At 72.4% G+C, this 57,671-nt stretch carries 48 protein-coding genes, 1 tRNA gene and 2 pseudogenes (1 of these 51 running past the window's edge); 31 read left to right on the top strand and 20 right to left on the bottom strand.

Translation table 11 applies throughout. The annotated features are described in order from the left end of the window. Window positions 1-458, top strand: the end of a protein-coding gene (locus tag IEZ19_RS27505) for a hypothetical protein (RefSeq protein ID WP_189313995.1). The gene continues 784 nt to the left of window position 1, outside the view; only the last 458 of its 1,242 coding nucleotides appear in the window; the start codon falls outside the window, past its left edge; the stop codon is at window positions 456-458. 195 nt (window positions 459-653) lie between these two features. Here the strand turns inward: IEZ19_RS27505 and IEZ19_RS27500 are convergent. Further along, a pseudogene (locus IEZ19_RS27500) lies at window positions 654-1,064 on the bottom strand (EamA family transporter); the annotation flags it as partial. Between the two features lie 129 nt (window positions 1,065-1,193). Between IEZ19_RS27500 and IEZ19_RS27495 the strand changes: the two are divergent. Continuing rightward, the gene (locus IEZ19_RS27495) at window positions 1,194-1,706 is read left to right on the top strand and encodes a MarR family winged helix-turn-helix transcriptional regulator (RefSeq protein ID WP_229840871.1); all 513 of its coding nucleotides are present in this window, start codon (window positions 1,194-1,196) and stop codon (window positions 1,704-1,706) included. On the opposite strand, the gene IEZ19_RS27490 is transcribed toward IEZ19_RS27495, so the two are convergent. From IEZ19_RS27490 to IEZ19_RS27475, 4 genes are all read right to left on the bottom strand, one after another. Then, window positions 1,703-2,047, bottom strand: a complete 345-nt coding sequence (locus IEZ19_RS27490; RefSeq protein ID WP_189313994.1) for a hypothetical protein — start codon at window positions 2,045-2,047, stop codon at window positions 1,703-1,705. The two genes, IEZ19_RS27495 and IEZ19_RS27490, sit on opposite strands and share 4 nt — an antisense overlap. A gap of 390 nt (window positions 2,048-2,437) precedes the next feature. Next, window positions 2,438-2,689, bottom strand: a complete 252-nt coding sequence (locus IEZ19_RS27485; protein WP_189313993.1) for a hypothetical protein — start codon at window positions 2,687-2,689, stop codon at window positions 2,438-2,440. A 92-nt stretch (window positions 2,690-2,781) separates the two neighbouring features. Continuing rightward, window positions 2,782-4,866: a 4-alpha-glucanotransferase gene (gene malQ / locus IEZ19_RS27480; RefSeq protein WP_189313992.1), complete on the bottom strand. Its 2,085-nt coding sequence runs from the start codon at window positions 4,864-4,866 to the stop codon at window positions 2,782-2,784. After that, window positions 4,867-5,115 carry a hypothetical protein gene (locus IEZ19_RS27475; protein ID WP_189313991.1) on the bottom strand — a complete coding sequence of 83 codons (249 nt, stop codon included), beginning with the start codon at window positions 5,113-5,115 and terminating at the stop codon, window positions 4,867-4,869. A 150-nt stretch (window positions 5,116-5,265) separates the two neighbouring features. On the opposite strand from IEZ19_RS27475, the gene IEZ19_RS27470 reads away from it, so the two are divergent. Genes IEZ19_RS27470 through IEZ19_RS27450 form a run of 5 tightly spaced genes read left to right on the top strand, consistent with a single transcriptional unit; the run spans window position 5,266 to window position 9,536 of the window. Further along, window positions 5,266-5,865: an RNA polymerase sigma factor gene (locus IEZ19_RS27470; RefSeq protein WP_189313990.1), complete on the top strand. Its 600-nt coding sequence runs from the start codon at window positions 5,266-5,268 to the stop codon at window positions 5,863-5,865. Beyond that, entirely contained in the window at window positions 5,862-6,848 is a 987-nt protein-coding gene (locus IEZ19_RS27465) for a zf-HC2 domain-containing protein (RefSeq protein WP_189313989.1), read from the top strand. The genes IEZ19_RS27470 and IEZ19_RS27465 overlap by 4 nt, the downstream gene beginning before the upstream one ends. Next, window positions 6,845-7,615 (top strand): ABC transporter ATP-binding protein, encoded by a 771-nt coding sequence (locus IEZ19_RS27460; protein ID WP_229840865.1) that lies wholly within the window; start codon window positions 6,845-6,847, stop codon window positions 7,613-7,615. Before IEZ19_RS27465 ends, IEZ19_RS27460 begins: the two co-directional genes overlap by 4 nt. Continuing rightward, window positions 7,612-8,937, top strand: coding sequence for a hypothetical protein (locus tag IEZ19_RS27455; RefSeq protein ID WP_189313988.1), 1,326 nt, complete (start codon window positions 7,612-7,614; stop codon window positions 8,935-8,937). Before IEZ19_RS27460 ends, IEZ19_RS27455 begins: the two co-directional genes overlap by 4 nt. Next, complete coding sequence (locus IEZ19_RS27450) at window positions 8,934-9,536, top strand: hypothetical protein (protein ID WP_189313987.1); 603 nt, start codon at window positions 8,934-8,936, stop codon at window positions 9,534-9,536. Before IEZ19_RS27455 ends, IEZ19_RS27450 begins: the two co-directional genes overlap by 4 nt. Before the next feature lie 92 nt (window positions 9,537-9,628). Here IEZ19_RS27450 and IEZ19_RS27445 read toward each other — a convergent pair whose 3' ends face one another. Further along, complete coding sequence (locus IEZ19_RS27445; protein ID WP_189313986.1) at window positions 9,629-10,165, bottom strand: HNH endonuclease; 537 nt, start codon at window positions 10,163-10,165, stop codon at window positions 9,629-9,631. Between the two features lie 312 nt (window positions 10,166-10,477). Between IEZ19_RS27445 and IEZ19_RS27440 the strand changes: the two genes are divergently transcribed. The 14 genes from IEZ19_RS27440 to IEZ19_RS27375 all read left to right on the top strand — a co-directional run bounded on the left by IEZ19_RS27440 (window position 10,478) and on the right by IEZ19_RS27375 (window position 29,501). Then, the gene (locus IEZ19_RS27440) at window positions 10,478-11,569 is read left to right on the top strand and encodes a mechanosensitive ion channel family protein (protein ID WP_189313985.1); all 1,092 of its coding nucleotides are present in this window, start codon (window positions 10,478-10,480) and stop codon (window positions 11,567-11,569) included. 336 nt (window positions 11,570-11,905) lie between these two features. Continuing rightward, window positions 11,906-13,117, top strand: a complete 1,212-nt coding sequence (locus tag IEZ19_RS27435) for an ROK family transcriptional regulator (protein WP_189313984.1) — start codon at window positions 11,906-11,908, stop codon at window positions 13,115-13,117. Window positions 13,118-13,196: 79 nt separating this feature from the next. Then, window positions 13,197-14,549, top strand: a complete 1,353-nt coding sequence (locus IEZ19_RS27430) for an ABC transporter substrate-binding protein (RefSeq protein ID WP_189313983.1) — start codon at window positions 13,197-13,199, stop codon at window positions 14,547-14,549. A 6-nt stretch (window positions 14,550-14,555) separates the two neighbouring features. Further along, window positions 14,556-15,497 (top strand): carbohydrate ABC transporter permease, encoded by a 942-nt coding sequence (locus IEZ19_RS27425; RefSeq protein ID WP_189313982.1) that lies wholly within the window; start codon window positions 14,556-14,558, stop codon window positions 15,495-15,497. 2 nt (window positions 15,498-15,499) lie between these two features. Next, window positions 15,500-16,393, top strand: a complete 894-nt coding sequence (locus tag IEZ19_RS27420; protein ID WP_189313981.1) for a carbohydrate ABC transporter permease — start codon at window positions 15,500-15,502, stop codon at window positions 16,391-16,393. Window positions 16,394-16,395: 2 nt separating this feature from the next. Further along, a complete protein-coding gene (locus IEZ19_RS27415) occupies window positions 16,396-17,661 on the top strand; it encodes a 6-phospho-beta-glucosidase (RefSeq protein ID WP_189313980.1) in 1,266 nt (421 codons plus the stop codon). Continuing rightward, entirely contained in the window at window positions 17,652-18,623 is a 972-nt protein-coding gene (locus IEZ19_RS27410; RefSeq protein WP_189313979.1) for an N-acetylglucosamine kinase, read from the top strand. The genes IEZ19_RS27415 and IEZ19_RS27410 overlap by 10 nt, the downstream gene beginning before the upstream one ends. A 154-nt stretch (window positions 18,624-18,777) precedes the next feature. Then, the gene (locus IEZ19_RS27405; RefSeq protein WP_189313978.1) at window positions 18,778-20,217 is read left to right on the top strand and encodes a GlnX family signal transduction membrane protein; all 1,440 of its coding nucleotides are present in this window, start codon (window positions 18,778-18,780) and stop codon (window positions 20,215-20,217) included. Between the two features lie 14 nt (window positions 20,218-20,231). Next, window positions 20,232-21,305, top strand: coding sequence for a glutamate ABC transporter substrate-binding protein (locus IEZ19_RS27400; RefSeq protein ID WP_506005005.1), 1,074 nt, complete (start codon window positions 20,232-20,234; stop codon window positions 21,303-21,305). Window positions 21,306-21,386: 81 nt separating this feature from the next. Next, window positions 21,387-22,712, top strand: a complete 1,326-nt coding sequence (locus IEZ19_RS27395; protein ID WP_189313977.1) for a coiled-coil domain-containing protein — start codon at window positions 21,387-21,389, stop codon at window positions 22,710-22,712. Window positions 22,713-22,718: 6 nt separating this feature from the next. Continuing rightward, window positions 22,719-25,235 carry a serine/threonine-protein kinase gene (locus IEZ19_RS27390; RefSeq protein WP_189313976.1) on the top strand — a complete coding sequence of 839 codons (2,517 nt, stop codon included), beginning with the start codon at window positions 22,719-22,721 and terminating at the stop codon, window positions 25,233-25,235. A gap of 3 nt (window positions 25,236-25,238) precedes the next feature. Next, window positions 25,239-26,549 (top strand): PP2C family protein-serine/threonine phosphatase, encoded by a 1,311-nt coding sequence (locus IEZ19_RS27385; RefSeq protein ID WP_189313975.1) that lies wholly within the window; start codon window positions 25,239-25,241, stop codon window positions 26,547-26,549. A gap of 175 nt (window positions 26,550-26,724) precedes the next feature. Continuing rightward, complete coding sequence (locus tag IEZ19_RS27380; protein ID WP_189313974.1) at window positions 26,725-28,092, top strand: vWA domain-containing protein; 1,368 nt, start codon at window positions 26,725-26,727, stop codon at window positions 28,090-28,092. A gap of 59 nt (window positions 28,093-28,151) precedes the next feature. After that, on the top strand, window positions 28,152-29,501 hold the full coding sequence (locus IEZ19_RS27375; RefSeq protein ID WP_189313973.1) for an FHA domain-containing protein: 1,350 nt from the start codon (window positions 28,152-28,154) through the stop codon (window positions 29,499-29,501). Between the two features lie 13 nt (window positions 29,502-29,514). Here IEZ19_RS27375 and IEZ19_RS27370 read toward each other — a convergent pair whose 3' ends face one another. Next, window positions 29,515-30,510 carry a methyltransferase domain-containing protein gene (locus IEZ19_RS27370; protein WP_189313972.1) on the bottom strand — a complete coding sequence of 332 codons (996 nt, stop codon included), beginning with the start codon at window positions 30,508-30,510 and terminating at the stop codon, window positions 29,515-29,517. A gap of 109 nt (window positions 30,511-30,619) precedes the next feature. On the opposite strand from IEZ19_RS27370, the gene IEZ19_RS27365 reads away from it, so the two are divergent. The 4 genes from IEZ19_RS27365 to IEZ19_RS27350 all read left to right on the top strand — a co-directional run bounded on the left by IEZ19_RS27365 (window position 30,620) and on the right by IEZ19_RS27350 (window position 38,241). Beyond that, window positions 30,620-31,024 (top strand): globin, encoded by a 405-nt coding sequence (locus tag IEZ19_RS27365; protein WP_189313971.1) that lies wholly within the window; start codon window positions 30,620-30,622, stop codon window positions 31,022-31,024. Window positions 31,025-31,212: 188 nt separating this feature from the next. Next, window positions 31,213-34,539 (top strand): FtsX-like permease family protein, encoded by a 3,327-nt coding sequence (locus tag IEZ19_RS27360; RefSeq protein WP_189313970.1) that lies wholly within the window; start codon window positions 31,213-31,215, stop codon window positions 34,537-34,539. 1 nt (window position 34,540) lies between these two features. Beyond that, a complete protein-coding gene (locus IEZ19_RS27355) occupies window positions 34,541-37,258 on the top strand; it encodes an FtsX-like permease family protein (RefSeq protein ID WP_189313969.1) in 2,718 nt (905 codons plus the stop codon). A gap of 29 nt (window positions 37,259-37,287) precedes the next feature. Next, complete coding sequence (locus IEZ19_RS27350; RefSeq protein WP_189313968.1) at window positions 37,288-38,241, top strand: ABC transporter ATP-binding protein; 954 nt, start codon at window positions 37,288-37,290, stop codon at window positions 38,239-38,241. Window positions 38,242-38,254: 13 nt separating this feature from the next. On the opposite strand, the gene IEZ19_RS27345 is transcribed toward IEZ19_RS27350, so the two are convergent. The 4 genes from IEZ19_RS27345 to IEZ19_RS27330 form a co-directional block, all read right to left on the bottom strand. Then, entirely contained in the window at window positions 38,255-38,941 is a 687-nt protein-coding gene (locus IEZ19_RS27345; protein WP_189313967.1) for a DUF8185 domain-containing protein, read from the bottom strand. Further along, window positions 38,938-39,345: an acyl-CoA thioesterase gene (locus IEZ19_RS27340; protein ID WP_189313966.1), complete on the bottom strand. Its 408-nt coding sequence runs from the start codon at window positions 39,343-39,345 to the stop codon at window positions 38,938-38,940. Before IEZ19_RS27340 ends, IEZ19_RS27345 begins: the two co-directional genes overlap by 4 nt. A 6-nt stretch (window positions 39,346-39,351) precedes the next feature. Next, window positions 39,352-41,016: an energy-dependent translational throttle protein EttA gene (ettA, locus tag IEZ19_RS27335; protein WP_189313965.1), complete on the bottom strand. Its 1,665-nt coding sequence runs from the start codon at window positions 41,014-41,016 to the stop codon at window positions 39,352-39,354. Window positions 41,017-41,220: 204 nt separating this feature from the next. Next, window positions 41,221-41,361, bottom strand: a complete 141-nt coding sequence (locus IEZ19_RS27330; protein ID WP_229840855.1) for a hypothetical protein — start codon at window positions 41,359-41,361, stop codon at window positions 41,221-41,223. Window positions 41,362-41,985: 624 nt separating this feature from the next. Between IEZ19_RS27330 and IEZ19_RS27325 the strand changes: the two genes are divergently transcribed. From IEZ19_RS27325 to IEZ19_RS27315, 3 genes are all read left to right on the top strand, one after another. After that, window positions 41,986-42,219, top strand: a complete 234-nt coding sequence (locus IEZ19_RS27325; protein ID WP_189313963.1) for a hypothetical protein — start codon at window positions 41,986-41,988, stop codon at window positions 42,217-42,219. Between the two features lie 556 nt (window positions 42,220-42,775). Then, a complete protein-coding gene (locus IEZ19_RS27320; RefSeq protein ID WP_189313962.1) occupies window positions 42,776-44,242 on the top strand; it encodes an ATP-binding SpoIIE family protein phosphatase in 1,467 nt (488 codons plus the stop codon). Window positions 44,243-44,309: 67 nt separating this feature from the next. Beyond that, window positions 44,310-44,747, top strand: a complete 438-nt coding sequence (locus IEZ19_RS27315; RefSeq protein ID WP_189313961.1) for a GNAT family N-acetyltransferase — start codon at window positions 44,310-44,312, stop codon at window positions 44,745-44,747. Between the two features lie 115 nt (window positions 44,748-44,862). On the opposite strand, the gene IEZ19_RS27310 is transcribed toward IEZ19_RS27315, so the two are convergent. From IEZ19_RS27310 to IEZ19_RS27275, 8 genes are all read right to left on the bottom strand, one after another. After that, window positions 44,863-46,068 carry a cytochrome P450 gene (locus tag IEZ19_RS27310; protein WP_189313960.1) on the bottom strand — a complete coding sequence of 402 codons (1,206 nt, stop codon included), beginning with the start codon at window positions 46,066-46,068 and terminating at the stop codon, window positions 44,863-44,865. Between the two features lie 34 nt (window positions 46,069-46,102). Next, on the bottom strand, window positions 46,103-47,470 hold the full coding sequence (locus IEZ19_RS27305) for an NAD(P)/FAD-dependent oxidoreductase (RefSeq protein ID WP_189313959.1): 1,368 nt from the start codon (window positions 47,468-47,470) through the stop codon (window positions 46,103-46,105). Further along, complete coding sequence (locus IEZ19_RS27300) at window positions 47,460-47,669, bottom strand: ferredoxin (RefSeq protein ID WP_189313958.1); 210 nt, start codon at window positions 47,667-47,669, stop codon at window positions 47,460-47,462. The genes IEZ19_RS27305 and IEZ19_RS27300 overlap by 11 nt, the downstream gene beginning before the upstream one ends. 125 nt (window positions 47,670-47,794) lie before the next feature. After that, entirely contained in the window at window positions 47,795-48,310 is a 516-nt protein-coding gene (locus IEZ19_RS27295; protein ID WP_229840853.1) for a hypothetical protein, read from the bottom strand. Between the two features lie 130 nt (window positions 48,311-48,440). Further along, complete coding sequence (locus IEZ19_RS27290) at window positions 48,441-49,865, bottom strand: Cys-Gln thioester bond-forming surface protein (protein ID WP_373297056.1); 1,425 nt, start codon at window positions 49,863-49,865, stop codon at window positions 48,441-48,443. Window positions 49,866-50,151: 286 nt separating this feature from the next. Next, on the bottom strand, window positions 50,152-50,628 hold the full coding sequence (locus tag IEZ19_RS27285; RefSeq protein WP_189313956.1) for a single-stranded DNA-binding protein: 477 nt from the start codon (window positions 50,626-50,628) through the stop codon (window positions 50,152-50,154). Window positions 50,629-50,906: 278 nt separating this feature from the next. Then, window positions 50,907-53,027 carry a YfjP family GTPase gene (locus IEZ19_RS27280; RefSeq protein ID WP_189313955.1) on the bottom strand — a complete coding sequence of 707 codons (2,121 nt, stop codon included), beginning with the start codon at window positions 53,025-53,027 and terminating at the stop codon, window positions 50,907-50,909. Between the two features lie 4 nt (window positions 53,028-53,031). Next, entirely contained in the window at window positions 53,032-54,639 is a 1,608-nt protein-coding gene (locus IEZ19_RS27275; protein WP_189313954.1) for a dynamin family protein, read from the bottom strand. 320 nt (window positions 54,640-54,959) lie between these two features. Here IEZ19_RS27275 and IEZ19_RS27270 point away from each other — a divergent pair. Together IEZ19_RS27270 and IEZ19_RS27265 are read left to right on the top strand one after the other, a co-directional pair. Further along, a tRNA-Arg gene (locus IEZ19_RS27270) sits at window positions 54,960-55,035 on the top strand. A 187-nt stretch (window positions 55,036-55,222) separates the two neighbouring features. Then, the gene (locus IEZ19_RS27265; protein ID WP_189313953.1) at window positions 55,223-55,390 is read left to right on the top strand and encodes a hypothetical protein; all 168 of its coding nucleotides are present in this window, start codon (window positions 55,223-55,225) and stop codon (window positions 55,388-55,390) included. Window positions 55,391-55,719: 329 nt separating this feature from the next. On the opposite strand, the pseudogene IEZ19_RS53595 reads toward IEZ19_RS27265, so the two are convergent. Next, window positions 55,720-56,118, bottom strand: a pseudogene (locus tag IEZ19_RS53595) (alcohol dehydrogenase catalytic domain-containing protein); the annotation flags it as partial. Between the two features lie 892 nt (window positions 56,119-57,010). On the opposite strand from IEZ19_RS53595, the gene IEZ19_RS27260 reads away from it, so the two are divergent. Then, window positions 57,011-57,301 (top strand): hypothetical protein, encoded by a 291-nt coding sequence (locus IEZ19_RS27260; RefSeq protein WP_189313952.1) that lies wholly within the window; start codon window positions 57,011-57,013, stop codon window positions 57,299-57,301. The last annotated feature ends 370 nt before the right edge of the window (window positions 57,302-57,671 follow it).

The following is a 57,671-nucleotide window of genomic DNA, read 5'->3' as shown; positions in this document are numbered from 1 at the left end:
GCTGGACGCACGTCGCCGATCCGGCCCTGGACGGAAGCAACGGTGAGTTCAACGCTGTCGCCGCCACCGGACCCGGCGACGTCTGGGCGGTCGGCCGGATCGTCCGCGACGACGAGGACCCGGGCCAGGCGCTCGTCGCCCACTGGAACGGCCGCCGCTGGCGCCAGGTGGACGCGCCGCCGCAGGCCGGCCGGCTCAGCGCGGTGACGGCGACCCCGGACGGCGGCGTCACCGCCGTCGGCCGCACCACTCGGGCACCGTTCCCCGGCCCCGGCGCGGACGGATACGCCATGCGACTCGACGACCGGGACTGGCGCTCCCTCGCCCTCCCGTCCGGCACCTTCTTCGACCCGAACGGCGTCGCGGTGTCCGCGGACGGGCGGACCACTCTGGTCGGGGTGAAGGCCGATCCCGACCAGGACCCCGCCCCGCTCATGGCGCTGACGGACGGTCAGTGAGGAACGGCCGGTGAGGGCCACGCTCCGACGGCGGCGTCGAGCGCGGACGCGATGTCCTCCGGGCTCGGCGCCTCGGCACGCTGACGACCCGGGCGGCGGGCGCCCGGTCCGTACGGTGCCGAGGGGCGCCCGGTGATCCACCGGGCGCCCCTCGCTCGTGCTCAGCGCGGCACCATCCCGCCGGTGACGTCGACGAACGTGGCTGACCCCGAACGCCGCCGCGACCCCGGTGAGCACGGTGCGTACGGTGGGCCGCTGCCCGAGCAGCGGCACCGAGAGGCCGACGACGAACAGCGGCCCGACCGAGCCGACGACGGCGGCCATCCCGCCGGGCAGCCGGTACGCGGACAGGAACAGCAGCGGGAAGAAGGCGCCGATGTTGAGCGCGCCGAGGACCGCGGCCCGCCACCACCAGGCGCCACGGGGCAGCACCCGGGCGAGGGCGACCAGGAGGAGACCGGCGGGCAGGGCGCGCATCAGCCCGGTGAACAGCGGGCGGTCGGGCGGGAGGAACTCGGTGGTGACCGCATAGGTGGTGCCCCAGGAGATGGGGGCGAGGGCGGTGACGGCGGAGAGAGCGATGAGCGCCGTGCGGCTGGTGGCCATGGGAGGCACCCTTCGGGACGGGGCCGGATGGTCGGATCCAATAGGTCAACGCTGACTAGCTTAGCGTTAAGCTACTTAGCGTCAAGCCAGATTCTTGCGGCTGACCGGGACCCCGGGGATACTCACCGCGTGAGCGCACAGCACAGCGACCCCGTCGATGCCATCGTCGAACAGTGGGCGCGGGAGCGGCCCGATCTCGACACCTCGGCGATGGAGGTCTTCGGGCGGATCTTCCGGCTCTCGCGCGCGATGGGCGACCGCATGGAGAAGGCGTACGCGCACTTCGGCATCTCGCGCGGCGAGTTCGACGTGCTCGCCACCCTGCGCCGCGCCGGCCGGCCCTACACGCTCTCGCCCCGCAGCCTGTCGGCCACGCTCATGCTCACCACCGGCGGCATGACCGGCCGCCTCGACAAACTCGAGCGGGCCGGACTGCTGCGCCGCTCCCCCGACCCGCACGACCGGCGCGGCCTCCAGGTGACGCTGACGCCGGAGGGGCTGCGGCTGATCGACGACGCGGTCGGCGCCGGCCTCGCGGAGGAGACGGACGCGCTCTCCGCCCTGAACGCCGAACAGGCCGGCCAACTGGCCGACTTGTTGCGGGAGCTGCTGGCGGGCACCGCGCGGAAGCAGCAGCCCTAGGACGCCCTGGGCGTCCCGTGGCAGGGTGAAGCGGGCGGCCACGCCTGCCGTTTCGGGGGCATGAGGGGCGTGCCGGGGCCGCGTCTGCTGCGCGGGTCCAGCCGGGTACGGAAGTCCCGCGGCCGGCCCGGCACCGGTACGGCCATGGCGGCCAGGCCGATCAGCAGCACGAGCCGCGTCGGGGTCAGGACGCCCGCGATCGGGTCGTCGGGGAAGAAGTCGGTGGCCGATTCCAGCAACAGGACCGCGACTGCGCCGAGAGGGACGAACGGGACGACCTTGCCCATCGCCGAGGACAGCCCCGGACCCGCCGGCACCCTCGCGCCGGATATCGATGCCATGGCCCAAGAGCCTGGGCCCCAGGCGCGACGTACGGGCGTCGCCGGGGCGAACGAGGCGAATCGGGTACGCGGCCGGGGCCTGCCGTTCCGCTCACGAAGCGGTGACGGAATCGAGGAACGCCTGCGGCGGCGCCTGCCCTGGCCCGCGTGAACGGCAGGCGCGCTCTCGATCGACGCGGGGTCGGTGGCGTCGGCGCCCCAGGCCACCTGTCCGTTCGGGGCGTACGAGTACGGCCGTACCGCGGTCACTCGCCCGGTGCCCTCCCTTGGGCCCCTGCGAGCCGGACCCGCGGAAACGCACCGAGGGCGCCGGCCTGACCGCCGTACGACTCCTGCTCGTACGATCCCGGGCGGACGGCGCCCTCGGTGGACGCTCGAGTCAGGACGGGCTCAGGCCTTCGCCTTGCCCTTCGTCACGCGGTACTTGGACTTGTCGAAAGCCAGCACCAGACCCGCGATGATCACGAAAAGGGCGATGGGGGCCACGACGTAGAGACCCAGCGTCTCGATGACGCTCAGGCCCGTGCCGGGGTCGTCGCCGTCGTCGCGCGTGAGCGCGAGCGCAGGGGACGACATGAGCAGCATCATCAGCGTCGTACCGGCAGCCAGGGCGCCGGCGCGCAGGGCGTTCTTCTTGTCCACACAGCCAAAGTAGCGAACGCCCGAACGAGCCGCGCGTCCGGGGTGCCGTAGCCAGAGCCGCGGCACCCACCGGGCAGTCCTCGCCGGGACTCTCACCCCTCCTGTCTCAGGACCTCCAGCAGGGCGTGCAGCCGCGGGGACGCGACCAGTTCCTCCAGGGTCACCGGGCGGCCCTCCGCGTCGGCGACGGGCAGGCGCCAGTTCGGGTACTCGTCCCAGGTGCCGGGAAGGTTCTGCGGGCGGCGGTCGCCGATGCCGTCCGGGAGCCAGACGCCGATCATGCGGGCGGGGGTGCGCAGCAGGAAGCGGTGGACGGCCTGGATCTGCGCCTCCTCGGCGGCGGGCGAAGGATCGCCGGCCGTGCCGTCGAGCAGGCCGAGCCGCATGAGCAGGGCGAGCCACTCCCCCGTGTCCGCGGCGGCGGCCGCCCGCTCCTCCTCCAGCGGCCGGGTCGACAGGCCGAGGCTGTCACGGAGTTCGACGTGCTCGCCGGTGAGACGGGCGGCAGTGGGCGGGAGGTCGTGGGTGGTGGCGGTGGCCAGGCAGTCGGCGCGCCAGCGTTCGGGGGGCAGGGGGTGGCCGTCGCCCTCCCAGTCGCGTTCGAACCACAGCACGGACGTGCCGAGCACCCCGCGCCGGTGCAGGGTCTCGCGGACGCCGGGCTCCACGGTGCCCAGGTCCTCGCCGATCACCACGGCCCCGGCACGGGAGGCCTCCAGAGCGAGGAGGGCGAGCATGGCCTCGGCGTCGTAGCGGACGTACGTACCCTCCGTGGGCGGCTGTCCCCGGGGCACCCACCACAGCCGGAACAGGCCCATGACGTGGTCGATGCGCAGGGCGCCGGCGTAGCGGAACAGGGCGCGCAGGAGGTGGCGGTACGGCGCGTGACCGGACGCGGCCAGCCGGTCGGGGCGCCAGGGCGGCAGGCCCCAGTCCTGGCCGCGGGCGTTGAAGGCGTCGGGCGGGGCGCCCACGGACATCCCGGCCGCGAAGTACTCCTGCTGCGCCCAGGCGTCGGCGCCGCCGGGGTGCACGCCGACGGCGAGGTCGTGCACGATCCCGACCGGCATGCCCGCCTCGCGCGCCGCGCGCTGGGCGGCGCTGAGCTGGGTCTCGGTGAGCCAGGCGAGGCGGGCATGGAAGTCGACGCGGTCCATCAGCTCGGCGCGGGCCCGGGCGGTCTCGGCCGAGCGTGGGTCGCGCAGGCCCTCCGGCCAGCGGCTCCAGTCGGGGCCGTACGTCTCGGCGAGCGCGGACCAGGTGGCGTGGTCCTCCAGGGCCTGGCCCTCCTCGGCGAGGAAGTCGGCGTAGGCGGCCTGCCGTCCGGGGCCGGGCGACACGCCCCGCACCACCAGTTCCAGCGCCTCGCGCTTCAGCTCCCACACCGCGTCGCGGTCGATCAGCGCGCCCTTGGCGAGCACGGCCTCACGCAGCCGGTCGGCGCGTTCCAGCAGCGCGCGGACGCGTTCGCGGTCCTCGACGTAGGCGAACTCGGGGATGTTCTCCACCCGCAGATGCACCGGGTCGGGGAACCGGCGGGAGGAGGGGCGGTAGGGAGACGGATCGGTGGGAGTGCCGAGCACGGCCGCGTGCAACGGGTTGACCTGCACGAATCCGGCGCCGGCGGTGCGTCCGGCCCAGACGGCCAGCTCGGTGAGGTCGCCGAGGTCGCCCATGCCCCAGGAGCGTTCGGACAGGAGGGAGTAAAGCTGGACGAGGAGCCCGTACGAGCGGCCGGTGGGCGTCGGCAACCGGGACGGGGCGACGATCAGATACGCCTCGGCGGTCCGCCCGTCGGGGGCGGTGGCCGTGACGCGGTGCACGCCGTGCGGGAGATGCCCGGCGTCGTCACGCACGTCGCCCTGCTCGGTCTCCACGCGCAGGCGGGTGCCGGGCGGCAGTGCGGTGAAGGTGTTTCCGGGGGTGCCGGCCCAGTGGACCACGGTCGGCGGCAGCAGCCGCTCGCGCAGTTCGCGTTCGCTGTCGGCGAGTGCGGTGCGTACGTCGTGCGGGGTGCCGGCGTCGACGCCGAGTGCGGCCAGGGCGGCCACGACGGCGCCGGCGGTGGCGGCGACCGTGCGGTCCGGGGAGGGGCTGTAGGAGGTGGCGACGCCGTGCAGCTCGGCGAGCCGGGACAGTTCCTCGTCGGCGGACTCGGCCGACCCGGGCGCGATCACCTACAGCACCGCGCCGAAGGCGTCCGCACTGGCATCGGACTCACTGGTCAGCGCGGCGGCGTCGGCCAGCGGCGGCTCGCTGGTCAGCGGCGCCTCGGCGTCCGGCAGGGGCGGCTCGCTGGTCAGCGGCGCCTCGGCGCAGGCGCCCTCCGCGCTGAACACGCACACGTGGGCCTCGTCCGGTTCTGCGGCGGGCCCCGGCACGGGTTTGGACTGGGCCGGGATCGTGAGGTGAGCCGGTGCGGCCACGGGGGTCTCCTTGTGGGTACGGCGAGTACTGCTTCTGGCGGCTTGCTGGAGGCCTACCCCGTCCGCGGGACGGCACTCTCGACGGCTGCTGGAGACCTGGTCAGCGCCGTGCCGTGAACCGGCGGCGAGGGGGCGGCCGATAGAGCGGGTGTGAGACTGTTCCGCCCCGTGGGGGGCCACCGGGAGAAGGACGACGCGGAGAGCGACGCGGCATTGCTGCGGGCCGTCGCGGACGGGGACTCGGCAGCGATGGCCGTCCTGTACGACCGGCATGCCGGCTGGCTGCACGCGCGGCTGACCCGGCGGTGCGCGGACCCCGAGGTCGTGCGCGAGGTGCTCCAGGACACGTTCGTGACCGTGTGGCGGTCGGCGGCCGGGCATCGCGGTCAGGAGGCCGGCGGCTGGCTGTGGACGATCGCCGCGCGCCGGCTGGTGGACGCGCGCCGGGCGCAGGAGCGGGCGGCGCGCGGGGAGCGCCCCGACACGTGGCACGAGCCCGCGCCGTCCACCGAGGAGCGGGTGCTGGCCGGCCTGGAGTACGGCGATGTCGGCACCGCTCTCGACCGGATCTCCCCCGAGCTGCGCGACGTCCTGCGGGCCACCGTCGTCGACGGCCTGACCACCCGCGAGACCGCCCGCCTCCTCGGCATACCCGAGGGCACGGTCAAGTCCCGCGCCCTGCGCGCCCGCGCCGAGCTGCGCGCGGCTCTGGCCCGGCTGAACCCGGCTCCGACGGGAGGCCCGGCATGACCGGGAACGCACACGTCTGGCACGCGACCGACGACCTCGTGGCCCACTACACGGACGGCACCCTTCCGGATCCGGACGCGTGGTCCCTGGAGAAGCACCTGGAGCGGTGCGGGGCGTGCGCGGCGCGGGTGTCGGCGTCGGTACGGGGGACCGCGGCCGGGGCGGTGCTCGGGGAAGTACGGGAGGCGGTGTTGCGGGAGGCACCGGCGGCGGCACTCGGGGCGGCCTCGGCGCGGTCCGCGGCGGCGGCTGCCCCGGTGCGGTCGGCGGCGGTGCGCGCCGGGGTCCGCGTGCGGGCGTTCCGGCGCGGGTACACGCTCCTCCGCCCCCCTGCCTCGCGGCGCCCCCGCTCCGTCCCCCGTCTCGTCCGTGCCCTGTGGGCCGCCGGCCCTGCCGTGCGCGGGGCCTGGCTGCCCGCCGTGCTCCTCGTGGCCGTCGGCGCGCTGGTCCTGGCGCACACCGGCGCAGTCGAGGGCGTACGGACGCTGCTGCTGGCCGTCGCGCCGGTCGTGCCCGTCGCCGGGGTCGCCCTGTCCTACGGCCCGCACGCCGACCCGCTGCACGAGATCACCTCGGCCACCCCGTCCGGTGGCCTGAGACTGGCGCTGACCCGGTCGGTCGCCGTCCTCGCGGTGAGCCTGCCGCTGCTGACCCTGACCGGCCTGCTGCTGCCCGCGTCGGGCGCCCCGGGAGCCGCGGCCTGGCTGCTGCCGGGACTGGCGCTGACGCTGGCCTCACTGGCACTCGCCTCGTACATCGGCTGCCGTACCGCGACGGCCGTGACCGGGGGCGGCTGGCTGGCCGCCGTCCTCGCGCCCGCACTCGCCGAACCCGCCGGCGGCCTCACCGCACGACTGGCCGAGCAACTCGCCCGCTGTCTCGACGGGGCGGTGGCGCAGGGCGGCTGGGCGGCGGCGGCCGTGCTGTGCGCCGTCGTGCTGACGCTGCGCCGTCCCACCTACGACCGCATGGAGGAGCCGTGAGCACGATACGAGTGACGGGCCTGCGCGTCCGGCACCGCAGGACCGTCGCGCTGGACGGTGTCGATCTCACGCTCGGCACGGGTGTGCATGGGCTGCTCGGGCCGAACGGGGCGGGCAAGACGTCGCTGATCCGGGTCCTGGCGACGGTCGCGCGGCCGTCCGGTGGCCGGGTGGAGATCCTCGGCGAGGACCTGTCCGACCACCGGCGGCGCGGCGAGGTGCGCCGTAGACTGGGATATCTGCCACAGGAGTTCGGCTACTACCCGGGGTTCACGGTCCGGGAGTTCGTGGCGTACGTCGCCTGGCTCAAGGAGCTGCCCGCCGCCGCCATCCCGGCCGCCGTCGAACGCGCCGTGGCGCGGGTCGGACTCGCCGACCGCATCGACGTGCGGATCCGGACGCTGTCCGGCGGCATGGTCCGCCGCGTCGGCATCGCCCAGGCGATCGTCAACGAGCCGCGCCTGCTGCTGTTCGACGAGCCCACCGCCGGGCTCGACCCCGAGCAGCGCGTCGAGTTCCGTGCGCTGCTGCGCGAACTGGGCACGGCCGCCACGGTGATCGTCTCCACGCACCTGGTCGAGGACGTGGCCGCCGCCTGCACGGAGGTCACCCTCGTCGACGCGGGCCGGATCGCCTACCAGGGCAACCCGGACACACTCATCGCCCTCGGCGAGAGCTCGGAGGGCACTGGCGACCATCCGATGGAGCGCGGCTACACGGCGGCGCTGCGGGCGCATCGGACATCGGCGGCGGGGGCGGCGCGATGACCTCTCTCCCGACCGTCCGGACGATCACCGGGCACCCCCTGCGGGCGGAGACCGTCCGCGGTTTCGCCTCCTGGGCCGGGGCCGCCGTCGTGCTGACGCTCGGCGTGCTGCTGGCCGGTTCCTCGCCGCGCTGGCAGGGCGGCTGGGCGGAGACGGCCACCGAACTGCACAATGCCCAGCTGATCGTCGTACCCCTGGCGGCCGCGGCCGGCTGCCGGCAGGGCGGGCGGGAGCGCCGGCGCCGTACCGGGGAACTGCTGACGACGGCGGTACGTCCGCCGCTCGCCCGGTTCCTGGCCTCGGCCCTGCCCGTCGCCGTATGGGTGGCCGTCGGCCAGCTGCTCGCGGTGGGCCTGGCCCTGCTCGCCACCTGGCCGTACGCGCTCGGCGACCGGCCGCACCTCGCGCTGGTGCCCGGGGACGTGGTGGCGTCGGCGTCGGCCGTGCTCGCCGGGCACGTGGTGGGGCGCGCGGTGCCGTCGCGGCTCGCGGCCCCGCTGCTGGCGATGGCCGGGTACGTGGGACTCGGCATTCTGGCGGTGAGCCGGGAGGGCGCCGGGCGTCATCTCAACCCGGCGTTCCCGGCCGGGGACGACTCGGTCCCGCTGTGGTGGCAGTCCGTGGCGATGGCTGTGTGGACAGCGGGTCTAGCGGCGGCCGCGGTGCTGGCGTACGCGGCCCGGCGCCGGGCCGGCGCCCTGCTTCCGCTGGCCGCCGCGACGACCGCGGGCGCGCTGCTCGTCCTGACCGGCGACGGCCTGTGGCACACCGACCCGCTCGCCCGCCGCCAGGTGTGCGACACGTCCGTCACTCCGGCGGTCTGCGTCAACGCCCGGTACGCGGGCCTGCTGCCCCAGGTGTCCAAGGCGCTGTCGGGGGTCACCGGGAAGCTGGAGGGGGTGCGGAATGTGCCGGTACGGTGGGAGGACCACCTGGGGGCTCCGAGGGGCGGCGAGGCCGAGTTGCCGAACCTCACACCGATCGGCTGGTCCCTCGTACGGGGGCGGCTCACCGATCCCGTGGACTTCGCGTGGCAGTCGGTGGCGGCGCTGAGCGGCCACGACGAGTGCGACGAGGTGCCCCCGCGGGTGTACCGGACCGACGAGGCTGTGGAGCACTACCTGGCCCCCAGTCCCGGGGAGGCGTACTTCGACGAGTTGTCCGCCCGGGGCACCCCTGCCCAGCGCGCGGAGCTCCAGAAGCGGCGCGCGGCCCGCGCCCGTCTCGCCGCGATGGGCGACGAGGAGCGCCGCGACTGGCTCTCGGCGTACTTCGCGGCGGCGGGCACCTGCGCCGGTCTGAACGAGGTGCCGACCCTGTGACCGGCCCCCTCCTCTACGCCCGCTCCCGCGCCCTCCCCGTCACCCTGGCCGCACTCGCCGGGACCGCCGTCTTCGCGCTGTGGGCGGCGCACCGCATGGAGATGTATCTCGATCCCGACCGCCGGGTCCCGATCGTCGCCCTGGCCCCACTGCTGGCGGCCGCCATGATCGGCGCGAGCCTGCGTACGCCGTCGGACGAGCTGGACCGTACCGCCGTACGCCCCTGGTGGCCGCTGCGGCTCGGGCAGCTGGCCGGGCTGACCGCGCTGGCTGCGGCGCTGATGTCGCCGGCCGTGCTCGGGCATCCGGACGTGTTCGGCCCTCCGGCGCTGATCCGCAACACGCTGGGCTGCACGGGAGTGACTGCGGCCGCTGCGGTCCTGCTGGGTGCCCGGCTGAGCTGGCTGCCGGCCTTCGGGTACGTCAGCGCGGTGTATCTGGGGTCCTCGGGTGTGCGGGGGCGCGCGGCGACGGTGTGGGCGTGGCCGATGCAGCCGGGGGCGCAGCCGGGCGCGTGGGCGGCGGCGCTGGGCGCGTTCGTGGTGGGTGGCGCGCTGTACGTGGTCCTCGGCGCGCGCCCCGAAGGGCCCCGCGGCTAGTGCTGTGGCCGGGAAGGTTTGCCGGTGAACCTTTCCGGTCACAGCACCAGGGACGGCCACGGGGTGCCCCGGGTGTGCGAAGGCCCGGGTCGTCAGGCGGATATGCCGTCGATCCGGGCCAAGGCCTCGTCCGCGCCGTACGGCTGCAAGTACGGCAGCCAGCGCGGATCCCTATGGCCGGTGCCGATGATGCGCCAGGCCAGTCCGGTGGGTGGTGCGGGTTTGTGGCGCAGCCGCCAGCCGATCTCGACCAGGTGACGGTCGGCCTTCACGTGGTTGCAGCGGCGACAGGAGGCCACCACGTTGTCCCAGACGTGCTTGCCCCCGCGGCTGCGCGGGATGACGTGGTCGACGCTGGTTGCGACGCCACCGCAGTACATGCACCGGCCCCCGTCGCGGGCGAACAGCGCCCGGCGGGTCAGAGGAACGGGCCCCCGGTAGGGAACCCGTACGAATCGCTTGAGCCGGACCACGCTGGGTGCGGGGACAGTGACAGTTGCGCTGTGCATAAAGGCGCCGGATTCCTCGAGGGAGACTGCCTTGTTCTCCAGGACGAGGACGAGCGCGCGGCGGAGCGGTACGACGCCGAGCGGCTCGTACGACGCGTTGAGGACCAGGACGTGCGGCACGGATGCCTCCTTGTACGCCGGCGGCGCGTGGCTCGCGCCGGGACGATCTGCAGCCAGTCTCCCCTCATGCCTGGTGGAAGCGCCACCATGTCCCGGTAACGGGCTGGGAGTGTTTTCGACCACACCTGAATTCATCCCCCGGATCACGGCCCGTTCAAGCCCAGGTGAGCCGGTCTCTCTCATGCAGGCCGCACGGGTCGCACACAATGCCCCGTTAGTGTGTTGGTTCTGTCCGTCCGGTGACCCTCCCGTGATCCTCACGCCCTTGACCGCACCGCCGGACCGACAGTGCTGCACCTGGAGGTACCTGCCGTGTCCTTGCCCGCCGTCCTACTGGCCGCCGGTCCGTCACCGTCGCCGTCCTCCTCGGGGACGGAGGTGACGGTCCCCACGCTCCAGGACGCCCAGGAGCACGCGACGAACGCCGCCGGCTGGGTCGAGCAGAACTGGTCGACCTGGCTCGCGATCGGCCTGCGGGTCGTGCTGATCCTGGTGATCGCGACCGTGCTCAGAGTGGTCGTGCAGCGGGCGATCACCAAGCTGATCGACCGGATGAGCAGGACGGCCGAGGCGGTCGAGGGCACGGCGCTGCGCGGGCTGCTGGTCAACGCCGAGCGGCGGCGGCAGCGTTCGCAGGCGATCGGTTCGGTGCTGAAGTCGGTGGCGTCGTTCCTGATCATGGGGACGGCGGCGCTGATGGTGCTGGCGTCGTTCCAGATCAACCTGGCCCCGCTGCTCGCGTCCGCGGGTGTCGCCGGTGTCGCGATCGGTTTCGGCGCGCGCAACCTGGTGACGGACTTCCTCTCCGGGGTGTTCATGATCCTCGAGGACCAGTACGGCGTCGGCGACTCGATCGACGCGGGGGTGGCCACCGGCGAGGTGATCGAGGTCGGGCTGCGCGTGACCAAGCTGCGCGGTGCGAACGGTGAGATCTGGTATGTCCGCAACGGCGAGGTCAAACGGATCGGCAACCTCTCGCAGGGCTGGGCGACGGCGGGCGTGGAGGTGACCGTGCGCCCGTCGGAGGACCTGGACCGGGTGAGGGCCACACTCGACGAAGTCGCCGAGACGATGAGCAAGGAGGAGCCCTGGAACGAGCTCCTGTGGGGCCCGATCGAGGTGCTCGGCCTGGACAGCGTGCTGATCGACTCGATGGTGGTGAGCCTCTCGGCGAAGACGATGCCGGGCAAGTCGCTGTCGGTCGAGCGGGAGCTGCGGTGGCGGATCAAGCGGGCCTTCGACGCGGCGTCGATCCGCTTCGTGGGCGGCCTCCCGGTGCCCCCGGAGGACGACATCCCCGACCCCACGGCAACGGTGGCAGCCCCGTCGGCCTTCAACGACGCGACGTCTCCCCAATCCGTCGCGACGACACCGATAGCGCAGCAGAGGCCGCCGACGAAGTAAGGGGCGGTCTGCTCGCAGGGGCGGCGCCCGGAGCATTCCGGGCGCCGCCCTCTGTGCGTGCGGGCAGGCGGAACGGTTCAGCACGCTCGTTCGACCGAATGTCCCGGCGCTGGACCATCTCACCTCGACACCACCTCCTTCCTCCGCGAGGGCAGTGCGCACCCCCCGAGGTAACGACTCCGTTGCCGCGGGGGCGATGTCTATTGACGCCTCCTTCACCCCGGGCTTACGTTCCTCCCAACCCAATAGGAAACTTTCCTAACAGTGATCACCGGGTGGACGAAATGCCCATGTCACTGGAAGGCTGGGCAGCCGGAGAGGCAGGTGGCGACACGCATGGCAGGATCCGCCGGTACGCCGGGTACCCCACGCGTCCTGCGCGCCATGAACGACCGCGCCGCACTGGACCTGCTGCTGGAGCACGGCCCGCTGTCGCGCACCCGGATCGGCAAGCTCACCGGGCTCTCCAAGCCCACCGCCTCGCAGTTGCTCGCCCGTCTGGAGTCGGCGGGGCTGGTGCTGGCCACCGGGACGAGTGAGGGACGGCCCGGGCCCAACGCCCAGCTGTATTCCGTCAATCCGGCCGCCGCCTACGCGGCCGGCCTCGACGTCACCCCCGTCCGCATCCGCGCAGCCGTCGCCGACATCACCGGCCGCACGGTGGGCGAGTTCGAGCTCCCGACGCCGGGGAGGCGGCCCGCCCATCCCGTCGTACGGCAGGTCGGCGACGCCCTCGACGGGGCCGTCAAGGCGGCCGGGCTGGCCAGGGACGACGTCCGCCGGATCGTCATCGGTACCCCCGGCGCCTTCGACCCCAACACCGGGCGGCTGCGGTACGCCTCCCATCTGCCCGGCTGGCACTCCCCCTCGCTGCTCGACGAACTCGCCGCCGCGCTGCCCATGCCCGTCGAGTACGAGAACGACGTCAACCTCGTCGCCCTCGCCGAGCAACGGCTGGGCGCGGCCCGGGGCCACGGCGACTTCGTGCTGCTGTGGAACCAGGAGGGTCTCGGTGCCGCCCTGGTCCTCGGTGGCCGGCTGCACCGGGGGTGGACAGGCGGTGCCGGTGAGGTCGGCTTCCTGCCCGTGCCGGGCGCGCCGCTCGTGCGCCAGGTGACGAAGGCCAACAGCGGCGGTTACCAGGAACTCGCCGGTTCGCAGGCGGTACCCCGGCTGGCCCGCGAGCTCGGCATCGCGGACGTGCCGGCGGGGCCGTACACCGATGTCGCCGCAGAACTCGTGGCGCGCGCCGCCGATCACGTCTCCGGTCCGTACCGGGAGCTGCTGCGGACCTACGCGACGCGGCTCGCCACCGGTCTCGCCTCGCTCGTCGCCGTCCTCGACCCCGAGCTCGTCGTCCTCAGCGGCACCGCCCTCACCTCGGGCGGCGAGGTGCTGCGCGCCCTCGTCCAGGCCGAGTTGGAGGAGCTGGCGGCACCCCGTCCGCGGCTCGTCGTCGGCGACGTGCGCGAACACCCGGTGCTGCGCGGCGCTTTGGAGCGCGCGCTGGCGACCACCCGTGACGAGGTCTTCGACACCTCGCGCTGAGCCCCCACGCCTCCCCGCACGGCCTCATCCCCCTTCCCGAGTCCCTTTCCCTCACCGCCCGTCCCAGGGAGACCCAGCCATGCCCGAAGTCATACCCGCCGTGGCCCGGAAGTCGGCCTTCGCCCTCACCACTCTCACCGCCTCGCTGGCCCTGCTCACCACCGCCTGTACCGGGCAGTCCGGCTCCGGCGCCACCGACGACGCCTCCAAGGAGACGACCATCAACTTCTGGCACGCCTGGAGCGCGCCGAACGAGGTCGCCGCCGTCAAGTCGCTGATCACGGGCTTCGCGAAAACCCACCCCAACATCCACGTCAACGTCGTCGGCAACATGACCGACGACAAGATCAACCAGGCGCTGCGCACGGGCGGCGACAAGGCGCCCGACGTCGTCTCCTCCTTCACCACCAACAACGTGGGCAAGTTCTGCTCGTCCGGCGCACTCGTCGATCTGAACCCCTTCTTCGAGAAGGCGGGCATCGACCCGCAGAAGACGTTCCCGAAGGCGATGAACGAGTACACCCAGTTCGACGGCGACCGCTGCTCGGTACCGCTGCTGGGCGACGCGTACGGCCTCTACTACGACAAGACCGCGTTCGAGAAGGCCGGCATCTCCGCCCCGCCCAAGACCTGGTCCGAGTTCGAGGCCGACGCCAAGAAGCTGACGATCCCGGACGGCGACAGCTACAAGCAGCTCGGCTTCATGCCGAACTACCACGGCTGGGAGTCCACCACCGAGCACTACTTCGCGCAGTTCTCGCCGACGTACTTCGACTCCAGCGGCAAGTCGAGCCTCGCCGAGGATCCCGCTTTCAAGGCCGGTTTCACCCTCCAGAAGAAGCTCGTCGACGAACTCGGCGGCTACCAGGAGCTGGAGAAGTACCGGGCCACGCTCGGCGACGAGTGGGGCGCCAAGCACCCCTTCCACACCGGGCAGGTCGCCATGCAGCTCGACGGCGAGTGGCGGCTCGGCATGGCCGAGGAGGCCAAGCCGAAGTTCGAGATCGGTGTGGCACCGCTGCCCGTGCCGGACGACCAGGCCGCGCAGTACGGCAAGGGCTACATCACCGGCACCATCGCCGGCATCGCCGCCACCAGCAAGAAGCAGAACGCGGCCTGGGAACTGGTGAAGTACATGACCACGGACACCGACGCCGTGGTCGGCTTCTCCAACGCGATCCACAACGTGCCGTCCACGCTCGAAGCGCTCAAGTCGCCCAAGCTGAAGTACGACCCGCGCTTCAAGACGTTCCTGGACATCGCCGCGAACCCGAACTCGACCACGACTCCCGCCTCGATCAACGGCGGCGTGTACCTGGTGACGATCCAGCAGTTCGGCTACGACTACGAGAGCGGCAAGGCCACCGACCTCCCGGCGGGCCTGAAGAAGACGGCCGCGCAGATCGACACGGACATCGCGCAGGCGAAGTAACTCCTGATGAGTACGGTCACTCTCGCGTCGAAGCGCCGCCGGGCGGCGCTTCGTACGGTCGCCTTCATGTCGCCGTGGCTCATCGGCTTCGCGGTCTTCTTCGCGTACCCGCTGATCTCCACGGTCTACTTCTCGTTCATGCACTACGACGGCTTCAAGCCGCCGACGTGGAGCGGCGGGAAGAACTGGACGTACGTCTTCGAGCACTACCCCCTGTTCTGGCCCGCCCTGCGCAACACCCTGTGGCTGGTCCTGATCACGGTGAGCCTGCGGGTCGTGTTCGGGCTCGGCGTCGGGATGCTGATCACGAAGATCAAGACGGGTACGGGTGTCTTCCGCACCCTCTTCTATCTGCCCTATCTCGCCCCGCCGGTCGCCGCGACGATGGCCTTCGCCTTCCTCCTCAACCCCAGTACCGGTCCGGTCAATTCGATCCTGGAGAGGGTCGGCGTGCCGGCGCCGGGCTGGTTCAACGACCCCACCTGGTCCAAGCCGGCCCTGACCCTGCTGGCGTTGTGGGGCGTCGGCGACCTGATGGTCATCTTCATGGCCTCGCTGCTCGACGTGCCGACCGAGCAGTACGAGGCCGCCGAGCTGGACGGCGCCTCGGCCTGGCAGCGCTTCCGGTACGTCACGCTGCCGAACATCTCCCCCATCGTGATGTTCGCCGTCGTCACGGGCGTGATCCAGACCATGCAGTACTACACCCAGCCGCTGATCGCCGGGAAGGTCGCCTCGGGCGTGATCCAGGGCGCGGGCACGCAGTTCGAGCCCGGGTATCCGGACAAGTCCACGCTCACGCTCCCCCAGCTCGTCTACAACCTCGGCTTCCAGCGGTTCGACTACGGCGCCGCGTGTGTCGTCGCCCTCGTACTGTTCGCCCTGTCGATGGTGTTCACCGCGTTCCTGATGCGGCGCCGGGGCGGCCTGATCCAGGCAGGTGACTGACCATGGCCCAAGTGCTGGACAAACCGGTGGAGTTGAGAACTCCTGTGTCGCCCGCCGCGCGCACCGCCCGCCGCAGGGCGCTCCTGGAGTGGATCGCCGTCCACGCCCTCGGCGTCGCCGCCGCGCTGTTCTTCGTCCTGCCGTTCGTGTTCGTGTTCCTGACGTCCCTGATGAGCGACTCCCAGGCGCTGAGCCGGGACCTGGTCCCGGACACCTGGGAGTGGGTCAACTACCGGAAGGTGTTCGACACACCGGGCTTCCTCACCTGGTGGAAGAACACGCTGATCTACGCCGGCCTCGGCACCGTCCTGACCGTCGTGTCGTCGATCCCGGTGGCGTACGCGCTCGCCAAGTTCCGCTTCCGGGGCCGGAATCTGTCACTCATGCTGGTGATCTCGATGATGATGCTGCCGCCGCAGGTCATCATCATTCCGATGTATCTGTTCTGGGCGAAGCAGCTGGACCTGTCGGGCACGCTGTGGCCGCTGATCATCCCGATGGCGTTCGGCGACGCGTTCTCCATCTTCCTGCTGCGCCAGTTCCTGATGACCATTCCCAACGAGTATCTGGACGCGGCGCGGGTGGACGGCTGCGGTGACCTGCGCACCCTGCTCAAGGTCGTGCTGCCGATGGCCCGGCCCGGCATCGCGGCCGTCGCGCTCTTCCAGTTCTTCTACGCCTGGAACGACTACTTCGGCCCGCAGATCTACGCGTCCGAGAACCCCGGTGCCTGGACGCTCAGTTACGGCCTGGAGTCCTTCAAGGGCGCCCACCACACCGACTGGAACCTCACCATGGCCGCGACCGTGCTGGTCATGGCCCCCGTGATCCTCGTGTTCTTCTTCGCCCAGAAGGCGTTCGTCGAGGGCGTCACGCTCACCGGAGTGAAGGGTTAAGCATGAAACTCACCGTGGTCGGCGGAGGCTCGACCTACACCCCCGAACTCGTCGACGGATTCGCCAGGCTGAGGAACACCCTGCCCGTCGAGGAGCTGGTCCTCGTAGACCCGGCCGCCGAACGCCTTGAGCTGGTGGGGGGCCTGGCCCGCCGCATCTTCGCCAAGCAGGGGCATCCCGGCCGGATCGTCACCACCTCCGACCTGGACGCCGGCGTCGAGGGCGCCGACGCGGTGCTGCTCCAGCTGCGCGTCGGCGGCCAGGCGGCCCGGCAGCAGGACGAGACCTGGCCGCTGGAGTGCGGTTGCATCGGCCAGGAGACCACCGGCGCGGGCGGCCTGGCCAAGGCGCTGCGCACGGTGCCGGTGGTCCTCGACATCGCCGAACGGGTCCGCCGTACGAACCCCGGCGCCTGGATCATCGACTTCACCAACCCCGTCGGCATCGTCACCCGCGCCCTGCTGCAGGCCGGGCACAAGGCCGTCGGGCTGTGCAACGTGGCGATCGGCTTCCAGCGGAAGTTCGCGGCCATGCTGGGCACCTCGCCGCACGACGTCCACCTCGACCACGCGGGCCTCAACCACCTCACCTGGGAGACCGGCGTGCGCCTGGGCGGCCCCGAGGGCGAGAACGTCCTGCCCAAGCTGCTCGCGGAGCACGGCGACGCCATCGCCGACGACCTGCATCTGCCCCGCACCCTGCTCGACCGCCTCGGCGTGGTCCCGTCGTACTACCTGCGCTACTACTACGCCCACGACGAGGTCGTACGGGAACTGCGCACGAAGCCGTCGCGCGCCGAGCAGGTCGCCGAGATGGAACGGCAGTTGCTCGAGATGTACGGCGACCCGGCCCTGGACGAGAAGCCCGCGCTGCTCGCCGAGCGGGGCGGCGCCTACTACTCCGAGGCCGCCGTGGACCTGGCGGCGTCCCTGCTGGGCGGCGGTGGCAGCCCCTACCAGGTGGTCAACACGTACAACAAGGGCACGCTCCCCTTCCTGCCGGACGACGCGGTGATCGAGGTGCAGGCCGCGGTCGGCACCAAGGGCGCCGTCCCGCTGCCGGTGCCCGAGCTCGACCCGTTGTTCGCGGGGCTGGTGGCGAACGTGACGGCGTACGAGGACCTCGCCCTGGAGGCGGCACTGCGCGGCGGCCGGAACCGGGTGTTCAAGGCCCTGCTGTCCCACCCCCTGATCGGCCAGTACGAATACGCCGAGACCCTCACCGACCAGCTGATCGCGCACAACCGGGAGCACCTCGCGTGGGCCTGAGAGCAAGTGTCCTCGCCATCGACGCGGGCAACAGCAAGACCGACGTCGCGGTGCTGACGGCCGAGGGGCACGTCCTCGCCACGGCCCGCGGGGGAGGCTTCCGGCCACCCGCCGTGGGCGTGACGGAGGCGGTGGACGAGCTGGCGGCGGCGGTCACGCGCGCGTACGCCGCAGCCGGTGTCACCTCCGTCGCGCACGTCTCGGCGTGTCTGGCCAACGCCGACCTGCCCGTCGAGGAGGAACAACTGGCCGCCGCGCTGCACGCGCGCGCGTGGGGCGACGCGGTGGAGGTGCGCAACGACACCTTCGCGATCCTGCGCGCGGGCGTCGCCGAGCCACTGGGCGTCGCCGTGGTGTGCGGGGCCGGCATCAACTGCGTCGGCATGCGCCCCGACGGCCGCACCGCCCGCTTCCCGGCCATCGGCCGCATCTCCGGGGACTGGGGCGGCGGTTGGGGGCTGGCCGAGGAGGCGCTGTGGTTCGCGGCGCGGGCGGAGGACGGCCGGGGCGAGCCGACGGACCTGGCCCGCACCCTCCCGGCCCACTTCGGCCTGGACTCCATGTACGGGCTCATCGAGGCGCTGCACCTGGAGCGCGTCGAGCACGCCCGCCGTCACGAACTGACGCCGGTGCTGTTCGCGACGGCCGAACGCGGCGACGCGATCGCCCGCTCCCTCGTCGACCGGCTCGCCGAGGAGGTGGTGACCATGGCGGGGGTCGCCCTGTCCCGCCTCGACCTGCTGGACGAGGAGACCCCGGTACTGCTGGGCGGCGGCGTCCTGGCGGCCGGGCAGGCCCAACTCGACGACGGCATAAGGGAGCTGCTGGCGGCACGCGCACCGAAGGCGGTACCTCGGGTGGTGACCGCGAGCCCGGTGCTGGGGGCGGCCCTGCTGGGCCTCGACCGGGTGGGCGCGGGGACGGGGGCGCTGGAGCGGGCACGGGCCTACTGGGAATCCTGAGCAACCCTCGCGGACACGGGGGAACCGAACGGATTCCCGTCGCGTATTCATGGGCAGGGACGTGGGACTAGGCTCAAGATCCAGTTAAGCCCGGTGCGGATGTCGGCCCCGGGGGCGATACTTGGCGGCGAACGTGACCATGGGGGAGGTCGAAGTGACATATCCGCCGAAGAGCAGCTCGGCACCGCCCGGGCCGGGACCGGCCTCCGGTGTGCCCACGATGCCCGCGATCCCGCCGCAGCCCGGGGCCCCCGCACCCGCCGGACCGGCCGCGCCGACACGCCGTACGGCGTTCGCCGAGGGCGCCGACCGGGTGCGCGCTGCCGCGACCACCGAGCCGGGCCGGCTGCGCCTGATCGGTGCCGTCCTCGCCCTGCTGGTCGTCGCGTTCGGCGCGGTCACGGCCTGGCAGATGACCGACCGGGCGGCCGCCGCCGACGACGTGCTGCACAGCAGCCAGCCGCTCAGCTCTGACGCGGCCGACATCTACCGCTCGCTCGCGGACGCCAACACGGCCGCCTCCAGCGGCTTCCTGGCGGGCGGCCAGGAAACGGCCGCCTCGCGCGACCGGTACGAGAAGGACATCCGCACGGCCGCCGCCAAGCTGGTCACGGCCGCCGCCAACTCGGAGCCGAACTCGCCGTCCGCGCAGACGATCTCCCGGCTGAACACGCTGCTGCCGCGGTACAAGGGCCTGGTCGAGCGGGCCCGCACCTACAACCGGCAGGGCTACCCGGTGGGCGGTGCGTATCTGCGGTACGCGAACAACGTGATGCAGAAGCAGATGCTCCCGGCGGCAGAGGACCTCTACAAGAAGGAGAACCAGCACCTGCGGGACGACTACGGCGACGCGACGCCGTATCCGTGGGCCGCGATCGCCCTCGGTGTCGTCGCCCTCGCCGCGCTCGCCTGGGCCCAGCGACGCAACTACCGCCACACCAACCGGGTCCTCAACCACGGCCTCGTCGCCGCCACCGGCACCGCCACGGTGGTCCTGCTGTGGCTGGTCGTCGGCCACACCGTCGCCCGCGCGAGCCTCAACGGCTCGTACGACCACGGCGTCCGCTCGCTGAACGTGCTGCACGACGCCCGCATCGCCTCCCTCAAGGCCCGCGGCAACGAGAACCTGAGCCTGGTGGCGCGCGGCGCCGACACGGTCAAGGTGGGCGACCAGACGTACGACGCCTACTACTACGACTTCGACAAGGACATGGCCGTCCTCGGCAAGGGTCTGGCCCAGGCGGAGAAGCTCGCCGACGACAGCTCGGGCAGCAAGCCGGTGGTGGCGGCCGAGGGCAACATGAAGGTGTGGAAGGAGCGGCACGCCTCCGCCCGCACCGAGGACGAGAACGGCAACTACCAGACGGCGCTCGACAAGGTGATCGGTGCCAAGGGCGCGACCGGCGAGTGCTTCGACAGCGTGGACGGCAACCTGGCACGCGCGCTGATGCACGAACAGAACGAGTTCAAGCAGTCGGCCGGCAACGGCCTGGACGCGATGACCGGGCTGCCCGCCGGCGCCGCCGTCCTCGCCGTCCTCGGCGCGGCGGGCGCGGTGCTCGGCATCGGGCGCCGGCTTTCGGAGTACCGGTGAGAGGGGGCCAGGCGATGGTCGCGCGTGGTGACGAAGGGCGCCCGCACGGCGCCGGGCACCTGTACCGGCGGCTGCGGGCCTCCCTGCGTGGCTGGGGCGGGGTCGGCGCCATGGCCGCCCTGTGCGCGCTGGCGCTGGCGTTCGTCCTGCTGCTCCCGCTGACGCAGACCCACGACGTCGGGGCCGACGAGGGAACCGGCGGCGGACACGTCGCCACGGGCAGCCAGGCGCGGGCCGACAACTGCGAAAACCCGGAGAAGCAGACGCTGTCCCCGTCGGGCGCGGACGGCCCCACCATCGACGCCATCAAGTCCCGTACGGGCGCCAAGCGCAAGCTCGTCGTGGGCGTCGACCAGAACAGCTACCGCTGGGGCTACCGCAACCCGAACAACGAGGACGCGGAGCTGGAGGGCTTCGACATCGACCTGGTCCACAAGATCGCCGAGGACATCCTCGGCGACCCTGACGCGGTCCAGTTCAAGGCCATCCCCACCAGCCAGCGCATCCCGGCGATCCAGGAGGGCCGGGTCGACATGGTGGTGCGCACGATGACCATCACCTGCGACCGCATCGGCCAAGTCGCGTTTTCCGCCCCTTACTTCAAGACGGGTCAGCAGGTCCTGGCGCCCAAGTCGTCGACGATCACGGGCTACGACAAGTCGCTGGGCGAGAAGCGGATCTGCACGGCGACCGGCTCGACGGCGTACACCAAACTCGACGGGGACAAGAAGGCGGGCAAGCTGCCGGCGTCCGCGGACATCTCACTCACGGTGCCCAACCAACTCGACTGTCTGGTACGGCTGCAGCTCGGCGAGGCCGACGCCGTGGTCACCGACGGCGCGCTCGCCGCGAGCCAGGCCGCCCAGGACCCGACGGTCGAACTGAAGGGCGCCGCATTCACCACCGAGTACTACGGCGTGGCGATGAAACAGGACGCCACCGATCTGGTACGCCGGGTCAATCAGATCCTGGTGGACTACCGCGTGAACGGCTGGCAGATGTCGTACGACAACTGGCTGTCGGCGACACTGGGGAAGGACTCGGCACCGTCGAAGCCGCCCGCGCCCCAGTACCTGCGCAAGAGCTGACGGCGTCGAACGAGCGATCTTGGGGCAGAACTTCAACCGACAAGACCCCCACACGGACCACACAGCAGCGAGAGGTGATCGATGGGCGCCACGGACCCCGCCGGGCCGGTGCTGGACCGGGACGAGGTGGACCGTGCGCTGGCGCGGCTCGGCGCGGAGCACGAGGCGATCGAGAGCTCGCTCCTCGCCCTGCAGGACCATGCGGGCCGCCGGCTCCTGGAGGGTGCCGAGCTGACCGGCACGACCAAGGAGCGCTGGACGGCCGCGGAGGCGTCGATCACGCTGCTGTGGGCGTACTTCGACGCGTACACGGACGCGCTGCGCCACGCCCGCGAGATCCGCGCCCGGCGCCGCTGGTCCAGCCGCGAGGACCTGATCGAGCTGACGGAGCTGCTGCGCGGCGAATCGGTCACGGTGGCCGACAGCGCCACGGCGACCGCCAACGCGCCGACCCTGCTGGGCGGTTCGGGCCGGCTCAGCCAGCGGTTCTCGCTGGCAGGCCTCGTGGAGCGGATGAACGAGCTGTACGCGTCCTCGCTGGACATGGTCGTCGCCGCCGACGCGGTGTGGTCCGCGCTGCCCGCCCGGATCGATCTGCTCGCCGCGGAACTGCAGCGCACCCGCAAGCTCGCGCACTCCGTCGGCGTGCGCCCCGGCGAGCACCCGGCCGGCGACGACCTGGAGCACATCACGCGCACGCTGACCAGGCTGCGCGAGGACGTCGTCTCCGACCCGCTGGCCTTCTGGACGGCGGCACCCGGCAGTTCGGCACCGGGCGGCGGCCGCCCCGACACCACGGTGTACGACCGTGAGGCGCGCGCCCTGGAGGACGTGCGCCGGGAGATCGACGCTGTCCTGACGGTCCGTCAGGACGCGGAGACCCGGCTGATCAAGCTGCGGGACGTCCTCTCGCGCGCCGACCGCACCCTCGCCGAGGCCCGCACGGCACGCGGCGAGGTGCTGGCGAAGATCGCCGCGACGGAGGTGCCGGTCGTCAGCGGACCGCCGACGGCGCTCCAGGAGCAGCTGGCGACGGCCGCCGAGTACCGCAGATCGGCCCAGTGGCACCGGCTGTCCCCGCTCCTGGAGTCCCTGGAGCGGAAGGCCGAGGACGAACTGCTGCGCGCCCGCGAGTCGTTGACGGCGGTCACCGCGCCGCTGGCGGTCCGCGCGGAGCTGCGCGGCCGGCTCGACGCGTACAAGGCGAAGGTGGCCCGGCTCGGGCTCGCGGAGGACCCGTTCCTGGTCGAGCGGTACGACGCGGCGCGCCGCATGCTGTGGAGCGCGCCCTGCGACCTGCGCGTCGCCGAACAGGCCGTCCTGCGCTACCAGCAGGCGGCGGCCGAGCAGCTCGCGGCCCCGCGGGTGCCGCAGCAGGGCGGGCCTCAGGACCGGAGGGGGGAGTAGCCAGCCATGAGTCAGGCAGGACAGCCGTGTCAGCGGCCGGGCTGCGACGGGTCGTACGAGGACGTGGGCGGCGGTGAGCTGTACTGCGACACCTGCGGCCTGGCGCCGGTCGTGTCGGCTGGGGGTCCCCCCTCTGGGGGTGGCATGGTGGGCTCACCGCCCACCGGGATCACGGGCGGCGGCAAGGACTCGTCGGGCAGCGGGAGTTCGCGCTCCAGCAGTCGCAGTGCGCGCACGTCGTCACAGTCGTCGAAGTCGCGGCGCTCGGTGTCGGGACGGCTCTCGCGCTCGCTCTCGGGCCGGACGAGCAGCCGCTCGGTGTCGGTGCGCAGCTCCGGCTCCGCCGCCGGGTCGTCCGGGCGCGGCCGGCTCGGCGCCGGGCTCGTCTCGGTCCCCCAGGTGCCGAAGCCCGACCCACGCGCGATGGTCCTCGACAACCCCGAGGTGCCCGAGCGCAAGCGGTTCTGCTCCCGCTCCGACTGCGGGGCGCCGGTGGGGCGTTCGCGCGGGGAGCGCGCGGGGCGCACGGAGGGCTTCTGCACCAAGTGCGGGCACCCGTACTCGTTCGTGCCGAAGCTGAAGGCCGGGGACGTCGTGCACGGCCAGTACGAGGTCGTGGGGTGCCTCGCGCACGGCGGGCTCGGCTGGATCTATCTCGCCGTGGACCGCGCGGTCTCCGACCGGTGGGTGGTCCTCAAGGGCCTGCTCGACACCGGCGACCAGGACGCGATGGCCGCCGCGATCTCGGAGCGGCGCTTCCTCGCGGAGATCGAGCACGCCAACATCGTGCGGATCTACAACTTCGTCGAGCACCTCGACCAGCGCACCGGCTCTCTCGACGGCTACATCGTCATGGAGTTCGTCGGCGGCAAGTCGCTGAAGGAGATCGCCAACGCCCGCCGCGCAGCCGACGGCAAGCGGGACCCGCTGCCGGTGGAGCAGGCGTGCGCGTACGGCATCGAGGCGCTCGAGGCGCTCGGCCATCTGCACAGCCGCAACCTGCTGTACTGCGACTTCAAGGTCGACAACGCGATCCAGACCGAGGACCAGCTCAAGCTGATCGACATGGGCGCCGTGCGCCGCATGGACGACGACGAGTCGGCCATCTACGGCACGGTCGGCTACCAGGCGCCGGAGGTCGCCGAGGTCGGCCCCTCGGTCGCCTCCGACCTCTACACGGTCGGCCGCACCCTCGCGGTGCTGACCTTCGACTTCCAGGGCTACACGAACGTCTTCGTGGACTCCCTGCCCGACCCGGACAACATCGAGGTCTTCCGGCAGTACGAGTCCTTCTACCGGCTCCTGGTCCGCGCCACCGACCCGGACCCGGCACGCCGGTTCGCCTCCGCGCAGGAGATGGCCGAGCAGCTGACGGGTGTCCTGCGCGAGGTCGTGTCCCTGCAGACGGGACGGCCGCGTCCCGCGCTGTCGACCCTGTTCGGTCCCGAACTGAAGGTCACCGACACGGAGTTGTTCCCCAGGCTGGACGGGGACGTGTCACTGCTGGGGGCACGGGAGACACCGGGAGGCCGGACGTCCGTGCCCGCTCCCGCACTTGAGGCCGCGAGCGGCGCCCCGGGCATCGTCAAGCCGGTCGCGGCGCCGCCCGCCGCGCTCGCCCTGCCCGTGCCGCTCGTCGACCCGTCGGACCCCAACGCCGGTTTCCTGGCCGGTCTGATGGCGTCCGCGCCGGGCGAGCTGATCGGTGCGCTCGCCGCCGCGCCGGCGCAGACCGTGGAGACCCGGCTGCGGCAGATCCGCGCTAGGCTGGAGACCGGCGCCTCCGAGTCCGCCCTGATGTCCCTGGCCGAGCTGGAGGCGGAGCGGCCCGACGACTGGCGGGTGGTGTGGTACCGGGGCATGGCCGCCCTGGCCACCGGCGACTTCGAGGGCGCCGCGCTGGCCTTCGACGCGGTCTACGACGCCTTCCCCGGCGAGGCCGCGCCCAAGCTGGCGCTCGGCCTGTGCGCGGAGGTGCTCGGCCAGCTGGACAACGCCGCCGAGTACTACCGCCTGGTGTGGTCGACCGACCCGAGCTTCGTGAGCGCGGCGTTCGGCCTCGCGCGCGTGCAGCTCGCGGCGGGCGACCGGCGAAGCACCGTACGGACGCTGGAGTCCGTGCCGGAGTCGTCCATCCACTACACCGCCGCGCGCGTGGCCGCCGTACGAGCGCGGCTGCGGCAGCGCACGGCGACCTCCGGCGACGCACCGTTCCTGGACGACCTGACGGCCGCGGCCGGGCAGGTCGAGGCCCTGGACGCCTACGGTCTGGACCCGGCGCGGCGCGAGCAGTTGTCGGCGGAGGTCCTCGGCTGCGCGCTCGACTGGATACTCTCCGGGGGACAGGGCGCGCAGCCCGCCGCCGGCGGACGGGTGCTCCTCGGCAGCGGCCTTGACGAGCGGGGCCTCCGCTTCGGCCTGGAACGTTCGTACCGCACGCTGGCCCGGCTCGCGCCCGGCGGCGAGGAGAGGATCGACCTGGTGGAACGGGCCAACCGTTACCGCCCCCGGACGTGGGTGTAGTTGATGTCGCAGATGCCCCAGCAGGCCGCACTGTCGAAGTGCCCGAGCTGCGCGGAGCCGCTCGAATCGGGTGACCGTTTCTGCGGCGCGTGCGGATACGACCTTTCGGTGGTGCCCGCTCCGCCGCAGGATCATCCGACGCTCACCATGGACGGTTCCGGTGCGCCGGGGGAGGGCGTGGACTGGCCCGTGGCCTCCGAGCCGGACAGCTCCGACACACCGTCGGCGGTGCATCTGCCGACCGACCTGCCGGGCACCGACTCGGGCGGCACGCCGCTGCCGCGGCCGGACTCCGCGGTGTCCCCCGCTCCCGGCGTGCGGTTCGACCGGCCGCTGGAGCCCGACGACTACCCGCTGCAGGCACCCGACCCCCGGGTGGCCGCCGCCCCGGCCGAGGAGGCCAAGGTGTGCGTGGCCTGCCGAGCGGGCCGGGTCGACAACGACGGCTACTGCGAGAACTGCGGGCACGCCCAGCCGCGCGAACGCGACCACATGGAGCAGGAGTCGGGTCCGGTCGCCGCGGTCAGCGACCGCGGGCTGCGCCACCACCGCAACGAGGACGCCTTCGCCGTCGGCCACACCGCGCTGCCCGACGGCTCGCCCGTCGCCCTGGCCGTCGTCTGCGACGGCGTGTCCTCGGCGACCCGCCCGGACGTGGCCTCGCTCGCCGCGTCGCAGGCGGCCGGCGCGGCGCTGCGCGCCGCACTGCCACGGGGCACGCATCCTCAGCAGGCCATGCACGAGGCGATCGTCGCCGCCTCGCACGCCGTCGACGCGCTGGCGGAGGAGCCCGCCGAGGCCCGCGAGCACAGCCCGCACCAGAACGCCCCGGCCTGCACGATCGTCGGCGCGATCGTCACCGCCGGACTGCTGGTCGTCGGCTGGGTCGGCGACAGCCGCGCCTACTGGGTGCCCGTCGACCGTGCCTCGCCCGCGGCCCGGCTCACCGAGGACGACTCGTGGGCCGCGCAGATGGTCGCCGCCGGGCTGATGAACGAGGCCGAGGCGTACGCCGACGAGCGCGCCCACGCGATCACCGGCTGGCTCGGCGCCGACGCCTATGAACTCGAGCCGCACACCGCGTCCTTCAAGCCCGACCGGCCCGGTGTGGTCGTGGTGTGCACGGACGGCCTGTGGAACTACGCGGAGTCCGCCGAGGAGATGGCCGAGGTCGTCCCCCTCGACGCCGCCGCGCGTCCCCTGCACAGCGCGCAGGTCCTGGTCGGACACGCGCTCGACGGCGGGGGCCACGACAACGTAACAGTGGCCGTCCTGCCGTTCCCCGCCCCGCCCGTCGGGGCAGGATCGGGCTGAGGCCGAACATAACGGCCGCATACGGCACACAGGACACGCAGGGACACGAGGGACGCACAGGGACGCACGAGCCGCACACAGCCGCACCCGGGCAGGCCCATGCGGACCGGAGGGGACCGGTCCGCACACAGTCGTCACCCACTCGGTCGTGGGTCGGAGGGGGATCAGAGCAGTCATGGCCAATTTCTCGAAGTCGAACGTGCCGCAGTTCTCGATGGACGTGTACCAGAACGAGTACCTGCCGGAGGGCGGCCGCGAGGTCAACGCGATCGTCACGGTGACGGCGACCGGCGGCGGCACCATCGGGAGCGCGGTCGCGGCTCCCCATCTCTACTCGCCCGGCCAGGGCCCGTCCGCCGCCGTGGCGATCATGGTCGACTGTTCGGGCTCGATGGACTACCCGCCGACCAAGATGCGCAACGCCCGTGACGCCACGGCCGCCGCGATCGACACCCTGCGCGACGGCGTGCACTTCGCGGTGATCGGCGGCACACACCTCGCGAAGGAGGTGTATCCGGGCAACGGCGCCCTCGCTGTCGCCGACGCCACCACCCGCGAGCAGGCCAAGCAGGCGCTGCGGAAGCTGAGCGCGGGCGGCGGCACGGCCATCGGCACCTGGCTCAGGCTCGCCGACCGCCTGCTGTCCTCGGCGGACGTCGCGATCCGGCACGGCATCCTGCTCACCGACGGCCGCAACGAGCACGAGGCGCCCGAGGACCTGAAGGCCGCGCTCGACTCCTGCGCCGGACGGTTCACATGTGACGCGCGCGGCGTGGGCACCGACTGGGAAGTGAAAGAAGTCACAGGGATCGCCTCCGCCCTGCTCGGCACCGCCGACATCGTCGCCGATCCGGCGGGCCTGGCCGCCGACTTCACGCAGATGATGGAGACGGCGATGGGCAAGGAGGTCGCGGACGTCGCCCTGCGCGTATGGACCCCGGTGGGCACGACCATCAGGTTCGTCAAGCAAGTGGCGCCCACGGTCGAGGAGTTGACCGCCCGCCGCATCGAGGCGGGACCGCGCTCCGGGGACTACCCCACCGGCTCCTGGGGCGACGAGTCACGCGACTACCACGTCTGCGTCGAGGTCCCCGCGGCCGGTATCGGCCAGGAGATGCTGGCGGCCCGCGTCTCGCTGGTCGTCCCGCAGCCCTCGAGCGCAGCCGAGGGCGGAGGAGGCAGCGTCCAGAACCTGGGCGCGCAGGGCCTGGTGCGGGCCGTGTGGACCGACGACATGGCCGCCTCGACCTCGATCAACCCCCAAGTCGCCCACTACACCGGGCAGGCCGAACTGGCACAGGCCATCCAGCAGGGCCTCGACCTTCGCAAAGCGGGTGATATGGATGGAGCAACGGCCAAACTGGGCCGGGCCGTTCAGCTCGCCAGCGCCTCCGGCAACGCGGATACTGCGAAACTGCTCGCGAAGGTGGTGGACGTGGTCGACGCCGCGACAGGTACTGTGCGACTGAAGGCGAGGGTCGAGGAGGCCGACGAGATGACCCTCGAGACACGGTCCACCAAGACTGTTCGTGTAAAGAAGTGACACCAGAGCAATACCGCGCGACTCAGGAAAGACCCTGACAGAAAGGGGGAAGCGCCGACATGCCGACCTGCCCGAACGGACACCAGTCGGGTTCCGACGACTGGTGCGAGGTCTGCGGTCACCGCATGGCCGGTGCCGTGCCTCCGCCCCCTCCGCCGCCGCCCGCGGGCGGCTACGGCTTCCCGCCGCCCGGCCCCGCCGGCGCGCCCGGACGCCCGCACCTGTCCGCCGTACCGGACCCGGAACCGGAGCTCTGCCCGCAGTGCCGTACGCCCCGTGAGGGCGGCGCGCCGTTCTGCGAGGAGTGCCGGTGGAACTTCCTGACGAACACGGCGACCTCGTACACCCCGGCCGCCCCGCACCCGTCCGCGCCGAACCCGGCGCCACGCTTCACACCGCCCAGCCAGACCTATGGCGGCGACTCGTACCAGGGCTCGCGCCCGTCGCAGATGAACCGTCCCGCCGAGCCGATCCCGCAGTTCGGCAACGAGCCGTCGGGCCCGACGCCGTTCGGCGGCGAGCGCGGTCCGGGTCCCGGCGGTCCTTCGGGCTTCGGCGGCGGTCCGGGGCAGGGTCCCGGCGGACCCTCGGGCTTCAGCAGCGGCCAAGGCCCCGGTCAGGGTGGCTTCGGCGGCGGTCAGGGACAGGGCCCGGGCAGCCCGTCCGCCTTCCCCAGCCCGCCCGCCCCCGGTGGTCCCGGCGTCCCCGGCGCCTTCGGCGGCGACCCCTCGCGGCCGGTTCCGCCGCCGCCCGCGCCGACGCCGCCCGCCGGTCCCGGTGGCACGGCCGGTGCTCCCCCGCAGGGCTTCCAGCAGCCCGCGCCACCCGCCTTCCCGCAGGAGACGGGCCGGCCGCCGGCCGGCGGTCCGTCCTTCGGCGGCGGTGACGACGACTGGGTGATCTCCCCGCCGTCGTCCACGAGCCCGGGCGGCTACGGCTATCCGCAGCCCGGCGCCACCCAGGCCCCGCCCGGCCCCGGCTTCCCGCAGGCGCCGCAGGGACCGATGACGTGGACGGCGACGATCGGCCCGGACCGCGAGTACTTCATGGCGATGATGCAGCGCTCGGGCCCCGAGGCCGCGGGCCTCAACCTGCCCGCCTACTCGCCCGAGCAGCAGCGCACGCTCTCCGGCAACCAGGTCACCATCGGCCGCCGCCGGCACTCCACCGGCGACACCCCCGACATCGACCTGTCGGTGCCGCCGGAAGACCCGGGCGTCTCGCACCAGCATGCGGTCCTGGTCCAGCAGCCGGACGGCAGCTGGGCCGTCGTCGACCAGAACTCGACGAACGGCACGACCGTCAACGGCGGCGAGGACCCCATCCAGCCCTTCGTCCCCGTCCCGCTGCAGGACGGCGACCGGGTCCACGTGGGCGCCTGGACGACGATCACGATCCGCCGCGGCTGAGCGTCCAGGACCGTCATCCCGGCAGGGGCCAGGTGTACGGCCCCTCCGGGTCGTCCAGCCAGGCCCACTCGTGGTCGCCGGTGAGCGTGACGCCGTACCGTTCACGCGTCGGCGCACCCTCGCGCTCCCACATCGCGTACGTCTCCTGCGGATCGCGGCTGCCGCGGGTCAGGGCCAGCAGGAACCGGAACAGCTCGTGGTCGCGGGCGCTGCGTGGCACCCCGCCCAGGGACACCGTCTCCGGCTCGGCGCGGTGTTCGCCGCGCAGCGGGACGAAGTAGGCCGGGGTGTGCAGGAACCGGCCCTCGGCGTGCCCCGCGTCCCGGACGGTGAGCGCCAGCAGACCGGTCGCCATCGGGGTGAGGATGCGGGCGCCGGGGCGGCACTGGGCAAGCCAGGCGCGCGGCACCGAGGGCAGGGTGCAGGTCGCGATGATCCGGTCGAAGGGGGCGCGCTCGGGAACTCCGCGCGCTCCGTCGCCGGTGACCACGACCGGGTGGTAGCCGGCCGCCGCGAGGTGCTGGCGCGCCGACTCGGTGATCTCCGGCTCCAGATCGACGGTGGTCACGAGGTCGTCGTCGCCGAGCCGGTGCGCGAGCAGGGCCGCGTTGTAGCCGCTGCCGGTGCCGATCTCCAGGACCCGGTCGCCGTCCGCCACTCGCAGTTCGACGAGCATCGTCGCCATCAGGGAGGGCTGGCTGCTGGAGGAGACCAGTTCGCCGTCGCGCACCCGGGTGGCCAGCGGGACGTCGGCGTAGGCGCCGTTCAGCCAGCGCTCGCGCGCCTGCGGGTCGGGGCTCTCGCCCCAGCACCGCTCGTAGCCGCCGACGACGCCGATGTAGTAGTACGGCACGAACAGGTGCCGGGGCACCTCGGCGAACGCCTCCCGCCACACCGGGTCGTCCGCGAAGGCCCCGCTCGCCTCGATCTGCCGCACCAGCGCCGCCCGCGCCGTGGCCGCGAGGACGGCGAGAACCGGATCGTCCCTGTCTGGAGCACGCGCACCCATAGGTCCACTGTGCTGCGCGGGGAGCCCGGGGGCGAGTACCCGCCCGGCCGTGATTCGGCGTGGTCCCAAGCCTTGAGTCCTCCGCCACCGCGTCTGAGACCATGGACGGGTGAGAGAGATTCGGCGCGGCACGCTTCAGGAGAAGACCTTCTACGAGCAGGTCGGCGGGGAGGAGACCTTCCGTCGGCTCGTCCACCGTTTCTACGAGGGGGTCGCCGAGGATCCGGCCCTGCGGGCGATGTACCCGGAGGAGGACCTGGGCCCGGCCGAGGAGCGGCTGACCCTGTTCCTGATCCAGTACTGGGGCGGACCGACGACGTACAGCGAGAACCGCGGCCACCCCCGGCTGCGGATGCGGCACGCCCCGTTCACGGTGGACCGGGCCGCGCACGACGCGTGGCTGAGGCACATGCGGGCGGCGGTCGACGAACTCGGCCTGTCCGAGGAGCACGAGCACACGCTGTGGAACTACCTGACGTACGCGGCCGCCTCGATGATCAACACCCCGGACTGACCCGGGAACCGGAGATCACCGGCTGAGCCCCGGATTCCGGTCGTACGGCGCCGGAATCCGATCACGATCCGGTCAAGTCCCGTTCAGGAGCGCTTACCCGGGACCGGCCTCTCTGACAGCATCGCCAAGAGGTCTGGACAACCCGGGGGGACTCCTGGGGTCGACACTGTGGGCAACCGGGGGGCCGGGTGACGGGGTTCGTCGTCTTGCGTGCGCGGGCGCACCGACTGCTGCTCGCCGCCGCGCTGCTGGCCGTCCTGCTCACCACGGCGGTGCTGGCGACGCTCACCGCGTACTCGGGCGCGATCGGCGACGCGGCCCTGCGCCACTCCCTCGACGATCCGCGCAACGCGGCCGACACCGCGCTCATCGTCAGGGCCGACGTGCCCGCGGACGGACGTGCGAAAGCGGACGCCGCCGTGCGCGAGGGCGCGCGCCGGACCTTCGGCGGACTTCCGGTGACGGTACGAACCCTGGTGCGCTCCGGCCCGTACGCGCTGCCCCGCTCGCTGCAACCCCCGGCACAGCGCTCCGGCGACCCCGACCTCACCTATCTCGCGGCGCTGGAACGGGGTGAGATCCGGCTGGTCTCCGGGCGGCTGCCGCGACCGGGCTCCGGCGACATCGAGGTGGCCCTCCCCCAGACCGCCGCCGGGGCGCTCGGCCTCGCGGCGGGCGACCGGCTCACGCTGGCCGACCGGCTGGACGGACCGCCGGTACACGCCCGCGTCACCGGTCTCTACCGGCCCGCCTCGGCCACGTCGGCCTACTGGCGGCTGGACGACCTGCTCGGGCGCGGCATCAAGAAGTCCGGCTTCACGACGTACGGCCCGCTGCTCGCCGCTCCCTCCGTCGTCACCGGCGACAAGGTGAGCGCCGGTCCGTCGGCCTGGCTGGCGTCGGCCGGCTTCGGCACGCTGACGACCGACCGGATCGGCACGCTCCGCGACGCGGCGCGGAAGGGCAGCGCGGCGCTGCGGAAACCGGGTTCGCTGACCGGCGTGACGGCCTCGGCCACCTCGCTCCCCGACGTCCTGGACCGCATCGACCGTTCCTTGCTCGTCTCCCGGTCGACGCTCCTGATCGTCGCGCTCCAATTGGTGCTGCTCGCCGGGTACGCCCTGCTGCTGGTGGCCCGGCTGCTGAGCGCCGAACGCATGGGCGAGACAAGGCTGTTGCGGGCGCGTGGCGGCTCCCGGGCCCGGATCGCGGGCCTGGCCGCCGGGGAGGCCCTGCTGCTGGCGCTGCCCGCGGCCGTCTGCGCCCCGCTGCTCGCCGGGCCGCTCACCGCTCTGCTGGCCGGCCAGGGCGCGCTGGCCCGCATCGGCCTGCACCTGGACACCCCGGCGGGCGGCCGCACCGGGGTGTGGCTGGTGGCGGCGGGCGTGGCGCTGGGGTGCGCGCTGGCGGTGACGGTGCCGGCGCTGGCGTCCGGCGGCGGGAAGGAGGCGGGCGGGAGCGCGGCCGGGTCGGGACGGCGGCGCGGGTCGGCCGGTGCGGGCGCGCGGCGCCGTCTGCGCATCCCCGGTTCCGGTGGCCTCCCCGCTCCCGTGCGCGCCGGTGCCGACGTCGGCCTGCTGGTCGTGGCCGGGGTGGCGTACTGGCAGCTGAACCGGCAGACCACCGGTGCTGTCGGCGCGGACCGGTCGGGTGCCCTCGGCATCGACCCGCTGCTGGTCGCGGCACCCGCGCTGGCCCTGCTCGCCGGGACCGTGCTGACGCTGCGCCTGCTGCCGCCGGTGGCGCGGCTCGCGGAACGCCGGGCGGTGGCCGGGCGCGGGCTGCCGGTGGCGCTGGCGGGCTGGCAGTTCAGCCGCCGTCCGATGCGCGGCGCGGGCCCGGTGCTGCTGCTCGTCCTCGCCGTGGCGCTCGGGATGCTGGCGATCGGGCAGGGCGCGTCCTGGGACCGCTCGCAGGACGACCAGGCCGACTTCCGGGCCGGGGTGCCGGTACGGATCCTGGCCGCCGGGGAGGGCGGGCTCGGCCGCACCGACACCTACGCCGCCCTCCCGCACGTACGCGAGGCCGCCCCCGCGGTCCGCACCACGCAGCCCCTGTCCGGCGACCGGTCGGCGACCGTGCTGGCCCTGGACACGGCGCACGCGTCGGACGCGGTGCTGATGCGCCGGGACCTGGCCGCCGAGCCGGTGCGGCCGCTGCTGGCCGGGCTGACGCCCAAGGGATCCCCGGCCGGTGCCCGGATACCGGCCGGCACCGCCCGGCTCGGGCTGACGATGACCGTCCGCAGCTCCCCGGGGTCGCACACGACGCCCGACGTGGCGGCGACCCTGGAGGACCGTTACGGCGTCCCCTACCCGCTGTCCTTCGGCCGGCTGCCCGCCGACGGCCGCCCGCACACCCTCACCGTCGGCCTGTCCTCCGCCGCCGGCCCGGCCACGCTCACCGGTCTCCGGCTCGACTTCCAGATGCCCGCTCGACGGGCCGAGCAACACCGGCTCTCGGTCTCGGAGTTGACTGCCACCGCCAGCGACGGGACGGTGCGGCGGGTCTCGCTGCCGACCTCCTGGACCGCCGAGACGGAGGCGGGCGACAACGTCGACGCCAGTCCGGCCACCAGTCCGACGCGGCCCCGGGTGACGTCGACCGCGCCGCCGACCGTCGCCTACGGCACGGGCTACGCCCCGGCGGAAGAGTACTGGAACGTCACGATGGTGACCGTCCACCTGCGGGTGACGCAGCCCGCGGCGCCCGAGGTGACGGCCGTGGCCACCGACCGCTTCCTCGCCTCGGCCGGCGCCCGCCCCGGGCAGCGCGTCGAGGTGACGCTGGGCGGCCTGAGCCTGCCGGCCCGGATCGTCCGGTCCGTACGCGCCCTGCCGACCACCACCGACCCGACGGCTGCCGGCGAGCGGGACGGCGGGGCCGTACTGCTCGATCTCCGGTCCGTGAACCGGGCGTTGGAGGCGCGGTACGACGAGGGTGTCACGCCCACCGAGTGGTGGCTGCGGGCCGCGCCGGGCGACGCGGCCGCGGTGGCCGCGGCGGCTCGGGCCCTGCCCGACATCGATCCCGGGCAGGTCGTGGTGCGGGACGAGATCGCCGCCGAGCTGCGCGACGACCCGTTCGGCGCGGGCCCGGAGGCGGCGTTCGCGGCGGCGGCCGTGGTGGCGGCGGCCCTGGCCGCGGTCGGCTTCGCGGTGAGCGCCGCCGGGTCGCTGCGGGAGCGGGGCGCCGAGTTCGCGGTGCTGCGTGCCCTGGGCGCCCCGCGCCGTCAGCTGGCCCGGACGATCGCCGCCGAGCAGGGCGTCCTCGCCGGGCTGGCCCTGGTGGTCGGCGTCGCCCTGGGCACCGTGCTGACCCGTGCCGTGCTTCCGCTGATCGTGCTGACCTCGGACGCCACCAGACCCGTACCCGATCTGCTCGTCGAACTCCCGCCCGGACGCGTGGCGTTGCTGCTGGCGGCCGTGGCGGCGGCGCCGCTGGCCGTCACGGCGGCCCTGGCGCTGCGCCGGGCGGATCCGGCGAGCGCACTGCGCGAGCAGGGAGGCGAGTGAGATGAACCCCGTGGTCGCCCCCTGGGTGCGCACCCGGCTGCGGACCGCGCCGCTGACCGCGGCCGCGCTCGCCCTCCTCGTGGCGCTGACCGCCGCCCTGGCCGCGGCGTTCCCGCGCGCGGTCGACCGGTACGAGGACTCCGGACTGCTGCGCACGCTGCACCAGGCCCGGTACGACCGCGTCACCGTGCAGGTCACCGCTCCGCGGCCCGACGTCACGCTCCCGCCGGCCGAGCGGGCGGCGGCCGTGCGGCCCGATGCCCTGCGGGACCGGTTCGAGAAGGTCCTCACCACACCCCGGGCGCCGCTGGCGATCGACCGTGCCCGGTCGTCGTACGGCCTGGGCACCGGCGACAGCCCGCCGGTGCCCGACCCCTGGATACCGCGCCCGACCGGCCTGCCCGCCCGCATCTCGCTGTTCGCGCACAGTGACCTCGCCGAGCACGCGCGCGTGCGCGAGGGACGGCTGCCGCGCGCCGGCGGCGCGGTCGGCACGACGGCCACCGAGGCCGAGGCCGCCGTCACCGAGGCCACTGCCAAGAGCCTGCACATCAAAGTGGGTTCGGTCATCCACGTCCCCGGCACCGACCGCGCCCCGCTCGCCGTCCGCGTCACCGGCATCCTCACCCCGCGCGACCCCTCCGGCCCTTACTGGTCGACGGTGCCCCTGCTGCGCACGCCCACCCTGGTGAGCGTGCCCTCACCCGGCTCGACCCCCGACCGGTACTGGCTCGGCGCACTGCTGCTGGCCCCCGACGCCGCCCCCGCCATCCTCGGCACCCGCGGCAGCCATCCGCTCTACTGGTTCCTGGCCCCCGACGAGAACGCCCTGCACGCCCGCGATGCCGGACGTCTCAAGTCCGCCGTCGCCGCCCTGGAGTCGGGCCCCGGACTGCAGCGGGCGCGCGCCCTGACCGACCCGTTCGCCGAGGTGAACACCGGCCTCGACGACGTCCTCACCTCCTACACGCAGCTGCGCTCGGGCATCGCCCCGCTGGTCGCGGTGGCCGCCTTCGGCACCGGGACGGTCGCCGCCGTCGTCCTGCTGATGACGGGCGGCCTCGCCGCCGACCGGCGCCGCACCGAACTCGCCCTGCTGCGTGCCCGCGGCGCCTCCCTGCCCGGCCTCACCGCCCGGCTGTGCGCCGAGACCGCCGTGGTCGCCGTGCCCGCGGGCGCGCTGGGCCTGCTCGCCGGGCTCATCGCCGTACCCGAGGGCCGCGCCGGGTACGCCGCCGTCGCCGCCCTCGCGGTCACCGCCGTCGTCTGCGCCGCGCTACCGCTGCGCGCCGCGCTCGCCCACCGGTCCGTACGGGTCGCCGCCGAGCGCGAGGACGTGGCGAGCGTGCGTCCGTCCCGGCGCCGTACGGTCGCGGAGCTGACGCTGCTCGTGCTGGCCGCGGCGGCGGTGGAGGCGCTACGGCGACGCGGCACCTCCGGGGACCAGCTGATCTCCCTCGCCCCGGTGCTGACCGGCATCGTCGCCGCGCTGCTCCTGGTCCGCGGCTATCCGCTGCTGCTGCGCCGGCTGGCCCGCCCCGCCGGCCGGCTGCGCGGCGCCGTGGGCCCGCTGTCCCTGGCCCGCGCGGGCCGTACCCAGGTCTCCGCCGTGCTGCCCCTGCTCGCGCTGCTGACCGCGCTGACCACGGCCGCGTTCGGAGGTTCGGTGCTGGCCGGGGTGGACGAGGCCCGCGACCGCGCGGCCCTGCTGGCCATCGGTGCCGACGCCCGCGTCGAGGCCCAGGCCCCGCTCCCGTCGAGCCTCACCGCCCGGGTCGCAAAGGTGTCCGGGGTGCGCGAGGTCGCCGCCGTGAGCATCGCCTACCAGGCGAAGCCGGACGACGGCCAGGTCTCGGTGCCGCTGGTGGGTGTCCCGCCGGACGCCTACGCGGCGCTGGCGGGACACACGGGGCTCGGCGCCTTCCCGGAGGAGCAGTTGAAGCGCGCCTCGTCCGGCGGCCCGCTGCCCGCCCTGGCCTCGCCGTCCCTCGCCGAGCAGTACGGCACCCGGCGGGCCTTCCCGGTGCGCCTGGAGGACGGCTCGTCGGTCACCGTGCGGATCACGGCCGTACGGTCCCTGACGCCGGCCGTGTCCGGCGGCGACTTCCTCGTCGTGGACCGCGCCGGGCTCGGCGAGACGGCCGCCCGGCCGACGGCGCTGCTCATGACGGGCGACCACGTGGGCGGGCGGGCGCTGCGCCGGGCGGTGGGCGACCTGGGCAGCGTCCATCTGCGGTCGGAGGAACGGGCGCAGTACGCCGACTCACCGCTCCAGACCGGTGCCGAGCGCGTGTATGCGGCGGCGGTGGCGGCGGGCGGCGGCTACGCCGTCGTGGCGCTCCTCCTCGCCCTCCTGCGCGCCGCCCCCGAACGCGCCGCGCTCCTGGCCCGGCTGCGCACCATGGGCCTCACCCGTTCCCAGGGCCGCCGCCTGCTCGTCCTGGAGTCCCTCCCCCAGGCCCTGCTCGCGGCGGTGGGCGGCGCGCTGACCGGCTGGGCCGCCATCCGCCTCCTGTCCCCCGGCGTCGATCTGACGACCATCGCGCTGGCCTCGGCCCAGACCCCGGTCGGCGAGGCCGAGTTGCACACGGACCCGCTGTCCCTGACCGTTCCGGCGATCGCCGTCGTGGTGGTGGCGGTGGGGGTCGCGGGGGTGCAGGCGTGGTGGACGGGGCGTCGCGGCTCGGTCGGCGAACTCAGAGCGGGGGACACCCGATGACCCTTCAGGGCAACCGTCCAGGAGACCCGATGACGACCAACCCCACCCTCGCCGACCTCGCCGACCGGGTCACCGAGGCCCGCAACCGCCCCGCCTACGGACACGACGCCCTGATCACCTGCGACCGGCTGGTGCGGATCTTCTCCACCGACGGCGTGGAGGTGCAGGCGCTCCAGGGGCTCGATCTGCTGGTCCGCGAGGGCGAGTTGATGGCCCTGGTGGGCGCCTCCGGAAGCGGCAAGTCCACGCTCATGAACATCCTTGCCGGTCTGGACACCCCGACCGCGGGAGCGGCCCGGGTCGCCGGGCGTGATCTGCTCACCATGACGGCCAGGGACCGGCTCGCCTACCGTCGCGAGGTCGTCGGCTTCGTCTGGCAGCAGACGTCCCGCAACCTGCTGCCGTATCTGACCGCGGCGCAGAACGTCGCGCTCCCGATGCAGCTGTCCGGCACCCGCGCGCGCCGCCGCGCTCGCGCCGAACGCGCCCTGGAACTCCTGGAGTTGCTGGAGGCGGCCGACTTCCGCGACCGCCGGCCGCACGAGATGTCCGGCGGCCAGCAGCAGCGGGTCGCCGTGGCGGTGGCCCTGGCCAACTCCCCCGCGGTGCTGCTCGCCGACGAACCCACCGGCGAACTCGACTCCCACACCGCCGCGCAGGTCTTCGACGCCTTCCGCACCGCGAACGAGCGGCTGGGCACCACCGTCGTGATCGTCACCCACGACCAGGCGGTGGCCGGCGAGGTCCGCCGCACGGTCGCCATCCGCGACGGCCGCACCTCCACCGAGGTGCTGCGCCGCAGCGAGGTCGACGCCACGACCGGCCATGAGACGGTGGTGGCCCGCGAGTACGCCATGCTCGACCGCGCGGGCCGCCTGCAACTGCCCGCCGAGTACACACAGGCCCTGGGCATGCGCGACCGGGTCGCCCTGGAACTGGAGCAGGACCACATCGGCGTGTGGCCGGACGACAGCGAGGGCTAGTCCCGCCCCGAGGTCAGCGGCGCACGCTGACGCCCAGTGCTCCGAGTCCCGCCTGCCGTACCGCTATCGAGCCGTACGGCGTACGCAGCCGCAGCCAGCTGCCCGACGAGAACAGCCCAAGGCTTTCGGCGCCCCCGGAACTTCCGGATCGCAGGAAGCCGAGCGACTGGGCCGCGTGCACGGCCCGTACCGGCAGCCTGGTGTCGCCGACCGTCCGGGACCAGATGTCCCGCCCGATGCCGTCGAGTTCGGCCCGCGTACGCCGTTCCTGAGGCAACTCCTGCATACGGGACCGGAATTCGGCGACCGCCGCACCGACCAGTGCGCGCAGCGCGTCCGGCGCGGGCAGACCGGGCTCGGGGTGCCAGCCGCCGCGCGGCGGCAGGACGCCTGCCCACGGCGGCCCGGTCACCGGTTCCGGGACGGCGGCCGTGGCCGCCGCCTCGGCCACGGTCTCCAGGAAGTCACCCGCGGACACGGTCACGTCGAGGGCGACGTCGAGACCGTTCTCGTACGGCTTCGCGAGCCGCACCGCACGCACCGCCAGCACCTCGAAGGACGGCGGCCGCCCGAAGACGGCGAGCGCGGTCCCCGAAGCCTGGAGGCGCACCGCGGCCGAACGGTCGTAGTGGAGCAGCCGGGAGAGGAAGGCCGCGAGATCCGCCGCCTCCCCCTCGTCGGCCAGATGGAGCACCGTCATGCGGCGACGGCCTCCTCCTCGTCCCTGAACTCCGCGAGGAACTCCCGTTCCTCCGCGGTGATCCGGCGCGGCCGCTGTGCCTCGAAGTCGAACGGCACGATCACCGTCGAGGCCCGGACGTAGATCTGGTCGCCGTCCTTGACCTCGTAGGCGAGGGTGAAGGACGCCGCCCGGATCTCCGTGACCCACAGCTCGATGTCCACCGGCGCGTGCCGGTGGACCAGCTGCCGCTTGTAGTCGATCTCATGGCGCGCCACCACGGACCCCTGCTGGAAATCCTTGTCCGGGCGGAACAGGAAGTCGATACGGGCTTCCTCCAGGTAGCGCAGGAAGACCACGTTGTTGACGTGGCCGTACGCGTCCATGTCCGCCCAGCGCAGCGGGCAGCGGTAGATGTGCCGCAAGACCGATCAGCCCCGGGTCAGCTTCTTGTAGGTGGCGCGGTGCGGACGCGCGGCGTCCGGTCCGAGCCGCTCGATCTTGTTCTTCTCGTACGACTCGAAGTTGCCCTCGAACCAGAACCACCTGGACTCGCCCTCGTAGGCGAGGATGTGCGTGGCGACGCGGTCGAGGAACCACCGGTCGTGGGAGACGACCACGGCGCAGCCGGGGAAGTCCAGCAGTGCGTTCTCCAGGCTGGAGAGCGTCTCGACGTCGAGGTCGTTGGTGGGCTCGTCGAGGAGCAGCAGGTTGCCGCCCTGCTTCAGGGTGAGCGCGAGGTTGAGGCGGTTGCGCTCACCGCCGGAGAGGATACCGGCGGGCTTCTGCTGGTCGGGCCCCTTGAACCCGAAGGCCGACACATACGCCCGGCTCGGCATCTCGACCTGCCCGACGTTGATGTAGTCGAGCCCGTCGGACACGACCTCCCACAGCGTCTTCTTGGGGTCGATGTTGGCGCGGCCCTGGTCGACGTACGAGATCTTGACGGTCTCGCCGACCTTGATGTCACCGGAGTCCGGCGTCTCCAGCCCCTGGATCATCTTGAACAGGGTGGTCTTGCCGGCGCCGTTGGGCCCGATGACCCCGACGATGCCGTTACGCGGCAGCGTGAAGGAAAGACCGTCGACGAGGATCTTCTCCCCGAATCCCTTTTGCAGGTCGTTGACCTCGACGACGACGTTGCCCAGCCGCGGGCCCGGCGGGATCTGGATCTCCTCGAAGTCCAGCTTCCGCATCTTGTCGGCCTCGGCGGCCATCTCCTCGTACCGCGCGAGACGGGCCTTGGACTTGGCCTGCCGCCCCTTGGCGTTGGAGCGGACCCACTCCAGCTCTTCCTTGAGCCGCTTCTGCCGCTTGGCGTCCTTCTGGCCCTCGACCTTGAGACGGGTCGCCTTGGTCTCCAGGTACGTGGAGTAGTTGCCCTCGTACGGGTAGGCGCGGCCGCGGTCCAGCTCGAGGATCCACTCGGCGACGTTGTCGAGGAAGTACCGGTCGTGGGTGATGGCCACGACGGTGCCGTCGTACTTGGCCAGGTGCTGCTCCAGCCAGTTCACCGACTCGGCGTCGAGGTGGTTGGTGGGCTCGTCGAGGAGCAGCAGGTCGGGCTGCTCGAGGAGGAGCTTGCAGAGGGCGACGCGGCGGCGCTCACCACCGGAGAGGTTGGTGACGGGCCAGTCGCCGGGCGGGCAGCCGAGGGCGTCCATGGCCTGCTCGAGCTGGGCGTCGAGGTCCCACGCGTTGGCGTGGTCGAGCTCCTCCTGCAGCTTGCCCATCTCGTCGAGGAGTGCGTCCGAGTAGTCGGTCGCCATCAGCTCGGCGATCTCGTTGAACCGGTCGAGCTTGCCCTTGATCTCGGCGACACCGTCCTGGACGTTCTCCAGGACCGTCTTCTCCTCGTTCAGCGGGGGCTCCTGGAGCAGGATGCCGACGCTGTACCCGGGAGACAGGAAGGCGTCCCCGTTCGAAGGCTGCTCAAGCCCCGCCATGATCTTCAGAACGGTCGACTTACCGGCACCGTTCGGACCGACGACGCCGATCTTGGCACCCGGCAGGAAGTTCAGGGTGACGTCGTCGAGAATCACCTTGTCGCCGTGCGCCTTGCGCGCCTTGCGCATGGTGTAAATGAACTCAGCCAAGAGAAACCGTCCGGCAGCTTGAAATCAGGCAGTGGGCAGATACACCCCATCTTGCCTGACCGCCAGCCCTGGACGGAAACCCGTCTGGCCGAGGGCCGCTGACCTGCGCTTTCACCGCTGGCGGTTGCAGCTTTCCGGTCACTGTCGGTCGCCGTCGAGTGCCCTCGGGCGCCCTCGCACGGCCCGGAGACGGCCCGGGAGTGATCAACCAGGCAGCCGAACCTTCACCAGATGGTTGCGGTGAGCATGATCAATCACTTCACCCACCACGTGGGCGCCCATGGCGGGCAACTCCGTCCCGCGCGGCATGGCCGTGATCTCAGCCAGCGCCACGGCGTTCGGCACCGCCGAACCGCCTCGGCCGGCGGCGTCCTGGGGCCTGTGGGCCAGGATCATGACTGCTCGGACCCGCGGCATGCGCCGAACGGCCAAGCGCTTGGAAGTCGCTGGTGGCGGGTTGGTACATCCGACGCCGAAGGCAGGCGCGGCACCCGCTTGAGGAGTTCGATCTGTGGGTGGTCTGGCGCACCTCCGTCCAGGACGTTCAGGGCTCGACGGGTTGCCGGCACCGGGGCTGTGCACCGACGTCACAGTCAGTCATGGATGTCAGCAGGCATCGCTGAATCAAGGTCTTCGTCGGCCGGCGGAGCGTCGGGCGAGTGCGGCCGCGCACAGGCGCTCCGGCCCCTGCTCCAAGGCACCGCCCGGTTGCCTTGGAGCAGGGGCCGGGGATGATGGGACTGGAGGATGGGGTTCCGGGGCCGGCAAGTATGCGGCAGGCATACAGGAGGCGCCGTGAGACGGAAGATTTTGAGCATCGCAGCAGCGGGTGTCACCGCAGTTCTCATGACACTCGGCGCGTGTGCCGACAACTCCAACCCCGCGCCGGCAACCCCCACCCCCACCTCACCGCCGGCGACATCGCCCCAGACGCCTTCAGGGTCGATACCCACATACCCGGGCGCCACGGTGACCAGCCGCACCGACGGGACGACGGTGCTGCATTCCGGTGACTCGGTCAGCAAGGTGGGTTCCTTCTACGTGGACACTCTGGCCCGGGAGGGCTGGAAGACGGTTTCCAAGTATCAAGGTCAGTTCAGTGCCAACATTGTCGCCAAACGGGGCAAGGAAGGAGTAACCGTCCAGGCCAGTCCAACCGGATCAGGCACCTCGATATCCATATCGAAGTACCCCCTGGGCTGAGGGCACTGCTCGATCCGTGCGGGGATCAGCGGCGCAGGCCGCAGGGCTCGCTGCTGACCGCATCCAACACGCCGACCCCGCAACCCCGCTCTGGCGAGTACCAGGCTGGTGAGGGGCTGTTTCATGCCCTCTCGCGGCAAGTAACACCCCATCGTGCCCGACCGCCGGCCCTGGACGGAAACCCGTATGGCCGAAGGCCGCTGACCTGATGATTCGCTGGTGACGGCTGCGGCTCGCACACAGCCACGCGGTCGGCGGAGTCTCAATGCCCCGGGACCTGGGCCTGAGCGCGATCGGCGCCGCTGTTCCCCGTGAGTCCCCGCTGCGTCCCGCCGGACCGGGCACGCGACGGGCACGCGGCTGACCGGTCCACGCCCGGGAGGGGCTGGTGGGCCGCGCAGGCGGACCCGGCAGGAGTTGGTCGAACTGCCATGTCCACGTCTCTCTGCAGGTCGCGGACACTGTCGAGGCCTCGTCCCGGTGAGGTTCCGGCCAGACCCGTATCGACTGGCAGCGCCACGTGAGCCCTGCTAGACCGGAGACAGGGAGGTGTGGCATGCCTCGTGATCTGGTTAAGGGGCTGGCCGCGCTCCTTGCGGCAGTGGCAGGCCCGCTCGCGGTCTGCGCGCTCCTGCTGCCCCTCCGGGACGCCCTGTCCCACACCAACGTGGCCCTGATCCTGATGTTGGTCGTCGCGGCGGTGGCCGCTCTCGGATTCCGTTGGGCCGCGGTCCTCACGGCCCTGTCCGCCGCCTTGTGGTTCGTCTTCTTCTTCACCACTCCGTACGAAAGTTTCACCCAGATACGCAACGTGGACGACATTGTCACCGCCGGGCTGCTGCTCGTCCTCGGCCTTGCGGTCTCTCAGCTGTCTCGCCGCTACAACCGCGAGCGCGCCATCGCCACCACACTGCAGCGCAGCCTGCTGCCCCGTGAGCTGCCGGACACCCACGCCGTCCGGGCGGCGTGCCGGTACGTGCCCGCCGAGGCCGAGGTCGGCGGGGACTGGTTCGACGTGATCCCTCTCCCGGGCTTCCGCACCGCTCTGGTGGTCGGGGACGTGGTCGGCCATGGCCTGCGCTCTGCGGTCACCATGGGCCGGCTGCGCACCGCGGTCCGCAATTTCTCCACCCTCGACCTGCCGCCCGACGAGCTGCTGGCCCGCCTTGACGACGTGGTTGTTCAGATGGATGCGGAGGCGGGCGCCAACGAGGACGGGACGATCGCGGCTACGTGCCTGTATGCGATCTACGACCCGGTCTCCTCCAGCTGCGCGATGGCGAGAGCAGGTCACTTTCCGCCCGCCATCGTCCATCCGGACGGCCGCGTGGAGATTCTCGACCTGCCCGAAGGCCCCCCGCTCGGTATAGGCGGGCTGCGCTTTCAGGCCGACGAGCGGCAGCTGCCGGAGGACACGCAGCTCGTGCTCTACACCGACGGGCTCATCGAGGACCGGCACCGCGACATCGGGGCCGGCATGAAGCTGCTGTGCAACGCGCTCTCCGGCGCGGGGACCGACCCGGAGGAGACGTGCGAGACGATCCTGGAGGCGGTGCTACCCGCCCGTCCAGTCGATGACGTCGCTCTCCTTGTCGCCCGCACCCACGCATTTCCGCGTGACCGTATCGCCGAATGGAACATCCCGAGCCTTCCCGCCGCGGTGCCCGCCCTGCGCGCCGAGGTGTCCGCCAGGCTGGTCGGCTGGGGCCTGGAGGAGACGGCCTTCACCACCGAACTGATCCTCAGCGAGCTGGTCACCAACGCCATCCGCTACGGCGCACCCCCTGTCCGCCTCCGCCTTCTGCGCGACACCAACCTGGTGGTGGAGGTCAGCGACGGCAGCAGCACCGCCCCACACCTGCGCTACGCAGCGGATACGGACGAAGGCGGTCGCGGAATCTTCCTCGTCGCCCAGTTCGCCGAGCGGTGGGGAACCCGCTTCACCCCCACCGGGAAGATCGTCTGGGCCGAGCAGCCGGCCCCACCAGTTCCCGTCGCCTCCGTCCTGGCATCGGTTGCGTGACCGGGCTGGACTGCCCGAGGCCCTCGGTGGAGCGCGTCACTGTACGGACGATGGATAGGCTCGCGGCATGGACGTCCGCGTAGAGATCATCCGGGACACGAGTCAAGAACTTCATGACGCCTTCAGTCGGCTGCTGCCGCAACTGTCTTCGAGCGCCAAGCCCCTCGACCACGACGTGGTCGACCGGATCGTGACGTGTGACGCGAACAGGGTTCTTGTCGCCCGGACACCCGACGGGATCGTCGGTACTCTGACGCTGGTGCTGTTTCCGTTGCCGTCCGGCCTGCGGGCCCGCGTCGAAGACGTCGTCGTCGACAGCGCGGCGCGAGGCAAGGGAATCGCCGCCCTGCTCACCCAGGAAGCCCTGCGGATCGCCCGCGAAGAGGGTGCCCGGACGGTTGATCTGACCTCTCGACCTGAGCGCGTGGCGGCGAATCGGCTGTATGAACGTCTCGGCTTTCAGGCCCGGCAGTCGACGGTCTACCGTTTCGCGTTCGACAGCTGAGGCATTTCGGGCTGAGGAGGCCGACGCAGCTCCGGGGTTCCGGGCATCGGCGTGGGGCCCCGGGGCGGGCGCTGATCAGAGCGGCTTCACTTGGTTCCCTCCCCCGGCACACGGCTCACGTTCGGAGTCGGAGCGTGAGATGGCGCGGGCCGCGGAGCATCGCGTTCGTTCGGTACGGCGGTGGGTCCTGGGTCAGGGTTGCAGTGGCGAGGTGGGGGAGCAGGGCGCCGAGGGCTGTCTGGGCCTCGATGCGGGCCAGTGGGGCGCCGTAGCAGAGGTGGACGCCGCTGCCGAAGCCGAGGTGTTCGTTGTCCGGGCGGGCGGGGTCGAAGCGGTCGGGCTCGTGGAAGCGTTTGGGGTCGCGGCTGCCCGATGCCAGCGCGAGGATCACCGACGAGCCCTGCGGGAGGATGGTGCCCGCGAAGTTCACGTCGGCGAGAGGGATGCGTTCCCTCATGTGGACCGGGGGCTCGTAACGGAGGAGTTCCTCCACCGCTCGCGGCATGAGGTCCGGGTCGCGGCGCAAATGGTCCAGCTGGTCGGGTTGGCGCAGCAGGGTGAGGACGCCGTTGGTGATCAGGTTGACCGTGGTCTCGTGTCCGGCGATGAGCAGGAGGATGGCGGTCTCCGCCAGTGCGTCGCCGAGGCGCAGGGCGGGGTCGGGTTCGTTGACGAAGGCGGAGAGCAGGTCGTCGGTCGGGCGGCCACGGCGCTGCTCGGCGAGGTTCACCAGGTACTGGCCCATCTCCTGCCGGGCCTGTCCCATCGCCTCGTCCCGCTGGGCGGTGTCCTGTCCGGGCCCGATGTCGGCGGACGCGACGAGTACGTCGGTCCACTCCCGGAACATCGGCTCGTCCTCGCGCGGTACACCGAGCAGCCGGCAGATGACGGTGACCGGGAGGGGGTAGGCGACGTCGTCGACGATGTCGATCTGGTCGCGGTCCCGGAGCGAGGAGATCAGGTCCTCCGTGATCCGGCTGATCTCGCCGCGCATGGCGTCGATCCTGCCGGGGGTGTGCGGCGGGCCGAACGGTCGCATGGCGAGCGTGCGCAGTCTGTGGTGCTCCGGGTCGTCCTGCCGTAGGAACGGCGGCGTCAGTGCCTCGGCGGACTCGGTGGTCGTACGGCTGCTGCTGCGCGGGTCCGCGCTGATCCTCGGGTTGTGGAGCAGGGCGACGATCTCGTGGTACGTGCCGACCAAGTGGCTGCCGTCCGCCTGCGGCACCACGGGACCCGCCTCCCGCAGCTCCGCGTACAGCGGCCAGGGGTCGGGGCGGCTGGCGTAGTCGGTGATCCGCTCCAGCAGGGTGTCGGCGGTCATGGCGGGACTCCTCGTGGACAGGCGGGGCGGTCGGTCACACGGCGGGCCGCATCATGGCCAGACGGCGGTCCGGCAGATGACCGGTGAGTGCGACGGTGGGGCCGTGGTAGAGCACGCTCGGATCCGGTACGTCGGAGGGGATCGGGACTTCGGCCGCCGGCGGGCGGTCGGAGGCACCGGCCACGGGCGGGAATTGGGCTGCCGTCTCGATCAGGTCCTGGTAGTACTCCAGCGACTTGGCCATGTCGACGGTGACCGCGGCGGTCACCCGGCCCCGGTAGCCGTAGACCACCGCGAGGCGGCGCGCCTCCAGCGAGCCCTGCGCGATGACCACGTGGTCGGAGAAGGTCGGGACGCCCACGGACTTGATGTTGAGCCCGAACTGGCTCGACCAGAACGCCGGGACCGCGAGGTGCGGGCGCCGCAGCGGTTCCGGATGGATCATGTTGTGCGCGGCCACCTCGGCCTGCTCCACCGCGTTGTGCCAGTGCTCGAGCGACAGCAGTTGGTAGTCGAACAGCGGGTGAGGGAAGCGCGAGACGTCACCGGCCACGAAGACGTCGTCGGTGACGATCCCGTACATGTTGAACGCACGGCATCCGGCGTCGCAGGCGATCCCCCGAGGTCCGGCGGCCAGCCCGGACTCGGCCAGCCACTCGACGTTGCGGACCGCCCCCATCGCGACGACGCACACGTCCGCGTCGACCCGGCTGCCGTCGGAGAGCTCCGCGCCGGTGAAGTGGCCGTGGCCGCGCAGCGCGGTGACCGTGACCTCGCAGCGCAGGTCGACGCCATGGTTGCGATGCATGGCGGCGGCGAGCTTCGCCAGCGTCCCGCCGAGCGCGCCCACCAGCGGTGCGGGCCCACGTTCGGCGACCGTGACGTCCAGGCCGCGTTCCCGGCAGGCCGAGGCGATCTCCGAGCCGGTGAAGCCCCCGCCGATCACCAGTACCCGGCGCGGCCCGGCGGCCAGCCGCTCGGCCAGGAGCGCCGCGTCGTCACACGTGCGCAGAGTCAGCACCCCGTCCAGGGCGGCCTCCTGCGCATTCGGCCACGGCCGCGCCCGCGTGCCGGTGGCGATCAGCACCCGGTCGTACGGCACCGGCTCCCCGTCGGCCAGCAGCACCCGCTTCCCGACCGTGTCCAGTCCGGTGGCACGCACCCCCAGCCGCCACTCGGCCTCCGGGTCACGGCGCATCGGCAGCGCGGTGGCGTTCGCCGGCACCTCGCCGAACAGCACCTGCTTGGACAGCGGCGGACGGTCGTACGGCGGATGGGGCTCGTCCCCGACGATGGTCAGGGAGCCGGTGAAGCCCTCCTCGCGCAGCTTCTCGGCGGCTCGCAGCCCGGTCAGTGAGGCGCCTACGACGACGATGCGGCCCTCCTTGAGATCACCGGGCACCGCGGCTCACCGCCTCGCCCAGCAAGATGGCCTGGACCGGACACGCCGCCGCGGCCTGACGCACGCGTTCGCGTTGTTCGTCCGGTACAGCCGGGTGGCACAGCAAGGCCTCCTCGCCGTGCAGTTCGAACGCCTGGGGCGCAAGGAACACGCACTGCGCGTAGCCCTGACAGCGGGCGAGGTCCACCACGATCTGCATCGCAGGTCACTCCCTCCGGCGACCGCCCCCTCCCTCCTTTCTAGACCTCGGAGGCACCACTCGCGCGCTGGGCCGTCAGAGCGACCTTCTTCGGCGAGTCCCTCGTCTCATCGGCAGTCCTGGTCTCATCGGTAGTCCTCCGGATGGCCCTGCATCCAGGCGTTGATCTTGTCGCGCGTACCGGTGAGCCCGGCCTGGTGCTTCTTGAGGTTCTCGAAGGAGGTGTCGTCACCCAGTTCGGCCCGGAGGTCCGTGATCCACTCGAGGGGTTCCTTGAAGTGGCCCGGGCCCTGAGGGTCGGCGCGCATCGCCCGTTCCAGGCGGGTGAGTTCATCGATCAGCCGTCCCAGGAAGTACTCACAGTTCCCCGGGGTCGTGCACCCGTCGTTGTACGTGGCCTGAAGCCCGGCGAACGCGTCCCGGACCTTCTCGGGCGCGGGGCTCGGAACCGATTCCGCCGTACCCGGGGCGGGCGGCTCCTCGGTCGCGGAGGCCGACGTCGTCGCGCGGACGTCGCCGGCCGGCGACTGCCCGTCGCTCGACGTGCTGCCCGGGCTGCCGGAGCAGGAGAGCAGGAATGCCGCCAGGGCCACGACGAGCGTGGGGGCGCCGAGGGCGTGCCGTGCGCGCATGGTGATCATGCCGCGTACGACTCTTGGGAGGGCCCAGTGGTTGTGTTGCCCACCGGAGACACCGCGCCGAAGAGACCACGCCGGAGAAGCTGCGCCGCGGAATCCGGCGACGGTGGTCACGACCGCCGACTCCCCCGGGTCACTCGCCCGCCGGGTTCTCCCGCTTGCGGAGCAGGACCAGCGCCGCGCCGCCGATCACCACCAGGCCGATGGCCACGCCCGCGATCACCGGAGTGGCACTGGTGCCGCCGGTGGCCGCGAGGTTGGTGCCACCCGCGGTGCCGCCCACCGTGGCCGGGCTGGGCTCGCTGAGCGTCTGCGTCGACGGGCCGCCCTCGTCGCTCTGGGTCTTGCAGTCGAGGACGCCGGTGAAGCGCTGCGTGAAGCCGTTCGGCCCGGTGATCGTGAAGTCGTAGGCCTGGTCCTCCTGCAGCGGGATCGTCACCGTTCGCGAGGTGCCCGCCGGGATGGTGTGCTCGGCGCCCATCAGCTCGAAAGTGAACGGCTGGTCGCCCGAGTTGGCGGCGGTGATGTCCAACCCGCCTTCGGCACAGTTCTTGTGGGCCGACAGTGCGGGTATCGCACCCGCCTGAGCCCACATGGCCCGCGCGGCGGCCGAGACCGTGGACTCGCTGGAACCGGCCAGGATCTGGGTCTGGCTGCGGCTCTCGGAGGCGAAGGCCCGGCCGACCGGCACGGTGGTCGACGCCTGCACGGTCAGCTCGGCCGAACCCTGTGTGGCGTCCTCGGGGACCTTGAAGTACAGCCGGCTGCCGTCCCGCGCCGACGTGACCGTCTTTCCGGTCTTGTCGGTGATCCGCACCCCGCTGGTGGCCGCGTCGGCCGGCGGCGTCACCATCACCGCGCCCGCGTTGGTGTGCACGGTCACGGGCCCGATCAGCCCGCCGGGGTGGCCGGAGACCGCGGGCGGGTCGAGGGTCAGTGAGGCCCTGGGCTCGGCCAGGTCACGAGCGCTCTTGTCGAGGTAGTCGGCGAGCTTCTCGGCCTGCGGGTCGATGGCGTCGACGTCGGCGCCGTCCGAGTAGCGCCAGATGGCCACCTGGGTGCCGGCCGCGGCGTCCTGCTCGGTCAGTCCGGCGACGCCCGCCCGCTGTGCGAGGGCCGCGAGGTCGTTCACCTGCGGGTAGGAGTTCTGCAGGATCCAGCGGATCTTGCCGGCGTCCTTGTTGGAGCCCAGCGAGGTGCCGCTCCAGGGCGTCTCCTGGTATCTGGCGTCCTTCTGCGTGGGGTTGTGTATGTCGATGCAGTACGTCTGCAGGGTGCCGCCGCCCTCGACGGACATCTCGAACAGTCCCGCGGCCACCCGCTGGTCACCGGTGTCCCCGTGGATGACGGCCTGGCCGTACGTCTTGAGGCCGCCGATCGTCGCGGTCGCCCCGCCCAGGCTCTGCGGGGTGTCGTCGGCGGCGGCCGAACCGGCCCCGGCCAGCACACCGGCGGCCACGAGTCCGGACACCAGGGTCATGGTGGCGAGGCGGGCCGTACCCCGCCCGCGGGTGGGTCGCCCGGACGACGCCGACAGCCCAGAGAACGCAGCAAGCACAGAATTCCCCTTCGAGCAGGACCCGTTGACGTGGGGGGTGTGAGGTCCCACCAGCAGAATCAGCAGCCCCGAGAGCTACGCTCGGCATCCTAAGGATCAGCCGACCCGCGCTTTCCCGGTCCTGTGGTCGGATGACCGATCCGACTCGGAATCGTTATCGCCGAGACCGGCCGCGAGCAGGGCTTATCGACAAATCCACCGGGTCGTTCGGGGTGCATTCGCCGATAAGCCGCAGTTCGGTCAGGCGCCGCGGCCGGCTCTCCGTGCCGCTTTCCGATATCTGACGTCACGTCACTGCTGCTGTCTCCATGGCCTGTTGGGCGGAAGACTCGCCGGAACCGAGGTCCCCGGCCGGTGTCTCCCAGCTCGGCTCCGGGCGTTGCGGCACAACCGCCGTCTCCGGCCTGGCCGCGCGGCGGAACGCCGACGTGCCCCGGGCCAGGTCGTGCCCGATCGCCACGGCATCGATGTCCGCGGAGGCCCAGTTCTGCTGTCCCTCGCGCACCTCCGAGCGCACCTTCAGCCTGCCCTGCACAATGACCGGATCGCCCACGTTCAGCGAGGCCGCCGTGTTGGTGGCGAGCTGCCGGTTGGCCCACACCGTGAAGAAGTTGGTGTGCCCGTCGGTCCAGGTGTTCTTCTCGCGGTCCCAGTAACGCGAGGTCACCGCCAGCCGGAAGCGGGCCGACGGGCCCGCCGCCGGCTCCCGGTACACCGGCTGCGTCGCCACGTTGCCCACCGCGCAGACCATCGTCTCGTTCATCGCGAATCCCTCCCTCGCCCGGGGCACCGGCCACGGGCGGATACGCGTACGGGCCCGTCCCGTACGGCTGCGTCCGCTGCGGCGACCGCGTTCGTCGCGATCGCCGCAAAGCCAGACTGCCTCCGCCGGGCCGGGCCCGCTGAGCGCTGTGGACCACTGGCCATCTGTGGAAAACTCCGCCACCCGAAAGGGTGATCCCCGTCCCTCCGCGAAGCCGCCCCACCCCGAATGAGATCCAGACGTGACGGCTCGTCACCTCATAGGAGGGCTACCCGAGTTCAGCCCACCCCCACCTTGACCACCTGCCCGTACTGCTCCCGCACCTCCCGGTACCGCAGCAACTCGGCGGCCACCGGATCGAGCACCCTGGCCCGGCCGCAACCCGCCGCCGCCTCCCGCAGCCGCCGTTCCGCCTCCAGGCCGTACCGCCGGGACGGCCCGCGCGCCGTCATCCTGCACCCCCACTCCACGAGCGGCCCGCCGACGATGCCGGCCACCATCAGCAGCACCGGCACGCCCAGGTTCGGCGCCATGACGCCGACGATCTGCCCCACCAGCCACAGCCCTCCCACGACCTGCAGAAGCGTCATGCATGCCTGGACCAGCACGGCCGCCGGCCACCAGCCCGGCCGCGGTGGCCGGCCCGAGGGCAGCGCGGCCTGCGTGGCCAGTTCGTCCAGGGCCTCGGACAGCCCCTGCGATCCGCGTACGGCCGCCTCGCGCACCGCCTGCGCCCAGGGCGCGGGCAGCCCGGCCGACGCCTGGTCGGACACCGTACGGACCGCCTGCTCGACGCGCTGGCGCGCGGTGGCCTCCTCGTCCACCTGGGTGCGCACCGGGAAGCGACCCGACGGGGTGTCGCGGCGGTCCTGGTACCAGCGCCACAGACGCAGCCAGGGCGTGCCGCAGGCCCGGTTGGCGTTGCGCAGCCAGGCGCGTTCCGCGGCTTCGCCCGCGGCGGTGGCGCCCACGGCGTCGGCGAGGCGGGCGGAGAACTCGTCGCGCGCCTCCTCGCTGAGGCCGGTGCGCCGTCCGGTGGCGTAGACGGGCCGCAGCCCGGCCGCGGCGGCGTCCACGTCGGCCGAGACACGGCGGGCTGCCGCCCCGCGCTCCGCCACGAACTGGCCTAGCATCTCCCGTAGTTCGGGGACGCCGTCCCCGGTCAGAGCGGACAGCGGCAGGACGGTCGCGCCTGGTTCGCCGTACTCCCCGAGGGCGATCCCGTCCTCGTCGAGCAGCCGGCGCAGATCGTCGAGGACCTGGTGGGCGGAATCCCCCGGCAGCCGGTCGGTCTGGTTGAGGATGACGAACATGACCTCGGCGTGGCCCGCCAGGGGCCGCAGATAGCGCTCGTGGAGGACGGCGTCGGCGTACTTCTCCGGGTCGACGACCCAGATGACCGCGTCGACGAGCTTCAGGACGCGGTCCACCTGCTCGCGGTGCGCCACGGCCGCCGAGTCGTGGTCGGGCAGGTCGATGAGGACGAGCCCGCTGAGCTGGGCCTCCGCCTCGGGGCTCAGCAGCGGGCGCCGGCGCAGCCGGCCCGGGATGCCGAGCCGGTCGATGAGTGGTGCCGCGCCGTCGCTCCAGCTGCAGGCGATGGGCGAGGAGGTGGTCGGGCGCCGTACCCCGGTCTCCGAAATGGCCACTCCGGCCAGGGTGTTGAAGAGCTGGGACTTGCCGCTGCCGGTGGCGCCCGCAATGGCGACGACGGTGTGCTGTCCGGACAGCTTGCGCCTGGTCGCCGCCTCGTCGAGGACCCGGCCCGCCTCGGCGAGCGTGCGGCTGTCGAGCCGGGTGCGGGAGAGCCCGACGAGTTCGCGCAGGGCGTCGAGGCGGGAGCGCAGGGGGCCGTCGTACGCCAGCGTGGTCGCGCTCCGCGCGGCCGACCTGTGCATCTCGACGGCGGCCAGCTGCGCGGCCTCGTCGCCCTCGTTCACGCGCCGGGCGATGAGCCCGTCGTCCCAGACCTCCGAGGGGTCCCCGGAGTCCGCCGCGGCATCCTCGTCCGCCACGCGCGCGTACGGGTCGTCGGAGGCGGGCGGGCGGGGCGCGTCGTGCTCGGCCGGTGCCTGTACATCCGTCGCGCCCGTCACGTCCGTCCGCTGTTCCCGCCCGGCACGCACACGCACGTGGTCCTCCGTCCGAGCCTGCGGCTCCTGTTCACCCGTCACGCGCGTGTGCCCGCCCTCACGGTCGTCGTCCCCGGCCGGGCCCTTCCCGGGGAGCCCTTTCACGGGCTTGCCCGACGTTCCCTCCTCGGCACCGGTCACCCCGGAACCCCTCTCCGTGACATGCCCGTTCTCCTGCTCATCGGCGCTCGCCCCGCCCTTTCGGGAGGCCACGAACCCGGTGCGATCGACGTGCTCCGTGTGGTCCTGGTCAGCGACGGCGGTCACCCGGTCACCTCTCCTTCTGCAGTACGGACAGCGCGGCGATGAGTTCGGCCTGAGGCTCGGGCTGGACGTCGAGGGCGTCGAGCGGCGCGAGCCGCCGTTCGCGCTCGGTGTGCATCACCTTGTCCAGGTATTCGCCGAGGAGCCGACCGGCGCGGTCGCGCAGCCGCAGCGCGCCGTGCGCTCCGAGCCGCTCGGCGAGCCCCTCACCGGCGGAGCGGGCCCGGCGCCCGCCCAGCAGCACGGTGGCGACCAGGGCGGCGACGATCTCGGGGTCGGGCGCGACATTCCGGTCCAGCTGGCGCACCTCGTCATCGGCGAACTCCTCCAGCTCGCGCCGCCAGCGCCGTACGGCGAGGCCGATCCGGTGCTCGGCGCTCTTCAGGGACGGGTCCCGCTCCGCGAGCTCGGGGGCACCGGCGGCCGGCTCCCGCCGCCAGGCCTGGTCGATGCGCTCGTCGGCCGCGGTGACGGCGCACAGCAGCAGGGCGGCCAGGCTGCCCGCCAGCGCGTCGAGCAGTTCGCCCGCGGTGCAGTCGAGGGGGAAGGCACGCCAACGCTTCAGCGCGTCCCCGGCAAGGACGGCCCCGCCGTTCAGCCGTGCCTTCACGCGCGCGTGCTCGCTGTCGTACGCCCCGTCGACGGCGGAGGTCAGCCGCAGCGCGGCCGCGTACTGGGCGGCGGCGGCGCCGGCCAGCTCGGGCATCCGGGACTTCAGCGAGTCGAGGACGCCGTACGCCGTACGCGCCATGACCTGCTGCCGGGCCCCGGGCTCCTGCACCTGGTGCACGAGCCAGGTCCGCAGGGGCGCCACGGCCGTGGCGGGCAGCAGACCGCCGCCCCAGGCCGACTCGGGCAGTTCGGGCACCGTGAACCGGGGTACGGCGCCGAGTCCGGCCTTGGTGAGCAGGGCGCCGTACTGTCGCGAGACCTCCGAGACGACCTGGTGCGGCACCCGGTCGAGGACGGTCACCAGGGTGGCGTCGTACTCCTTGGCGGTGCGCAGCAGATGCCAGGGCACGGCGTCGGCGTAACGGGCGGCCGTGGTCACCATGATCCAGATGTCGGCCGCGCAGAGCAGTTCGGCGGCGAGGATCCGGTTCTCCGCGACCAGGGAGTCGATGTCGGGCGCGTCGAGCAGGGCGAGGCCGGGCGGAACGCTCTCCGCGGTCTCGATCCTGAGCACGCGCGCGGGGTCGTCGCCCGGGGGCAGGAGGCCGTCCCCGGGCTCCTGCTGGGGCACCCACACGCGCGTGAGGGCGGGCAGTACTCTCATCCCGCTGAACCAGTGATGGTCCTCCGGATGGCACACCAGTACCGGGGTGCGGGTCGTCGGCCGCAGCACGCCCGCCTCGCTCACCCGCCGCCCGACAAGGGAGTTGACGAGCGTCGACTTGCCCGCTCCCGTCGATCCGCCCACGACGGCCAGCAGGGGTGCGTCGGGTTCTCTCAGCCGGGGCACCAGATAGTCGTCGAGCTGTGCGAGCAGTTCGTCGCGGTTGGCACGCGCGCGTGGGGCCCCCGCCAGGGGCAGCGGAAAGCGTGCGGCGGCGACACGGTCGCGCAGGGCGGAGAGTGTGTCGAGCAGCTGAGGCCGTACGTCCAAGGTCACCACATGCGAAGAATGCCCAATTTTAGGGGAATTCTGAAGCATATGGAGTTGTCTGCGTGCCGACGGAACACAACGGACGGAAGGGGCGACCGGGACAAGGGCACAGCGCAGGCATAACGAGTGCACAACACCCGGTGCGGGAGACGCCAAAAGCGATGCACGATTCGTACCTGCCTGCGATTATCAGGACCGCTTCACCGAACCTCCACATCGAGCCACGGAGGCGAAGCAACAGGGTCAAGGAACCGGGAGCCCTATCCTTGTCCCCGGCAACGTCACGGATCGGCCCACACCCGGGCACCACGAACGAGGCCACACACCCGGCCCCCGTAGCTCAGTGGATAGAGCAGGCGCCTTCTAAGCGCTTGGCCGCAGGTTCGAGTCCTGCCGGGGGCACCACTGAGAGCCCTCCCTCCGGGAGGGCCTTTTTGTCGGCCGGAACGGGGCACACCGATATGGCCGCGCCCCGGGCGCTCCCCCGACGATCAAGGAGAGGCTCCAGGCTGTCGAAGGGCAGCGACGATGACGGCCCACGGCCTCGGCCAGCTCGTCAAGGCCGTACGCAGCGGCCACGTCGAGCTGATCCGTGAGTCCGAGCGCGATCTGCTTCGCGGTGGCGATGTCGGATGCCCGCCTCTCGGCGGAGGCCTCGGACCGCCACCCGCCGACGATGTTCTTGCCGCGCAGCGTCAGCGACTTGCTCAGCAGCGTCGACGCATGCACCGGGATCGGCTCCTCGGCGATCAGCCCGTGACCAGCTTCCCGCCCGGCGTCAGCAGATCCAGAAGGCTCTCCGCCGGCTTCCCGCCGATCGGGTCGAAGGCCACACTCACCGTCCGCCCGCCGGCGGCCTGCGGACCTCCTCAGCCCAGCCCGGATGCTCTGTCGACACGACCGGCACGTCCGGGAACGCTTGCGCAGCTCGGCGGCACCGCGCTCACTGCGGACGACGTTGACAAGCGCGAAACTGTGGAACCGGCACACGCCCGTGACCAGCCGTCCGACCGACGAGCCAGCGGCGGTCTGCACCAGACAACCGTCGTATCCGAAGGCCAAGTAATCCTGCGCCTCACAGCGCAGCATCACCGTGGTGAGCGGGTTCGCCAGCAACTGAGCGGCGACCTCGTCCGACAGCTCGTCGGGTACGGCGACGGCCACCTCGGCATCCGCCACGATCCACTGGGACCACGCTCCCGGCTGCGGAAAGACCGTTACGCGGCTGCCGATCTCGACACCCGGCGCCACGTGCGTGTCCGGGCCGATCGCCGCGGCCACGCCGGTGGCCTCCACGCCGACCGGGACCGGCTCTGCTGCCGCACCGGAGTAAGCCCCGACTGCTTGTAGATCACCAGGGTGCACCGGGAAAGCCGTAGTACGGATGAGCGCCTGACCACGCTCGGGCGCTGCCGGCTCCGGCTCCTCGATGACGGTCAGCACGTCAGCGGGGGACCCGCCACGGGTGTGGACGACACGACGGTTCATGATTCTTCTCCCGTCAGTCGCTCGCCCTCACGCAGGGCCCCGGTCACGTTCGCACGGCGGGCAATCGGCAGCGCGACCGAACGGGCCGATCGGGTGGTGAATACGCGGTGGCATTGCAGCCCACCAGAGGCGGAAACGCCTCAGGGTGACGGCCTGACCGTCCACCGGTTCCGTCGGGCCCGCATTGGGCCCCGCCCGCATACATGTCTTCCGGACTGGTGCTCCGGGACCCAGGCCGGCGCTTGCCCGAGTCATTGAAACTCCAGCCCGAAGCCGTTCCGCCGACCTTGTTGGTCATCGGCCGGACATCGCTGCCGTCCGCCGCCGGAACAGGACCGTCGTGACCAGAGGTCCGTTCAGGAGGAAGCGGACGCTGCCCAGACGGACAACATCCGCCCGGCCGGCGTCTGGCGGATGCCGACCCGGGCCTGCCTACCTCGCCAACGCCGTGGAGTGCCTCCACGCCCCGAAGGCTGCTTCCAGCAAAGCGTCCGAGACGACGGCACCCCGCTACGGACCGACCGAATCGCCGCCGACAGCGACGGGTCCCCCGAACAGAGGCCCCCCATCGTTACTGAAGCCATTGGGCCATTCGAAGGAGTCGAGGCGGCTAGACCGCCAAGACCGTCATGGACCGTCAGATGCTCTTCTTACCTGCTCACAGCGTGATTCGGAGCTGAAACAGGGCCGGCGCCCGGGCCTCTCCCGAGCATCGATGCCCCATACAAGCGACTGTTACGGATATATCCGCATTTTGTAACGCGAATCATTTTGTTGATCTGGTGTCGCCGTGAAGGGTCACAGTGTGGGGCCTCGGCACCCAGCCGGGACTTTCGGATTGCACGCCCACCCCGACCAGGGTGGGCGTGCACGAACGTGAGGTGACAGATTCATGTCTGTTTCTCGTACGACGGTCCGCCTGATCGCCACTTTCGTGGCTTCGGGCGCCCTCGTCGGCGTGGCCGCCATGCCGGCCCTGGCCGCCGGAGCCGACCATGACCGCGACAACGGGAGGAGCTACTCGCACAGCGACAACAGAGGCCACGACCACGACGGTCGCTTCGGCGACTGGGACCGGGACCGGGACCGGCAGCGGGGCTGGGATCGGTGGCACCACGGCTGGCACCACGGCTGGTACACCGACCGGCGCTGGGATCACAACCGCTACCACGGGCACCGCTAGCCGGCCCTGGAGGCTGTGCAGCGGCACGGGGGCCGACCACAGCCCCCGCCACCCGCCGTCATAGCCGGCACGGCCGCTACACCCCGCCGGAGGGCCGAAGACCGTTCCTTGCGGTCTTCGGCCCTCCGGCCACGTGTCGCAGCGTGCGGTGTTGCCCGAGCACCGCACCGTCAGTTCGGGGATCCGTGCCACGGATCTCCGGCGTTCCTGAACGGCCTCGCCTTCGAGGCTGCAGGCCATCGGCCGGGGTGCGTGACGTTCGCGCCGTACAGAGCCGCCGGCACCGTCCGGCCTGGGGACACGTCGGACCAGTGCTGTGGCCGGGAAGGTTTGCCGGGAAGCTCGCGGCGTCCGGTGCGGTGCATCGCAA

Source organism: Streptomyces brasiliensis (genome assembly GCF_014647875.1).
In the GTDB taxonomy this organism is placed as follows: Bacteria; Actinomycetota; Actinomycetes; order Streptomycetales; family Streptomycetaceae; genus Streptomyces; species Streptomyces brasiliensis.
This window is presented reverse-complemented; position numbering and strand designations above follow the sequence as displayed.

Excerpts from the sequence above, each read along its gene's own strand:
- IEZ19_RS27490 (WP_189313994.1), bottom strand. The coding sequence starts at position 2,047 with ATGGCATCGATATCCGGCGCGAGGGTGCCGGCGGGTCCGGGGCTGTCC.
- IEZ19_RS27465 (WP_189313989.1), top strand. The coding sequence starts at position 5,862 with ATGACCGGGAACGCACACGTCTGGCACGCGACCGACGACCTCGTGGCC.
- IEZ19_RS27455 (WP_189313988.1), top strand. The coding sequence starts at position 7,612 with ATGACCTCTCTCCCGACCGTCCGGACGATCACCGGGCACCCCCTGCGG.
- IEZ19_RS27435 (WP_189313984.1), top strand. The coding sequence starts at position 11,906 with ATGGCAGGATCCGCCGGTACGCCGGGTACCCCACGCGTCCTGCGCGCC.
- IEZ19_RS27430 (WP_189313983.1), top strand. The coding sequence starts at position 13,197 with ATGCCCGAAGTCATACCCGCCGTGGCCCGGAAGTCGGCCTTCGCCCTC.
- IEZ19_RS27425 (WP_189313982.1), top strand. The coding sequence starts at position 14,556 with ATGAGTACGGTCACTCTCGCGTCGAAGCGCCGCCGGGCGGCGCTTCGT.
- IEZ19_RS27420 (WP_189313981.1), top strand. The coding sequence starts at position 15,500 with ATGGCCCAAGTGCTGGACAAACCGGTGGAGTTGAGAACTCCTGTGTCG.
- IEZ19_RS27415 (WP_189313980.1), top strand. The coding sequence starts at position 16,396 with ATGAAACTCACCGTGGTCGGCGGAGGCTCGACCTACACCCCCGAACTC.
- IEZ19_RS27400 (WP_506005005.1), top strand. The coding sequence starts at position 20,232 with ATGGTCGCGCGTGGTGACGAAGGGCGCCCGCACGGCGCCGGGCACCTG.
- IEZ19_RS27395 (WP_189313977.1), top strand. The coding sequence starts at position 21,387 with ATGGGCGCCACGGACCCCGCCGGGCCGGTGCTGGACCGGGACGAGGTG.
- IEZ19_RS27390 (WP_189313976.1), top strand. The coding sequence starts at position 22,719 with ATGAGTCAGGCAGGACAGCCGTGTCAGCGGCCGGGCTGCGACGGGTCG.
- IEZ19_RS27385 (WP_189313975.1), top strand. The coding sequence starts at position 25,239 with ATGTCGCAGATGCCCCAGCAGGCCGCACTGTCGAAGTGCCCGAGCTGC.
- IEZ19_RS27380 (WP_189313974.1), top strand. The coding sequence starts at position 26,725 with ATGGCCAATTTCTCGAAGTCGAACGTGCCGCAGTTCTCGATGGACGTG.
- IEZ19_RS27375 (WP_189313973.1), top strand. The coding sequence starts at position 28,152 with ATGCCGACCTGCCCGAACGGACACCAGTCGGGTTCCGACGACTGGTGC.
- IEZ19_RS27370 (WP_189313972.1), bottom strand. The coding sequence starts at position 30,510 with ATGGGTGCGCGTGCTCCAGACAGGGACGATCCGGTTCTCGCCGTCCTC.
- IEZ19_RS27355 (WP_189313969.1), top strand. The coding sequence starts at position 34,541 with ATGAACCCCGTGGTCGCCCCCTGGGTGCGCACCCGGCTGCGGACCGCG.
- IEZ19_RS27350 (WP_189313968.1), top strand. The coding sequence starts at position 37,288 with ATGACGACCAACCCCACCCTCGCCGACCTCGCCGACCGGGTCACCGAG.
- IEZ19_RS27345 (WP_189313967.1), bottom strand. The coding sequence starts at position 38,941 with ATGACGGTGCTCCATCTGGCCGACGAGGGGGAGGCGGCGGATCTCGCG.
- IEZ19_RS27320 (WP_189313962.1), top strand. The coding sequence starts at position 42,776 with ATGCCTCGTGATCTGGTTAAGGGGCTGGCCGCGCTCCTTGCGGCAGTG.
- IEZ19_RS27315 (WP_189313961.1), top strand. The coding sequence starts at position 44,310 with ATGGACGTCCGCGTAGAGATCATCCGGGACACGAGTCAAGAACTTCAT.
- IEZ19_RS27310 (WP_189313960.1), bottom strand. The coding sequence starts at position 46,068 with ATGACCGCCGACACCCTGCTGGAGCGGATCACCGACTACGCCAGCCGC.
- IEZ19_RS27300 (WP_189313958.1), bottom strand. The coding sequence starts at position 47,669 with ATGCAGATCGTGGTGGACCTCGCCCGCTGTCAGGGCTACGCGCAGTGC.
- IEZ19_RS27295 (WP_229840853.1), bottom strand. The coding sequence starts at position 48,310 with ATGATCACCATGCGCGCACGGCACGCCCTCGGCGCCCCCACGCTCGTC.
- IEZ19_RS27285 (WP_189313956.1), bottom strand. The coding sequence starts at position 50,628 with ATGAACGAGACGATGGTCTGCGCGGTGGGCAACGTGGCGACGCAGCCG.
- IEZ19_RS27260 (WP_189313952.1), top strand. The coding sequence starts at position 57,011 with ATGTCTGTTTCTCGTACGACGGTCCGCCTGATCGCCACTTTCGTGGCT.